General features: G+C 70.3%; 53 protein-coding genes, 1 tRNA gene and 4 pseudogenes (2 of these 58 cut by a window edge). 21 read left to right on the top strand and 37 right to left on the bottom strand.

What is annotated here, in order from left to right; genetic code table 11:
• Positions 1-54, bottom strand: partial view of a GatB/YqeY domain-containing protein gene (locus E5082_RS14040; RefSeq protein WP_030811466.1) — the start only. The gene continues 414 nt to the left of window position 1, outside the view; only the first 54 of its 468 coding nucleotides appear in the window; it begins with the start codon at positions 52-54; the stop codon falls past the left edge of the window.
• A gap of 93 nt (positions 55-147) precedes the next feature.
• Between E5082_RS14040 and E5082_RS14035 the strand changes: the two genes are divergently transcribed.
• From E5082_RS14035 to E5082_RS14020, 4 genes are all read left to right on the top strand, one after another.
• Positions 148-1,074 (top strand): metallophosphoesterase, encoded by a 927-nt coding sequence (locus E5082_RS14035; RefSeq protein ID WP_135791562.1) that lies wholly within the window; start codon positions 148-150, stop codon positions 1,072-1,074.
• A gap of 115 nt (positions 1,075-1,189) precedes the next feature.
• Positions 1,190-1,936 (top strand): Pr6Pr family membrane protein, encoded by a 747-nt coding sequence (locus tag E5082_RS14030; protein ID WP_135791561.1) that lies wholly within the window; start codon positions 1,190-1,192, stop codon positions 1,934-1,936.
• A 64-nt stretch (positions 1,937-2,000) separates the two neighbouring features.
• A tRNA-Pro gene (locus E5082_RS14025) sits at positions 2,001-2,074 on the top strand.
• Positions 2,075-2,481: 407 nt separating this feature from the next.
• On the top strand, positions 2,482-3,033 hold the full coding sequence (locus E5082_RS14020; RefSeq protein ID WP_135791560.1) for a hypothetical protein: 552 nt from the start codon (positions 2,482-2,484) through the stop codon (positions 3,031-3,033).
• A 496-nt stretch (positions 3,034-3,529) separates the two neighbouring features.
• Here the strand turns inward: E5082_RS14020 and E5082_RS14015 are convergent, their stop codons facing one another.
• From E5082_RS14015 to E5082_RS13990, 6 genes are all read right to left on the bottom strand, one after another.
• A complete protein-coding gene (locus E5082_RS14015; RefSeq protein WP_135791559.1) occupies positions 3,530-3,961 on the bottom strand; it encodes an SMI1/KNR4 family protein in 432 nt (143 codons plus the stop codon).
• A 9-nt stretch (positions 3,962-3,970) separates the two neighbouring features.
• A complete protein-coding gene (locus E5082_RS14010; protein ID WP_167514054.1) occupies positions 3,971-4,600 on the bottom strand; it encodes a colicin immunity domain-containing protein in 630 nt (209 codons plus the stop codon).
• 211 nt (positions 4,601-4,811) lie between these two features.
• Entirely contained in the window at positions 4,812-5,159 is a 348-nt protein-coding gene (locus E5082_RS14005; protein WP_135791557.1) for a hypothetical protein, read from the bottom strand.
• 40 nt (positions 5,160-5,199) lie between these two features.
• Positions 5,200-9,849 (bottom strand): putative T7SS-secreted protein, encoded by a 4,650-nt coding sequence (locus E5082_RS14000; RefSeq protein WP_135791556.1) that lies wholly within the window; start codon positions 9,847-9,849, stop codon positions 5,200-5,202.
• Positions 9,849-10,499: a hypothetical protein gene (locus E5082_RS13995; RefSeq protein ID WP_135791555.1), complete on the bottom strand. Its 651-nt coding sequence runs from the start codon at positions 10,497-10,499 to the stop codon at positions 9,849-9,851. The genes E5082_RS14000 and E5082_RS13995 overlap by 1 nt, the downstream gene beginning before the upstream one ends.
• Complete coding sequence (locus E5082_RS13990) at positions 10,496-10,948, bottom strand: hypothetical protein (protein ID WP_229918830.1); 453 nt, start codon at positions 10,946-10,948, stop codon at positions 10,496-10,498. Before E5082_RS13990 ends, E5082_RS13995 begins: the two co-directional genes overlap by 4 nt.
• Before the next feature lie 376 nt (positions 10,949-11,324).
• Between E5082_RS13990 and E5082_RS13985 the strand changes: the two genes are divergently transcribed.
• Entirely contained in the window at positions 11,325-12,608 is a 1,284-nt protein-coding gene (locus E5082_RS13985) for a cation:proton antiporter (RefSeq protein WP_135791554.1), read from the top strand.
• A 26-nt stretch (positions 12,609-12,634) separates the two neighbouring features.
• Here E5082_RS13985 and E5082_RS13980 read toward each other — a convergent pair whose 3' ends face one another.
• The 7 genes and pseudogenes from E5082_RS13980 to E5082_RS13950 all read right to left on the bottom strand — a co-directional run bounded on the left by E5082_RS13980 (position 12,635) and on the right by E5082_RS13950 (position 16,805).
• On the bottom strand, positions 12,635-13,030 hold the full coding sequence (locus tag E5082_RS13980; protein ID WP_167514053.1) for an Imm50 family immunity protein: 396 nt from the start codon (positions 13,028-13,030) through the stop codon (positions 12,635-12,637).
• 47 nt (positions 13,031-13,077) lie between these two features.
• Positions 13,078-13,452 carry a fluoride efflux transporter CrcB gene (gene crcB, locus E5082_RS13975; protein ID WP_135791552.1) on the bottom strand — a complete coding sequence of 125 codons (375 nt, stop codon included), beginning with the start codon at positions 13,450-13,452 and terminating at the stop codon, positions 13,078-13,080.
• Positions 13,449-13,838: a DUF190 domain-containing protein gene (locus E5082_RS13970; protein ID WP_135791551.1), complete on the bottom strand. Its 390-nt coding sequence runs from the start codon at positions 13,836-13,838 to the stop codon at positions 13,449-13,451. The genes crcB and E5082_RS13970 overlap by 4 nt, the downstream gene beginning before the upstream one ends.
• Complete coding sequence (locus E5082_RS13965) at positions 13,835-14,311, bottom strand: fluoride efflux transporter FluC (RefSeq protein WP_135791550.1); 477 nt, start codon at positions 14,309-14,311, stop codon at positions 13,835-13,837. Before E5082_RS13965 ends, E5082_RS13970 begins: the two co-directional genes overlap by 4 nt.
• Positions 14,312-14,484: 173 nt before the next feature.
• A complete protein-coding gene (locus E5082_RS13960; RefSeq protein WP_135791549.1) occupies positions 14,485-15,243 on the bottom strand; it encodes a TIGR03943 family putative permease subunit in 759 nt (252 codons plus the stop codon).
• A complete protein-coding gene (locus E5082_RS13955; RefSeq protein ID WP_229918829.1) occupies positions 15,240-16,277 on the bottom strand; it encodes a permease in 1,038 nt (345 codons plus the stop codon). The genes E5082_RS13960 and E5082_RS13955 overlap by 4 nt, the downstream gene beginning before the upstream one ends.
• A 113-nt stretch (positions 16,278-16,390) precedes the next feature.
• Positions 16,391-16,805: pseudogene (locus E5082_RS13950) on the bottom strand (carboxymuconolactone decarboxylase family protein).
• Between E5082_RS13950 and E5082_RS32940 the strand changes: the two are divergent.
• Positions 16,696-16,929, top strand: a complete 234-nt coding sequence (locus E5082_RS32940) for a hypothetical protein (RefSeq protein ID WP_229918845.1) — start codon at positions 16,696-16,698, stop codon at positions 16,927-16,929. The pseudogene E5082_RS13950 and the gene E5082_RS32940 sit on opposite strands and share 110 nt — an antisense overlap.
• Before the next feature lie 174 nt (positions 16,930-17,103).
• Here the strand turns inward: E5082_RS32940 and E5082_RS13945 are convergent, their stop codons facing one another.
• Complete coding sequence (locus tag E5082_RS13945) at positions 17,104-18,438, bottom strand: alpha/beta fold hydrolase (RefSeq protein WP_229918828.1); 1,335 nt, start codon at positions 18,436-18,438, stop codon at positions 17,104-17,106.
• A 68-nt stretch (positions 18,439-18,506) separates the two neighbouring features.
• Between E5082_RS13945 and E5082_RS13940 the strand changes: the two genes are divergently transcribed.
• Together E5082_RS13940 and E5082_RS32370 are read left to right on the top strand one after the other, a co-directional pair.
• Positions 18,507-19,124, top strand: coding sequence for a TetR/AcrR family transcriptional regulator (locus tag E5082_RS13940; protein ID WP_135791548.1), 618 nt, complete (start codon positions 18,507-18,509; stop codon positions 19,122-19,124).
• A 353-nt stretch (positions 19,125-19,477) separates the two neighbouring features.
• Complete coding sequence (locus tag E5082_RS32370) at positions 19,478-20,344, top strand: SCO2400 family protein (protein ID WP_167514052.1); 867 nt, start codon at positions 19,478-19,480, stop codon at positions 20,342-20,344.
• A gap of 195 nt (positions 20,345-20,539) precedes the next feature.
• Here E5082_RS32370 and E5082_RS13925 read toward each other — a convergent pair whose 3' ends face one another.
• Together E5082_RS13925 and E5082_RS13920 are read right to left on the bottom strand one after the other, a co-directional pair.
• Complete coding sequence (locus E5082_RS13925) at positions 20,540-21,238, bottom strand: TIGR03943 family putative permease subunit (RefSeq protein ID WP_135791545.1); 699 nt, start codon at positions 21,236-21,238, stop codon at positions 20,540-20,542.
• Positions 21,235-22,248 carry a permease gene (locus E5082_RS13920; protein WP_135791544.1) on the bottom strand — a complete coding sequence of 338 codons (1,014 nt, stop codon included), beginning with the start codon at positions 22,246-22,248 and terminating at the stop codon, positions 21,235-21,237. The genes E5082_RS13925 and E5082_RS13920 overlap by 4 nt, the downstream gene beginning before the upstream one ends.
• A 161-nt stretch (positions 22,249-22,409) precedes the next feature.
• Between E5082_RS13920 and E5082_RS13915 the strand changes: the two genes are divergently transcribed.
• On the top strand, positions 22,410-24,200 hold the full coding sequence (locus E5082_RS13915; RefSeq protein WP_135791692.1) for an NAD-binding protein: 1,791 nt from the start codon (positions 22,410-22,412) through the stop codon (positions 24,198-24,200).
• A gap of 195 nt (positions 24,201-24,395) precedes the next feature.
• Here E5082_RS13915 and E5082_RS13910 read toward each other — a convergent pair whose 3' ends face one another.
• On the bottom strand, positions 24,396-26,225 hold the full coding sequence (locus E5082_RS13910; RefSeq protein ID WP_135791543.1) for a S9 family peptidase: 1,830 nt from the start codon (positions 26,223-26,225) through the stop codon (positions 24,396-24,398).
• Positions 26,226-26,336: 111 nt separating this feature from the next.
• On the opposite strand from E5082_RS13910, the gene E5082_RS13905 reads away from it, so the two are divergent.
• The gene (locus E5082_RS13905; protein ID WP_135791542.1) at positions 26,337-28,076 is read left to right on the top strand and encodes a recombinase family protein; all 1,740 of its coding nucleotides are present in this window, start codon (positions 26,337-26,339) and stop codon (positions 28,074-28,076) included.
• Positions 28,077-29,681: 1,605 nt separating this feature from the next.
• Here E5082_RS13905 and E5082_RS13895 read toward each other — a convergent pair.
• The 3 genes and pseudogenes from E5082_RS13895 to E5082_RS13880 form a co-directional block, all read right to left on the bottom strand.
• Positions 29,682-30,623, bottom strand: a complete 942-nt coding sequence (locus E5082_RS13895; protein ID WP_167514050.1) for a restriction endonuclease — start codon at positions 30,621-30,623, stop codon at positions 29,682-29,684.
• Positions 30,624-31,277: 654 nt separating this feature from the next.
• A pseudogene (locus E5082_RS33920) lies at positions 31,278-31,625 on the bottom strand (phage terminase small subunit); the annotation flags it as partial.
• 1,470 nt (positions 31,626-33,095) lie between these two features.
• On the bottom strand, positions 33,096-33,194 hold the full coding sequence (locus E5082_RS13880) for a hypothetical protein (RefSeq protein ID WP_229918826.1): 99 nt from the start codon (positions 33,192-33,194) through the stop codon (positions 33,096-33,098).
• Positions 33,195-33,392: 198 nt separating this feature from the next.
• On the opposite strand from E5082_RS13880, the gene E5082_RS13875 reads away from it, so the two are divergent.
• A complete protein-coding gene (locus tag E5082_RS13875; RefSeq protein WP_135791538.1) occupies positions 33,393-33,779 on the top strand; it encodes a hypothetical protein in 387 nt (128 codons plus the stop codon).
• A gap of 262 nt (positions 33,780-34,041) precedes the next feature.
• Here the strand turns inward: E5082_RS13875 and E5082_RS13870 are convergent.
• A pseudogene (locus E5082_RS13870) lies at positions 34,042-34,302 on the bottom strand (TolB family protein); the annotation flags it as partial.
• Between the two features lie 122 nt (positions 34,303-34,424).
• Here E5082_RS13870 and E5082_RS13865 point away from each other — a divergent pair.
• On the top strand, positions 34,425-35,228 hold the full coding sequence (locus E5082_RS13865) for an SURF1 family protein (protein WP_135791537.1): 804 nt from the start codon (positions 34,425-34,427) through the stop codon (positions 35,226-35,228).
• Here the strand turns inward: E5082_RS13865 and E5082_RS13860 are convergent.
• The 10 genes from E5082_RS13860 to E5082_RS13815 all read right to left on the bottom strand — a co-directional run bounded on the left by E5082_RS13860 (position 35,225) and on the right by E5082_RS13815 (position 44,041).
• Positions 35,225-36,418: a hypothetical protein gene (locus E5082_RS13860; protein WP_244321592.1), complete on the bottom strand. Its 1,194-nt coding sequence runs from the start codon at positions 36,416-36,418 to the stop codon at positions 35,225-35,227. The two genes, E5082_RS13865 and E5082_RS13860, sit on opposite strands and share 4 nt — an antisense overlap.
• 80 nt (positions 36,419-36,498) lie before the next feature.
• Positions 36,499-37,203, bottom strand: a complete 705-nt coding sequence (locus tag E5082_RS13855) for a SigE family RNA polymerase sigma factor (protein WP_167514049.1) — start codon at positions 37,201-37,203, stop codon at positions 36,499-36,501.
• Positions 37,204-37,528: 325 nt separating this feature from the next.
• Complete coding sequence (locus tag E5082_RS13850; RefSeq protein ID WP_135791536.1) at positions 37,529-38,587, bottom strand: aspartate-semialdehyde dehydrogenase; 1,059 nt, start codon at positions 38,585-38,587, stop codon at positions 37,529-37,531.
• The gene (locus E5082_RS13845; protein WP_086695469.1) at positions 38,587-39,864 is read right to left on the bottom strand and encodes an aspartate kinase; all 1,278 of its coding nucleotides are present in this window, start codon (positions 39,862-39,864) and stop codon (positions 38,587-38,589) included. The genes E5082_RS13850 and E5082_RS13845 overlap by 1 nt, the downstream gene beginning before the upstream one ends.
• Positions 39,865-40,037: 173 nt before the next feature.
• Positions 40,038-40,616 carry a Uma2 family endonuclease gene (locus tag E5082_RS13840; protein ID WP_135791535.1) on the bottom strand — a complete coding sequence of 193 codons (579 nt, stop codon included), beginning with the start codon at positions 40,614-40,616 and terminating at the stop codon, positions 40,038-40,040.
• Positions 40,617-40,666: 50 nt separating this feature from the next.
• Positions 40,667-41,674 carry a hypothetical protein gene (locus tag E5082_RS13835; RefSeq protein WP_135791534.1) on the bottom strand — a complete coding sequence of 336 codons (1,008 nt, stop codon included), beginning with the start codon at positions 41,672-41,674 and terminating at the stop codon, positions 40,667-40,669.
• A gap of 354 nt (positions 41,675-42,028) precedes the next feature.
• Positions 42,029-42,316, bottom strand: a complete 288-nt coding sequence (locus E5082_RS13830; protein WP_229918824.1) for a hypothetical protein — start codon at positions 42,314-42,316, stop codon at positions 42,029-42,031.
• A 79-nt stretch (positions 42,317-42,395) separates the two neighbouring features.
• Positions 42,396-43,055, bottom strand: coding sequence for a DUF5063 domain-containing protein (locus E5082_RS13825; protein ID WP_135791533.1), 660 nt, complete (start codon positions 43,053-43,055; stop codon positions 42,396-42,398).
• On the bottom strand, positions 43,048-43,647 hold the full coding sequence (recR, locus tag E5082_RS13820) for a recombination mediator RecR (RefSeq protein WP_135791532.1): 600 nt from the start codon (positions 43,645-43,647) through the stop codon (positions 43,048-43,050). The genes E5082_RS13825 and recR overlap by 8 nt, the downstream gene beginning before the upstream one ends.
• A gap of 52 nt (positions 43,648-43,699) precedes the next feature.
• On the bottom strand, positions 43,700-44,041 hold the full coding sequence (locus E5082_RS13815) for a YbaB/EbfC family nucleoid-associated protein (RefSeq protein ID WP_130338152.1): 342 nt from the start codon (positions 44,039-44,041) through the stop codon (positions 43,700-43,702).
• A 250-nt stretch (positions 44,042-44,291) separates the two neighbouring features.
• Between E5082_RS13815 and E5082_RS13810 the strand changes: the two genes are divergently transcribed.
• Positions 44,292-45,074 (top strand): SLATT domain-containing protein, encoded by a 783-nt coding sequence (locus E5082_RS13810; protein WP_135791531.1) that lies wholly within the window; start codon positions 44,292-44,294, stop codon positions 45,072-45,074.
• 50 nt (positions 45,075-45,124) lie between these two features.
• Here E5082_RS13810 and E5082_RS13805 read toward each other — a convergent pair whose 3' ends face one another.
• Positions 45,125-45,664, bottom strand: a complete 540-nt coding sequence (locus tag E5082_RS13805) for a hypothetical protein (protein ID WP_135791530.1) — start codon at positions 45,662-45,664, stop codon at positions 45,125-45,127.
• Between the two features lie 438 nt (positions 45,665-46,102).
• On the opposite strand from E5082_RS13805, the gene E5082_RS13800 reads away from it, so the two are divergent.
• The gene (locus E5082_RS13800) at positions 46,103-47,488 is read left to right on the top strand and encodes an aspartate aminotransferase family protein (RefSeq protein ID WP_135791529.1); all 1,386 of its coding nucleotides are present in this window, start codon (positions 46,103-46,105) and stop codon (positions 47,486-47,488) included.
• Positions 47,489-47,553: 65 nt separating this feature from the next.
• Here E5082_RS13800 and E5082_RS13795 read toward each other — a convergent pair whose 3' ends face one another.
• Positions 47,554-49,017: an FAD-dependent monooxygenase gene (locus E5082_RS13795; protein WP_229918843.1), complete on the bottom strand. Its 1,464-nt coding sequence runs from the start codon at positions 49,015-49,017 to the stop codon at positions 47,554-47,556.
• A gap of 44 nt (positions 49,018-49,061) precedes the next feature.
• Between E5082_RS13795 and E5082_RS13790 the strand changes: the two genes are divergently transcribed.
• The 3 genes from E5082_RS13790 (at position 49,062) to E5082_RS13780 (ending at position 51,167) form a co-directional block, all read left to right on the top strand.
• Positions 49,062-49,769 (top strand): TetR/AcrR family transcriptional regulator, encoded by a 708-nt coding sequence (locus tag E5082_RS13790; RefSeq protein WP_229918823.1) that lies wholly within the window; start codon positions 49,062-49,064, stop codon positions 49,767-49,769.
• 152 nt (positions 49,770-49,921) lie between these two features.
• Positions 49,922-50,614, top strand: coding sequence for a GntR family transcriptional regulator (locus tag E5082_RS13785; RefSeq protein WP_135791528.1), 693 nt, complete (start codon positions 49,922-49,924; stop codon positions 50,612-50,614).
• Positions 50,615-50,633: 19 nt separating this feature from the next.
• Entirely contained in the window at positions 50,634-51,167 is a 534-nt protein-coding gene (locus E5082_RS13780) for an Imm1 family immunity protein (protein ID WP_135791527.1), read from the top strand.
• Positions 51,168-51,290: 123 nt separating this feature from the next.
• On the opposite strand, the gene E5082_RS13775 is transcribed toward E5082_RS13780, so the two are convergent.
• Entirely contained in the window at positions 51,291-51,665 is a 375-nt protein-coding gene (locus E5082_RS13775; protein WP_135791526.1) for a MerR family transcriptional regulator, read from the bottom strand.
• Positions 51,666-51,710: 45 nt separating this feature from the next.
• On the opposite strand from E5082_RS13775, the gene E5082_RS13770 reads away from it, so the two are divergent.
• Both E5082_RS13770 and E5082_RS13765 read left to right on the top strand, forming a co-directional pair.
• Positions 51,711-52,604 carry an NAD(P)H-binding protein gene (locus tag E5082_RS13770; protein ID WP_135791525.1) on the top strand — a complete coding sequence of 298 codons (894 nt, stop codon included), beginning with the start codon at positions 51,711-51,713 and terminating at the stop codon, positions 52,602-52,604.
• A 56-nt stretch (positions 52,605-52,660) separates the two neighbouring features.
• A pseudogene (locus E5082_RS13765) lies at positions 52,661-52,765 on the top strand (IS481 family transposase); the annotation flags it as partial.
• A gap of 3 nt (positions 52,766-52,768) precedes the next feature.
• Here E5082_RS13765 and E5082_RS13760 read toward each other — a convergent pair.
• Positions 52,769-53,491 carry a hypothetical protein gene (locus E5082_RS13760; RefSeq protein WP_135791524.1) on the bottom strand — a complete coding sequence of 241 codons (723 nt, stop codon included), beginning with the start codon at positions 53,489-53,491 and terminating at the stop codon, positions 52,769-52,771.
• A gap of 158 nt (positions 53,492-53,649) precedes the next feature.
• Between E5082_RS13760 and E5082_RS13755 the strand changes: the two genes are divergently transcribed.
• Complete coding sequence (locus E5082_RS13755) at positions 53,650-54,546, top strand: LysR family transcriptional regulator (protein ID WP_135791523.1); 897 nt, start codon at positions 53,650-53,652, stop codon at positions 54,544-54,546.
• A 12-nt stretch (positions 54,547-54,558) separates the two neighbouring features.
• Here E5082_RS13755 and E5082_RS13750 read toward each other — a convergent pair whose 3' ends face one another.
• On the bottom strand, positions 54,559-55,329 hold the full coding sequence (locus E5082_RS13750) for an SDR family oxidoreductase (protein ID WP_135791522.1): 771 nt from the start codon (positions 55,327-55,329) through the stop codon (positions 54,559-54,561).
• Positions 55,330-55,529: 200 nt separating this feature from the next.
• Between E5082_RS13750 and E5082_RS13745 the strand changes: the two genes are divergently transcribed.
• Positions 55,530-56,032, top strand: partial view of a hypothetical protein gene (locus tag E5082_RS13745; RefSeq protein ID WP_135791521.1) — the 5' portion only. Its footprint extends 148 nt past the window's final position; the window shows 503 of its 651 coding nt (coding positions 1-503); its start codon is at positions 55,530-55,532; its stop codon lies off the right edge, out of view.

Below are 56,032 nucleotides of genomic sequence, written 5' to 3'. Positions count from 1 at the left end.
GCGGATCGCGGCGTTGAGGTCGTCGTGGAGCTTCGACTTGAGCGTGGTGGTCATGGAACGATTGTCGCAGGTGCGGCTGGCCGAACGCCCCTTGATTAAGGGGACACCAGCTCTTGGCACCGTGGCGGGGTCTGACACGATGGGCGTATGCGCGCGCGATACGGAGTACCCCTGGGAATCATGGCGGCCGGGGCCGCCGGAGTGGCGTACGCGGCGGGCTTCGAGGTCCGCTCCTTCCGCCTCCGACGAGTGACCGTGCCGGTCCTCCCGCCGGGCATGCGCCCGCTGCGGATGCTCCAGGTCTCCGACATCCACATGGTGGGCGGGCAGCGCAAGAAGCAGCGGTGGCTCCAGTCGCTGGCCGGGCTGCGCCCCGACTTCGTGATCAACACCGGCGACAACCTCTCGGACCCCGAGGGTGTCCCCGAGACGCTGGACGCGCTGGGCCCGCTGATGGAGTTCCCGGGCGCGTACGTCTTCGGCTCCAACGACTACTACGGCCCCAAACTCCGCAACCCCGCGCGGTACTTGCTGGAGAAGGCGAGCGGGAAGCACGGCCTGAACGGCAACGCCCCCGCGGTCGGCGTGGTCCACAACCCCTGGGAGGACCTCAGGGACGGCTTCGACACCGCGGGCTGGCTGAACCTGACCAACCAGCGGGGCGTGCTGAAGGTCGAGGGCGTCTCCATCGAGCTGACCGGCCTGGACGACCCGCACATCAAGCGCGACCGCTACGCCCGCGTGGCCGGCGGCCCCTCCGGGGGCCACGACTTCTCGATGGGCGTCGTGCACGCGCCGTACCTGCGCACGCTGGACGCCTTCACGGCGGACGGCTACCCGCTGATCCTCGCCGGGCACACCCACGGCGGCCAGCTCTGCGTCCCCTTCTACGGCGCGCTGGTCACCAACTGCGACCTGGACACCGACCGGGTGAAGGGGCTGTCCACCCACACGGCGGAGGGCAACACCTCCTACCTGCACGTGTCGGCGGGCTGCGGTACGAACCGGTACACCCCGATCCGCTTCGCCTGCCCGCCGGAGGCGACGCTGCTGACGCTGGTGGAGCGGGTGTAACCCTGGTTGGGCGGGGGTCGTCCTCGTTGAACGGGGGTGGCCCTCGTTGAGCGGCTGTAACCCGACCGGAGTGCCCTGAATGGTCGCATTTCGCCCTCCTGCCTAGCGTGAGGGCATGACCGCACCGATACCGCCCCTGCCCAGGGAGATCCCGGATCTGCCCGCGATCCCCTGGGAGAGCACGCCCGTACTGAAGCCGTCGATCGTGCCGGTGACGGCGGTGGTGGCGCCGGTCCGGCGCCCCCTGGTGGCCGTGTACCGCCTCCTGACCGCGCTGCTGGCGGGGGCGGGGGTGGCCCTGGAGATCCACCTCGCCGGCCCGGCCCGCGCGCTGAGCTACTTCAGCGTGCAGAGCACGGTGCTGCTGGCGGTGGTCATGCTGGTGTCGGCCTCGCGCTCCTGGCGCCCCCGCCGCGCCCTGCCGGCCGCGCTGACGGGGGCGGTGCTGCTATACGTGGTGATCGGGGCGGTGGTGTACCACGTACTGCTGGCCCATACGACGCCGCCGTTCACCATGACGGGGGCTACGACGCCGCCGGCGCGGTGGCACGGGCAGTGGGCGGCGCTCCAGGTGCTGCACACACTGGTGCCGTTGGCGGCGGTGCTGGACTGGCTGCTGCTGACGCCGGCGTCACGGATGCATCTGCGGCAGGCGGCGGGCTGGCTGCTGTTCCCCCTGGCATACCTGATCTTCCTGCTGACCCGGGCCCGCTCCCTCTACCCCTTCCTCGACGTCACGGCCCACGGCTACCGCCACACCCTGGCCAACGCCCTCCTGCTGGGCCTGGCGATCTACGCCTCCGCGGTGGTCATGATCACCCTGGACCACGCCCGCCCCTCCCCGGTCCGCCGCCGCGTCTAACCGGATTTCGTCTGAGGCCCCCGGTGGGCTAAAGTAAACGACGTCGCCGCGACAGCAGCGACATCGGGGTGTAGCGCAGCTTGGCAGCGCGCTTCGTTCGGGACGAAGAGGTCGTGGGTTCAAATCCCGCCACCCCGACAGCCGTAACAGCAGCTCAGGCCGGTACTGGATTCAGTACCGGCCTGAGCTGTTTCTGCCTGCGTGTCCATCTGCGTGACTACCGCTTCCCGCGTGCCTACAGCCGCCGTCCCTGCGTGCCGAAGATGCCGTCCATGACCACGGCGCCGGTCCGGATCACGGGCCCGCAAACATCGTCGCCTCAGCCGCGCTGGGCAAGATCGTCCACGAGGTCCCCGTCCGCCGGTGAGCGCGTCCCATCCCGGTCCGGGACCTGCGGCGATGCAACGGTTCCTGAACCGCTGGTACCCGATTGGGCTCACGGAATCACACCAGAGATACGTCCGAAATGCCAGCCATGGGAGCTGTCGGTACGTTCATCGCAGGTCGGTTGCCAGGCCGACGTCCGTCCGACAGAAAGAAGTAACATGCCTCCGCATATTTACGCTGTGGTTGGCACCGGAATAGGCGCGACCGCCCTTGCAGCCGCCGGCATCATCTACGCCCCGACCGTCGGATCCACCCCGGCCTCCCAGGCTGTCCATCGAGTTGCCCGACCTGCGCACCAAGCGGCCCTGCCTGTGCACCGCGCCGCTCCAGTCGCGGCTCCCTCAGGCGACAGGAGCGCGAGCGGCGAGAGGAACAAGGGCCACGACGAGGGCGGACGCGACTACGGTCACAAGGAAGACGGAAGGATCTACTTCAACGAACGTACGTACTCCGCCTCCGCCGACGGCTGCATCACTGCGGCCAGCTCCAACAGCTTCTACATTTTCAATGACAGCCGGCAGACCGTCGCGGTCTTCCGAGGCTTCTCCTGTGCCGGTTCTCCGGTCGCCATCGTGGGCCCCCACGACGAGACCTCTGGCACTGTGCCCCGTACCGACCCCGTTGGCATGTTCGGTGGCGATGTCGCCATGTTCGGTGACGATGGTGTGGTGGCCAGCTTCAGGGTGATCAACGACCACGACGAGTGGTGACAACGGCGCCCGGCGCAGAGAAAGACCCTGGCCCACCTGACATCCACAGCTGACTGGTGTCGCGGGTTCGATTCCTGCCAGGGCACAGGCCGAAGGGCCAGCGGAGGAGGTTTGCCTCCCAGGCTGGCCCTTCGTCGCGTCCGGGGCCTGGCCATACGCGTGGCACTACGACTGCTCGAAGCCCTCCTCGGACGATGGCAGAGAGCCCCCACCAGGCCCAGTGCCGCACCCGGCCGAGTGCGGCTGTCATCCTCCTTGGATGGCAAGCAGTCAGCTATCGGCAGGTTGGACCCTGTAGGAGATCCGCAGGGTCTCCGGCGACCAGGAGGCCAGTCCCAAGGGTGCACCGCCCATGCCTACAGAGCTACGGATCACAAGCTCCACGTGCCACACCCGTGCCAGATCGTACGGGGAAGCGTGGGGAATGGCGGGGAATCACTTCGCCGGCCAGCCCGGCTCTGTCGCCGCTCCACCGCAGGTCATCCCAGCAAGGCGGCTACCGGTACCAGTCGCCACCACCCGCGAGCGAACGGTGCAGGTAGTCCTCCAACTCGCGCGCAGCCCAGAGCCGACTGTCGTCCTCGTGGTCCCAAACGAAGATGTCCGGACGCTCAGGCGCTAGCACGAAGGCAAACTGATCGCCCCCACCGTTGTCGCCGAAGAACAGCAGCGGATCGAAGGGCATGTACAGGCCCGGGAACGTATCGGGGGACCAGAACAACAGGTTCTGCTCCACAATCCGATCCAAGGACCACACGACGTCAGTCCCGTACGCGCCGACCACCCCGTTGGTCTCCATCAGCAGAGCAGTCAGCTGCGCCGGCAAGCCTCTGCCAAGGCGCCGCTCTGCCTCGGCCAGAGCAGTCGCGTCAACGGGTGCGCGGAACTCGACCTCGGGCAGGGCTTCGGCAGCGGCTTCTTTCCACATGGGCGCAGCCTAGGTTGAAGGACTGACTACCCCGACGGCAGGCGCTGTACAGCAGCGCACCGCAACCACAGCAACCGGAAGGCCTGCCAGGCCGTTCCGGTATGCCTCGGACACCGCTGCTTGGAGTTCCGTGGCCGTGAGGTCGGTGGGCTCGGCCAGTTCGGGGTCCACCTCGTAGTCCTCCAGGAGCAGGAAGACGCGGTCGAAGAGTTCTTCCAGTGGGCCCCGGATTCGTTCGCCATTCGACTCGGTGGTTCGGCGGGTCTGCCACCAGGCGTGGGCGAAGGCGGGGGCTGGGAGGGTGCCGTGGGTGAACTCCTCGAGTAGGTGCAGGTGGTGGGCTGTGGCGGTGTCCGGGGGAACTTCCGCGGGGTGGGACCAGGCGTGGTGGGTGGGGGCGTATGCAGCCGCCACCGCGAGGAGGTCGGGGTGGCGGGCCGCCTGCCTGCGGGCGTAGCGGGTGAAGCGGGCTCGGGCTGCGTCGATGCCCTCCGGGACGGCCGCCGTCATGAAGGGCTTGGTGCCGGCCAGCAGGACATGGCCGGGGACCGGGAAGAGCAGCGCGGCGTGGCGATCGGGGGTCCAGAGGAGGGTCGGCGGGCGGGTGGCCGCATCGGCGGGGATGGCGCGGGTGGTCACGACTGGGTCCACGCCTAACGGGGCGTACCGGAGGTGAGTCGCGCCGGTCGAGCGACACCCGGCCGTCACCCGGTTCGCCAGGGTCACGTCCAGGCGATCGCCGACGGCGAGCGGGGTCACCGGCTTTCCGCTCAGCCAGGCAGGCGACAGGTTTCCGTCCGGGGTGAGCAGTACAGCTAGATCCTGTATTTGCCGTTCCATCAGGGATTCCTCACTGGAAGAGGAGCCGGTCCCGCACTGAAACACGAGGGGAGATATCAATTTCCATGACACCGGCACACTCGCCCACAGAGAAGTCGATCTGCGCACCGACAGTCGAGGAAGTGGACGTGAAGGCGAGCCGCGTGGCGCCCTCGCGGTAGACATCCATCAGCGAATCACCGTCGTTGTTCGACCAGAGCACTCTGACCGATCGGGTAACGGCTTCATAGGAGAGCACAAGGACGCCATCATCAGAGTGCCAGGTCAGTACACGCGCTCCATTTTCTTGAATCTCCGGCCATTCACCGATGGTGTCGAAAATCTCGTCATCACCTGGAATCAGAAACTCGCTGTACACCGCTGAACCTACTCCCTGTTCGCTACATCATCTCGCACGATTAGTGGAAACGACTGCCCGTCCCACGGAAGATGACACTACTGAATCTAGCGGTTCCGTCCGGCATGAGTTGCCACGACGTTTCAGCTTCCAGCGCGCCGCCCGGCCCTTGAAGCACTGAGCGAGTGATCCCGAAGTCCCCCCATTGATCGGTCCAGGTTCGCTCAAAAGGTTGCTTGGCTGCTGCGGTGAGATGGTCGTTGACATACTCCCGCATTTCCGGCGTGTCGCGGATTCCGATGCGACGCAACTGGTCTGCGTTCTGTCGAGCCCGCGCAGTGTTGTGATCGTTGGGTTTGATGTCCTTGTCAAATATGTAATCGAGTTTTCGAGGCGGCACATCCGCTGCACGATCTTCCCCAGGCGTGCAACCCGCGAGACCCAACGGGTCTGCCCAGGTGTGGGGATTGTGTACATATGCATCCGGATTAGGTGCCGGCGCCAACCCCAGCGGGTCCGGACTCAGGTACCGCGCCGTCTCCGGGTCGTAGTGCCGGAAGTAGTTGTAATGCAGCCCCGTCTCGGGGTCGAAGTACTGGCCCGGAAAGCGCAGCGGCGTGTACGCCGTGCTGTTCGCCGACCAGGCCGTCGTGCCCCACAGGGTGCTTCGGGTGCGCCATGCCGTTTCGCCCGCCTCGTCGACCAGTTCCGTCGGGGTGCCGATCAGGTCGGTGACGATGGCGTAGAAGCGGGAGTCGATGTCCGCTTCGGACGTGGTGGAAGTGATGCGTTCAGACTGGGTGACCGGGTGGAGGCCCTGGTGGTTCCAGGTGAGGGTCACCGGGTGGGGCAACTCGGCGGAGGACGTGGTCTGTTCGCAGAGAGTCGTGCCGTCCCAGGTGAACACCACGCGCTCCACCACCGCCTCGCCCTCCATGCGGAGCTTCGCCGTGCGGCGGCCCAGGGGGTCGTAGGTGTAGTGCCAGCGGGTGCCGTCCGGGGTGGTGACCGCGGTGAGGCGGTCCTCGGTGTCCCACTCGTAGCGCCAGGTGTCGGGGCGCCGGGAGAGGCGGGTCTTCTGGCGGAGGACCGTGCGGCCGAGGGCGTCGTGTTCGTAGCGGATGCCGCCAGCCCGGGTGATGCGCGTGCCGGTGTAGGCGCGCGGGCCCGTCGCCTCGCCGCCCGGGTGGGTCGAGGGCCAGCTCGCCTCGGTCTGGTTGCCCGTCTCGTCGTACGCGTACCGCTCCGTCCAGCCGGCCGCGTGGACCGCCGTGACCCGGCCGGTGGCGTCCAGGTCGAAGGTGCGGGAGAACAGGTCGTCGACGATGCGGGTGACGTTGCCGTCCGCGCGGTACTCGTACGCGCGGTGGCGGAGGAGGCCGCCGCGCGCCGTCCGTACCGACTGGGCCTTGAGGCGGCCCAGCACGTCGAAGGTGTGCTCCAGGGAGAGTGACTCGCCTATGTGGCGGCCGACTTCGCGGCCCGCCGCGTCGTAGGTGAAGTCGATGCTGTGGCCGGAGGCGACCATGCCGGTGCGGCGGCCCGCCGGGTCGTAGGACCAGGTGGTCGTGGCCCCGGCGGGGGTGGTGCGGCCGGTGCGCCGGCCGAGGGCGTCGTGCGTGTACGTCGTCGTGCGGCCGTCGACCGTCTCCGAGACCGTGCGGCCGTAGCGGTCGCGCAGGATGCGGAGGGTGCTGCCGTCCGGGCCGACCGCCTCGGCCAGTTGGTCGGTGAGGTCGAAGGCGTACGTGGTCACCGCGCCCGCCGCGTCCTTGCGGACGGTGCGGCCCAGCTCGTCCCGCTCGAAGGCGATGGTCTCGCCGAGCGCGTTGGTGCGGGCGGTGAGGCGGCTCGCGGGGTCGTAGGCGTACGTGAGGGTGCGGTCGTCGAAGTCCGTCTCCGCCGCGAGGCGTCCCGCCGGGTCGTACGTGTAACTCCACCTCAGACCCTGCGGGTTGGTGACCTCCGTCAGCCTCAGCTCGGTGTCGTACGTGAAGGCGTGCCGTACGCCGTCCGGGCCGGTGCGGGCCGTCAGCAGGTCGAAGTGGGTGTACTCGAAGCGGGACACCGCGCCGAGGGCGTCGGTGTGGGTGGTGCGGTTGCCCTCGCCGTCGTACGTCCACGACTCAGCTGTGCCGTCCGGCGCCGTACGGCGGGCCAGGTGGCCCTCCACCGTCCACTCCAGGCGGGTCACCGCACCCGTCGGGTCGGTGATCGCGACCGGGCGGCCGAAGGCGTCGCGCTCGTAGGAGGTGGTCGCGCCCAGCGGGTCGGTGACCCGCAGCGGGAGGCCGGCGCGGTCGGTGGCGATGACGGTGGCGTGTCCGAGCGGGTCGGTGACGGAGATCAGGTGGCCGGCTCCGTCGTACGCCAGGTGCGTGGTCTGGCCCGCCGCGTCGGTGATGGAGGTGAGGTTGCCGCGGTCGTCGTAGGTCTGGCGGACGGTGGTGCCGTCGGGGCGGGTCACCTTCACCGGGAGGCCGCGCGCGCCGTACTCGGCGCGGGCCTCGCGGCCGTCGGGACGGATCACCTTCACCGGGTTGCCGTCGGCGTCGCGGTGGAACTCCGTGGTGTGGCCCAGGGGGTCGGTCACCGACAGGAGGCGGTTGCGGCGGTCGCGCTGGTAGCGGGTGGTGGCGCCGAGCGGGTCGGTCTCGGCGACGACCTGGCAGTGGCGGTTGACGCGGTAGTGGCTGGTGTGACCGAGGGAGTCGGTGATGGCGGTGACGGAGTCGCCGGTGGCCGGGTCCGGGTCGCCGTAGACGAAGGTGGAGCGCAGGTGGCCCTCGGCGCCGGACTGGTGGACGCAGCGGTCCTGGTCGTCGTAGCCGTAGGTGAAGTGGCTGTCGTTGGTGTCGGTCCAGGAGGTGATGCGGGCCGACTCGTCGTAGGTGAAGCGGGTGGGGCGGCCGGAGGAGTTGGTGACCTCGGTGAGGTGGCCGCCGGTGTGGCCGTAGCGGATCAGCTCCTGGTCGGCGCCCGTGAGGCGGAGGGCGGTGACGCGGCCCTCCGCGGTGGATATCCCCAGGTGGTAGCCGCCGCTGTGGACGAGCGCGCTTGGCGCGCCGTCGGCGTCGTACTCGAAGGTGATCCAGTTGCCGTTGCGGTCGTCGAGCTGCTCCAGGACCGCGAGGGTGTCGGAGCGGTCGGCGAAGTGCCGCGTGTGCCCCGACTCCGGGTCGGTGAGGGTGTAGCCGCCCTCCACCCGGTCCAGCGGCCACCGCGGGCCGTGCGAGGGCAGGGTGGGCACGCCGGGCGCGGGGTGGGGGTAGGCCAGGACGAGGCCGTCCTCGCCGACGAACACCACGCCCTCGGTGTCCGTCTCCAGCCGCTGGTCCAGCGTGGAGGACCAGGACGGTCCGAACCAGCCGCCGAGCCGGTACGACGACTCGAACTGCCGCTTGACCAGCAGCGGAAGGACGCCCGGCAGGGCCACGTCGGTCTGCGGCAGCACCATGCGGCCGGTGGCGACGTCGACGGGGTCCTTCTCGCAGATCTTCTCGCCCGGGCGCCGGGCCACGTCGTTCGCGTCCTTCTCGATCACGTTCCGGGCGGTACGGCGGATGCCCTGGCTCGCGGCCTCCTCCGCGCCCTCCTTCACGGCGAGCCGGAGCCCGCCCCGTGCCAGCCCCGCGCCCTTGGTACCGATCAGCTCCGGGATCAGGCGGCCGACGAACTCGGACGGATCCTTCTTCAGACCGTCGATCGTGGCCTGGACGACCCGTTCGGGATGCGTGGCCGTCGACACCAGGCCGGACAGCGTCATGCTGACGTTCTGGAGGTACGCCGCCGGGTGCGTCAGGTTGTACGGGTCCGTCGGGTTGAGGCCGCGGGCGAAGTTGACCAGGCCGGCCGTGCCCTTGAGGGCGCCGCCGACCACATGGGTCAGTTCGGTGTTGGCGGCCTGGTAGCCGTCGGTGAAGTCGTGGCCGAGGCGTTCCAGGGGCGGGGGTTCGGCGGGGGCGTGGGCGAGAGCGGCCTTGATCTTCCCCTGGGCCTCGGCGGCGGCGGTGTTGCGCTGCTTGCGGGCCTCGTTCAGCTTGGCCGCGGCGGCGTCGCGGTCGGACTTGCCCGCCTGCATGTCCTGCTTCGGCTCAGCGCCGGGGTCCTCGCCCGCGCGGGCTTTCGCGTTGTAGGCGTCGGCCTTCTTCTGGTATTCGTCCGCCGCGTCGTCGAACGCCTTCGTGCCTTTCTTGTACAGCTCGACGGCCTCCGCCGCCTGTTTCTGCGCCCAGGTGACCGTGTCGGCGTACCGTTCCAGCGCGGCCGCCGCCGCACCGCAGGCCTCGGCCGCGTGGGCCCACTTGGTGGGGTGGACGCCGAACTTCTCGCGGAAGGCGTCGCCGCCCTCGCCCTTCCAGCCCGCCGAGTCGATCTTCTTCAGGCCCGAGCCGACCTTGTCGAACGCCCCGTGGAAGTCCTTCAGGTGCTTGGCGCTCTCGCGGATCTTCTCCGGCTTGCCGTGCACGAGTTCGTCGGCCTGCTCGGTCTGGCCGAGCTGCTGCTCGCCCGGCATCGCGCCCAGGTCGGAGGCGACTTCGTCGCCCCAGTCCTCCACGCCGTCGGCCCAGTCGTGCAGGCCGACGCGGTCCATCGCGCCGCCAAGCTTGTCCGTGCCGGAGTCGACCAGCTCGCCGGCCTTCTTCTTGCCCTTGTCGTACAGGTCCTCGGCGCCGCCCAGCAACGAGTTGGTGATGTCCCCCAGCCCCATCAGCCCTCACCGCCCTGCTGCTCGGCCGCCTTCGCGCGGGCTTCCGGGGACGGGCCGAAGGTGTCGTCGAGGAACTGGTCGTACTCCTTGTCCGACATGCCCACCGCGCCGTGCAGGTTCTCCGGCGTGACGGGGACCGTGCCGATCAGGGGCGCGGTCATCGCGTCCCGGCCGGCGTCCTTCCAGCCCTGCTTGCTGTTCTCCCACGCCTGCTCGAACGACTCCTGGGAGTAGTCCACCGTCCGGCCGGACTTGGCGATGTCCCCCCAGCCCATCTTCTCCACGTCCTCCTCGGAGGCGTACGGGTTGCCCACCGCCGAGTTCGCGACGACCTTCACGCTGCCCTTGAGGTACTGCTCGGTCTCGTAGTACGTGCCCGCCGAGAGGTTGGTCTTCTGCGCGAAGGCGTTGCCCTCCGCGATCAGGGCGCGTACGCCCCATTCCCAGCGTTCGCAGAACGTCTTCAGCTCGCCGGTGAGGCCCTCGTGGCCCAACTCCAGCCCCGACAGGGCGATTCCGGAGAAGCCGCGGCCCGCGCCGGCCTGGCCGGCCATGCCCAGCTCGCCCAGTTCGCCCAGCGCCTCCGTCAGGCCCTTGGCGATCTCCTCCAGGCCCTGCGCCTGGAGATCCATCCCGCCCTCGCCGCTCATACCGCACCCCCGTGCCGCGCCTCGTCGTCCAGGTCCACCGCCGCGCCGTCCGGCACGATGCCCGCCACCGGCGGGAACACCACTCCGTCCGAACCGTCCGCGCAGTCCAGCGCCACCCCGCACGGCACGCCCGCGGCGGGCACGGCCACGTCCAACAGGCGAGCGCCCAGCACGCGTTGATACGTCCACTCCCGAGCCGACTCCCCCCGCGCGGTGGCGTACCGGGCGAGCGCCTGCTCGTCGGAGAAGGCCAGGATGAAGCGGATGCCGTTGAAGTCGGCGGTCAGCAGCGCCTGTTCGCCGCCCGGATCACCGCCCCGCGGCACGAGAACGGGAGTACGGCGGAACTCCCCCAACAGCCCGGCGAACTCCCGTTTCCGGGCCGCCGCTTCAGCCGCCTGCGCGGGCCCGATGCCCGAACTCGTTATCCGGTCCCCGTTCTCAGACATGCCGCCATCATCACGACTGCGACGAGAGCGAACAAGTTCATACCCGTCACACCCTTGTCACACGCGGGATGCGGCGATCGCCGGGAACCGTGCCCGGCGGGACGTCAGGGCCCGCGCCACGGTCGACGCGCGGCGCGGGTGCCTTCCCCGACGCACCCGCGAGGAAGGCGGTCCGCGGCGCGCCCTTGCCAGTACCGGCGTGGAACCACTCCGCTCGACCCGGCTCGGTCACCTCTCGTTGGGCCGACCGAGCCGGGCCGGGCGGGTTCGGCCCAAGGCTTCCGTAGCGCCCGACCGCGGGTGACGTAGGGTCAGGAACTGTGTCCCTGCGTGACGCAGCCGCCCCGGCGATGATTGCCCGGCGTGAGGAGTGCGGATGAACGGCTGGGCCGTCGTGGCCGCCGGGTGTGTGGTCGTCGGTTACGCGATGCTCTCGCGGCGGCTGTCGACCACGGTGCTCTCGGGACCGTTGGTGTTCATGCTCGTGGGTGTGGCGATCGGCCCGCTGGGCCTGGATGTGCTGGACCGTGCGAAGGACCCCGAGGTCACCCGGACGCTGCTGGAGAGTGCGCTGGTGCTCCTGCTGTTCGCGGACGCGGCCGCGATCAGGGTCCGGGACCTGCGCCGGGAGGAGTTCCTGCCGCTGCGGCTGCTCGTGGTGGGACTGCCGGCCACGATGGCTCTGGGGTGGCTGGCGGCCTGGCCCCTGCTGCCCGGCCTGGGTGTGTGGGAGCTGGCCCTCGCCGCCGTCATCCTCGCGCCGACGGACGCCGCGCTCGGGCAGCAGGCTTTCTCCAACGAGCGGGTGCCGCCGCTGATCCGCGGCGGCCTGTCCGTGGAGTCCGGTCTGAACGACGGTCTGGCGCTTCCGTTCTTCGTGCTGGCACTCGCGGCGGCCGGTGAGGGCCACGGTCATCCGGGCGTGGCCGAGACGTTCCTGCGGGCGCTGCTACTGAGCAGCGCGATCGGCATCGCGGCCGGCTGGGCCGGGGCGGGTCTGCTGCGCTGGTCGCTGAGCAGGGGGTGGAGCACCTCCGACTGGCGGCAGTTGATGGTCCTCGCCGTTCCGGCCGTCGCCTACGCGCTGTGCCTCATGGGCGAGGGAAGCGGCTTCATCGGTTCCTGGGCCGCCGGCCTGGCCTTCGGCGTCCACCTGCGGCGTGCACCCGCCGGTCCGGACCTGTGTCCCGAGGACTCCGATCCCGTGCACAGCACGACGTTCACCGAACGACTCGGCCTCCTGCTCGCCTCGCTGAGCTTCCTCGTCTTCGGCGCCGTCATCCTCGGACCGACGCTCCAGCACCTGACGTGGCGGATGGTCGCCTACGCGGTGCTCAGCCTCACCGTCGTCCGGATGCTGCCGGTCGCTCTCGCGCTGATCGGCACCGGGCTGCGCGCCACCTCCGTGGCATACATCGGCTGGTTCGGTCCGCGCGGGCTCGCCTCCCTCGTGTTCGGCCTGCTCGCGTCCGAGGAACACCTGCCCGGGGGAACCCTGGTGAGCGGGGTCGTCGCCGTGACCGTCGGCCTGAGCGTCATCCTCCACGGAGCCTCTGCCCCCTTCCTGGGGAACCGCTACGGCGCATGGTTCACCCGAACACTGCGCAGGGAGACGAACCTGCGGGAGAACGCACTCGCACCCGACGACACGCCGCGCTGACGGGCTGGGTCGTCCGGGCGCGAACATCACTCCTGGGCGTAGGCCCTCAGCGCCGCCAGGTGGACGGTCCGGGCGACCGCTTCGACGGTGGTCTCGGGGGCGGTGACGTGTACGGCGACTCCGTCCCCGGCCGCCGTGAGGGTGACGTCCGCCGTGATCTCGGTGCCGAAGCCGTACAGGGTGAGGGCGCTCAGGCCGGTGAACGCCAGCTCGGTCTGCACGGTGTCGAAGCCCTGCGCCGCCCATTTCCGGGGCGGGTCGGCGGGGTACGGCAGGTCGAGGCGGAGCGTGAGGGCGGGCCCGTCCTCGTGGAGGGTGACCTGCCGGAGGCGTACGGCGGTGAGGGGTGGGGGCTCGGCGCCGTAAACCGCCCTCAGGCCCTGGGGGTTGACGAGGTGGGTGGGCCAGGCCTCAGGGGGCACGGGGGCATCTCCTGCGAGGGGGTCGGCGGGCATCGTACGAGACGACATCAAGCCCAGATCGCCTCTGCGCACGCCGTGCCCGCGAAAGCCGCTCCCAGGCCCGCCACCACGCTTGCCACCACGTTGGCCACCGCCAAGAAGCGGGCGCCGTCCTCGGTGAGGCGGAGAGTCTCGTAGGAGAAGGTGGAGTACGTGGTGAGGGCGCCGCACAGGCCGGTGCCTATGAGGAGTTGGGTGTGGGAGGAGGCGGCGCCCGCCGCGACCGCGCCGGTCAGGAGGCCGAGGATGAAGCAGCCGAGGACGTTGACCGTGAAGGTGCCCCAGGGGAAGACGGCGTCGTGGCGTTTCTGGACGGCGCGGTCGGTGAGGTAGCGCAGCGGGGCTCCGGCCATGCCGCCGATGATCACGAGGAGCCAGTTCACGCTTTCTTCTCCTTGCCCGAGTGACGCCGGGAGTGGCGGCCCGAGCGGCTGCCGGCGTAGCGGATGACCTCGCAGTCGTCCAGGATCACCAGCCCCGACTCCACCAGCTCGTCCAGCTGCGGCAGGAACGCCCGTACCCGCTCCGGGGTGTCGACGATGACGATCGCCACCGGCAGTTCCTCGTTCAGGGAGAGCAGCCGGGCGGTGTGGATCAGGGAGGACGCGCCGAAACCCTCGATGCCCCGGAACACGCTGGCACCCGCGAGACCGGCCGCGTGCGCGCGGTGCACGATCTCGCTGTAGAGCGGCTTGTGGCGGTAGGTGTCGTGCTCGCCGATGAAGACCGTCACGCGGAGGGCGTCGCCGGTCAGGCGTGTCGTGGTCATCGCTGCCTCCGGGCCAGGACGCGGCGCGTGAGCGCGACCGCGAGTCCGACCGAACCGAGGGCCGCGAACAGGGTCGCGGCCAGATAGGCGAGGGCGGTGCGCGCCTCACCGGCGTTCACCAGCCGCTCGATCTCGACGGCGTACGTGGAGAACGTGGTGAAGCCCCCCAGCACCCCCGTCCCGAAGAACGGCCGGACCAGCCGGTGCGCCGTCCACACCTCGCTGATCAGCACCATGAAGACGCCGATGACCGCGCAGCCGGTCACGTTGACCAGCAGGGTGGTCCAGGGGAAGCCGGGGTTCGCCACGGGCCACAGCAGCGACGCCGCGTACCGGGCCGTCGCCCCGATCGCGCCGCCGGCCGCGACCACCGCCACGACCGGGCCCTGACCGCGCCACGCCTCCTGCCACTGGGCGGGAGAGCGCAGGTCGAGGTCCGGGTCGACGGGTTCGTTCGTCGTGGGTCGTGTCATGGGCGTACGTCTCCTACTCGCCGGGGCCCGCGCAGGCGGGCGCGCTCCATCGCAAGTAGGGACTGTTGGCGGCACCGATGCCGCGGTTCGGGTACGGCGAGCCCCACCGCCGCGCCGCACGGGTGAGGCGCGGCCGGTCACCAGGGTATCGCGGGGCAGCGCGGTGGTCGCGCCTACGACGGGGTCAGCGGGAGGTCGTCCGTGTACGCGTTGACCGGCTGGGCGATGGGGTGGACCTCCCGGACGTCGAGCGCGGCCTCGGCGGTCTTGGTGCCGAGCCGGCCCGCGGGGTGCCAGGTGCCGGTGACCGCGAGCCAGGTGTTGGCGGGCGGGGCGTCGGAGCCGTGGACGCGGACCTTGACGGTCTGGGAGTCGGCGGCGCAGCAGGTGAAGATGATCCGGGTCAGGTACCAGCCGCCGCCTGCCCCGGCCGGGGTGACGAAACCGGTGAGCTGGACCTGCCTGCCCCTGATCGCCAGCGTGGGGTCCTGCTGGACTCGCTGGGTGAAGCCGGTGAGGGTCAGGGGGAGCGGGGAGGTCGCGGGGAGGGCGGGGAAACGCTCCTTCGGGCTGGTGGCGACCGGTTTCCCGTTGGAGTGGGCCGCCGTGTACGCGCCGAGGGCGGGCGGGGCGTAGAGGAGGAGGCTGAGGGCGGGGAGGGCGAGGAGCCAGGCGACCTTGGGGGCGGTGGAGTGGTCGTGGCCGTGCGAGTGGGCTTCGTGGTGGTCGTGCCCCTCTTGGGGCTCCCGGTTTCCGCGCAGGTCGAGGCAGGCGTTCACCGCGCCGAGGAGCAGCAGGGCGACGCCGGACGCGATCAGGGCGGGGCGCAGGCCCTCCTTGACGTAGCGCAGGTAGAGGTCGGTGAAGAGGGCCGTGTGCAGCAGGCCGGCGCCGATGAGGGCGAGCAGGGCGGTCTGGGCGAGGCGTCTCACAGCAGCGCGCCTCCGATCAGGGCGCTGGCGGCGACGGCGACGACCGTGGTCGCGGCGGAGAACCGTACGGCGAAGGCGCGGCCGAAGGTGCCCGCCTGAAGGGCGATCAGTTTCAGGTCCACCATGGGGCCGACCACCATGAAGGCGAGCCGGGCTGTGGGGGAGAAGCCTGTGAGTGACGCCGCCACAAAGGCGTCCGCCTCCGAGCAGACCGCGAGCAGGACGGCGAGCCCGGCGAGGAACAGTACGGAGAGCCAGGGCGAGCCGGAGAAGGCGTCCAGCACGCTGCGCGGTACGGCGACGTTGAAGGTGGCCGCCGCCATCGCGCCGAGCACCAGGAAGCCACCGGCGTGCAGGAAGTCGTGCTGGAAGCCCTGGCGGAACTCGGCCCAGCGGCTGTGTCCGTGCTGGTGGCCGGTGTGCCGTACGGCCGGGCGCAGCCACTTCTCCTTGCCGAAGCAGAGCCACAGCCAGCCCATCACGGCGGCGGTGGCCAGCGAGGCGACCAGCCGGGCGGCGACCATCGCGGGGTTGCCGGGGAAGGCGACCGCCGTGGCGGTGAGCACGATCGGGTTGATCGCGGGCGCGGACAGCAGGAAGGCGAAGGCGGCGGCCGGGGTGACACCCCGCCGGATCAGGCTGTTGGCTACCGGTACGGACGCGCACTCGCACCCCGGCAGCACCGCGCCCGCGACCCCCGCGACCGGTACGGCGAGCGCGGACCGCTTGGGCAGCACGCGGGTGAACAGGTCGGCCGGGACGAACGCGTTGATCGCGCCGGACAGCACGGTGCCGAGGATCAGGAACGGCAGCGCCTGCACGGTGATCGCCAGGCAGACCGTGCGCCACGCCTGTACGGCGGGCCGGTCGAGCACGCCGGCGCGGGCGAGCAGCAGCACCGTGATCCCGACGGCCGCGGCGGCGGTGAGGGCGAGCAGGGGGCGTACGGGGCTGGGGCGGGCCGGTGGAGCGGTGGGGGTGACGACCGTCGCCGCCCTGTCGACCACTCCCACCAGCTCATCCGTTTTTCCCATTTTCACTCCGGATGTCGGTGTTTGGCCGACGATAAGCGAGGGGCGTGCACGCGGTGGGGCGCACACGCCGTCTCGCCTCCGGATGCCCCAGGAGGTCCCGGCCCGGGTCCGGCTCAGGCCGGCTGGCCGGCCTGGTAGTCGCCGGCGGGCATGCGGATCATGACGTTCATGCGGTTGTAGGCGTTGATGAGGCCGATCAGGAAGACCAGGGCCGCGAGCTGGTCCTCGTCGTAGTGCTTGGCCGCGTTCGCCCACGCCTCGTCGGTGACGGCGCCCGGGGTGTCGGCGAGGCGGGTGCCCTGCTCGGCCAGTTCGAGGGCGGCGCGCTCGGCGTCGGTGAAGACAAGCCTCGCGCCAGGCGGCGACCATGTTCAGCCGGAGCTGGGTCTCGCCCGCCTGCGCGGCCTCCTTGGTGTGCATGTCGAGGCAGAAGCCGCAGCCGTTGATCTGGCTGGCGCGGATCTTCACCAGCTCCTGGGTGGCGGCGGGGAGGGTGGAGTCCGAGACCACCTGTCCGGCCGCGTTGATGTGCTTGATGATCTTCGCGGTGGCGGGGATGGCGAAGGGGTTGAGGCGGGCGGTCATGGGTGCGCTCCTGTGGGTCGGTGCCGGTGGATTCACGGTTACGACGGGCGCGGTGGCGGGGGTGTGACATGCGGGGGTGTGAGCCGGGTCACTAGGGGACTGGGGCGGGGCCACATGGGGTGCGGCGACATGGAATCGGGCCCTTTTCCGGACCAAGAGCTCGTCCTTGGCTGTAGTTCGCGCAGGGCCCAGGCGGCTTCGAGGTTTCGCCCCCCATTGCCGGTGCCGGGCGGCAACGTCTTCATTTGTGGTCGCGCAGGAAGGTAGGGATCTCGTCGCGGGCCGGGTAGTTCGGCAGGGGGGCCGGCTTGCCCTGAAGGAACGCGGTGATGACGGCGACAGCCCGGTCGTTGTTGTCGTCGAGGCCGTTCCACATGTGGTGTCCGACTCCAGGCATGTACTGCGTGCGCTGGATGGCGGGGTCATTGGCAAGCGCGACGGTCGCCCATTGACGGACCTGGGAGGAGCACGCGGCGATCATCAGCATCGCGGGGGTCCGGGAGCGCCTCAGTTGCGGGGCGATGGAGGGTGAGTCCTTGACCGTCTGCTGGATGCGGAGGCTGGCGGCGGGACTGAAGGAGAAGTTCTGTGCGGTGTCCTCGGTGGGGATGCGGTGCGCGTCGTGCGCGCAGTAGGCGGATGCGGTGTCGCTGCCGAGGTCGGCGGCGGTGAAGGCGTTGTCGCCTTCGGCCTGTCCGATCAGTCCGGTGTCCGGGGTGAGGAGTCCAAGTCGCATGAGGCCGAATGCCACGGCATACCGGGGGACGTGCGTCGATCGTGGTCCGGTCGGGGCCGGCGCGAGGCCTCGTGCGGATGCCCGGCCCTTGTGCCCGGTGATGTGTGCGGTGGGGCCGTCCATGGGCCCGGGCTCGGCGATGATCGCCCGGTGCAGGCGTGCGGCGACGCGCGGGTCGGCCAGGGCTCGGGTGAGCACGGCCCCGCCTGAGGAGAATCCGAGGACGTCAGCCTTGCCTTTGTTCAGGCGGTCGATGAAGGCGGCGAGGTCGCTGACTGACCTGGAGATCGTGTATTGACCCATGGGGAGCAGGTCGCTTCGTCCGCCGCCGGCCTGTTCGTAGGCATAGACGTCGTAGCCCTGGCGGGCCAGGAGTTGCAGGAACCGGTGGTCGAGCACCGAGATGCCGCGGACCGGTCCTCCGTTGAGGTACACGAGCGGGATGGGATGCCGGGGGCTGGGGTGTGCGGACGGGTAGTGGTACACCGCGACCCGGCTGCCCGTGGTCAGGCTCCAGTGCTGCGTGGTCACGAAGGGTAGGGCGGGCGGGTACCGCCGGGCCGTCGGCACGGTCGGGATGCAGACCGACGCCGTCAACGCCGCCGCGACAACCACCGGCAGGAACGGTACGAGCCGCGCCGGCCAAATGCGGCGTCGGCCCCGCCACGTCGCGAGGACGGCCCCGACTCCAAGGGTCGGCAACCATGCGGCAAGCCCCGAGCCTGCCCCATCCGTGAGGGTGATCAGCGCGAGAAAGACGACGACCAGCATGGCGGCGGCGGCCAGGGCCTGTAGTAAGCGTCCGGTGAAGCGGACAAGACGTGTGGCGGACTTGGGCACAGCGGACCTCCGACAGTTTCAGAACGCCGTTTCAAAACGACGTTATCAAACGGAGGTAGGCTGCTGCCGTGGGTAGGCCGAGAACAAACGACGAGGCCGTCAAAGAACGGCTTGTGGAGTGCGCGACCGAGATGCTCGCCACCCGTCCACGGGAGTCGCTCACGGTCCGCGCCGTGGCCGCAGCTGCCGAGGCGTCGACGACGGCCGTGTACTCCCTGTTCGGTGGAAAGGACGGGCTGATCCGTGCGGTGCGCGACGGAGCCGTCGCCGGCCTTTTCCAGGACCTGTCGACGGTGCAGACCTCCGCGGACCCCCTCGCAGACCTCTACGCGCTGGCCGTCGCCTACCGTCGTTGGGGGTGCGGGCACAGCCACCTGTACACGGTGCTCTTCGGTGGTGTGCAGTCCTTCGACCCGTCGGGAGAGGTCGGTGCCAGTGACCCGATCCGTCCGCTCCTCGCGGCAATCGATCGCGCCTTGACGGCGTCCGTCCTCGCAGGCGACGCAACGGCGATCGCCCTGTCGATCTGGGCAACCCTGCACGGGCTTGTGACCCTCGAACTGGCCGGGGCCCTCGACGCCACCACGGCCGAGGCCGCATTCCGCTCGTCGATTCACGCCACGCTGCGCGGATGGACGACCGTGGAGGTGTTCCGCAGCCTTCGCCTGGCCGAACTCGCTCGGTGACAGGATCAGGGCCGGTATCCGGACTCTCCCGGTCCTGGCTGAAGCCGTGGTGCGTGGTCGGTGAAGACCGGCATGCCAAGGTCAACCAGCTGCGGCCGGCCGTCGGTCGGAGCCCGTTCAAGGCTCGGTAGTCCGGTCAACACCTCCACGGCACGCGCCCACACAGGGCCGGACCACATGGGGCGCGCCCACACAGCGCCGCACCCACATCGCTTCCGGCCACACACCTTCCAGCCACCCGGAATCCGCTGGGAATGTGTGCAGGAGAGCCACATGGGGCGCACACACTCTGCTGATGGTCCCGTTACGGTGGCGGGCGCTCACCCGCGCCCGTCGACCCAGGAAGACCGCGAATGGACTACTGCTCCGCCTGCCGTCGGCATCTGAACGGCGCCCTCGTCTGCCCCGGCTGCGGCGTCTGCGCCTCCCCGGGCCTGGCCCCGATGCCGGTCCGCACAAGCCCGTACGCCGTACGGCAGCCCGGCGACGACCAGGACGTACCGGCGCCCCGGCACGGCAGGTCGGTGCCCCCGCCGGCCGCCCCGCACCGTCCGGCGGAGGTGCCGTCGGGCAGTGGCCGCGCGGCCCGGCGCCGTGAGCAGTCCCGCTGGAGGAAGACGCGCCGCAGGGCCGCCCTGGCGACCGCCGTCGCCCTGGTCGGCGGTGGCCTCACCCTCGCCGCCGCCCTGAACCACCAGCCCGCCGACCGCACCCGCCCCACCGCGGCCCAGGGCGAGCAGCCGATGGGCGGTACGGGTCCCGAGGCCACGGCCGGCCTCCCGGTACCGACGACGTCCCCGACCGGTCGTCCCACCGCCGCCCCGAGCACCCCGCCCCACACGAGCGCCAAGGCCAAGTCCCCGGCGGCCCCCCGCTCCGACGCCACCCCCACCCCGCACAAGGCCACCCCGAAGGCCACCACGCCCTCCACCTCCGCGTCCCCCTCGACGCACCCCCACCCCGGCCCCCTGCTCCCCCTCCCCCACGCCCCGGCCCCGGCCTCCACCACCCCCCTGACCCCGCCGCACCAGTCCCCCACCCCCACCAAGCCCACCCCCACGACGGACGCCACGACACCCACCCCCGCCGAGCGCACCGACCCCCCGTCGACCACGCCCTCCGCGCCCCAGTCCCCGGCCCCCACGGACGCGCACTCCCCCACGGCGGCCCCCTCCACCTCCCCCTCCCGCGTCTGCCTCCTGGTCCTCTGCCTGAGCTGACCACGCGGCGAGGTCGGACACCGCCGGGCTGAAGCCGGAGCCGTCGGCCAAGAGGGGGACGGCCCCGGCCGGGCATCAGCCGCTTCCGGTGGATCAACCTCCACCGGGCACCGACCCGACCCACCCAGGACGTACCGAGGGGAAACCCGCACGCCAGAGCCGGTCACACCCCGGCCGAACCAGGCCCGGGACCCCTCACTTGTTCCACGTCTCGTCATAAGGGTCGGCCGGAGCAGCCACCGGCCGGGCGGACGTCACCCGGAGATACGGGATCACCCCGTTGTTCACCGGGTCCCGCGTCACGCGCGAGGCGTAGACCCCCGTCACCTCCATCCACGCGTCCGGCCGCAGGACCGGGGGGAGTTGGCCGGTGAGGCCGATCTTGACCGGCTGGGCGTCGGCGGCGCAGCAGTTGAGGGCCATGCGGACCAGATACGGGGAGCCGTGGGCGTCCAGGGCGAGGAAGCCGGTGACGCGGACGGTGCGGCCGCGCAGGGAGTGGGTGTAGGCGGCGCGGGAGGCGTAGTCGACGACGCTCAGCCGGACGGGGTCCGAGGAGGGCAAGGGGTCGAGGCCGTACGGGGGTTGGAGTGCCGTACCGGTGCGAACCGCGCTGTAGGAGCCGAGGGCGGGCGGGGCGATGAGGATGAGGGCGAGGACGGGGAGCACGAGGAGCCAGGCCACGCGGGGTTCGGGGTGACCCCCATGACTTCCAGCCCGCTTCCGCTCGTACCAGACCGTCGCCAGCGCGGCCGCGATCAGGACCACTCCCGCCGCCAGCACCAGGGGCCGCAGGCCCGACTTGACGTAGCGGAGATACAGATCCGTCGTCCCCGCGTGCAGCAGCGCCCCGCCGAGGAGGAACATGACGGCGGCCTGCGCCTGGCGGTTCACAGCAGCACCGCCCCGGTGACCAGCGCGCCCGTGATGGCCAGCGCGAAGGTGGCCGGGGCGAAGCGCAGCGCGAAGCCGCGGCCGAAGGTGCCGGCCTGCATGGCGAACAGCTTGAGGTCGATCATCGGGCCCACCACCAGGAACACCAGCTTGGCCGTCGGGGAGAAGTCGGTCAGCGAGGCGGCGACGAACGCGTCCGCCTCCGAGCAGATGGACAGCACCACGGCGAGCACGGCGAGGGCGAGCACCGCGAGGAACGGGTTGCCCGCGGCCGTGCGCAGCCACTCCGCCGGGGCGACCGCCTTCAGGGTGGCCGCGGCCATCGCGCCGACCACCAGGAAGCCGCCCGCGTGCATGGTGTCGTGGCGTACGGAGTTCCAGAAGGTCTCCGCCTTCGTCTCGCCCGCGTGCGCGCCGTGCGCGGGCGGGCGCAGCCAGTCGGCGCGGCCGAGCCGCTGCCACAGCCAGCCCATCGCGCAGGCGACCAGCAGACTCGCGGCGAACCGGGCGAGGACCATCTCGGGGTTGTCCGGGAAGGCGACGGCCGTGGCGGTGAGCACGATCGGGTTGATCGCGGGCGCGGACAGCAGGAACGCCAGCGCGGCCGCGGGGGTCACGCCCCGCCGTACCAACGCGCCCGCCACCGGCACCGACGCGCACTCGCACCCCGGCAGCACCGCGCCCGCCAGCCCCGCCACCGGTACCGCGAGCGCGGGCCGGCCGGGCAGGGCGCGGGCGAAGAAGGCGGGCGGTACGAAGACGGCGATGGCGGCCGAGAGCAGCACCCCGAGGACCAGGAAGGGCAGCGCCTGCACGGTGACGGCGACGAACACCGTGGTCCAGCTCTGCATCACGGGGGTGCCGAGCGCGCCCCGGATCGGCGCCTGGGCGAGGACGGCGAGCAGCAGCACCAGGGTCAGGACGAGGGGGGAGCTGAGCCGGGTACCGGTACCACGGGACCGTTCGCCGGGTGGCTCGGTACCCGGCGGGGCGTCTTCGGTGATGGCCACGGGCGGGGTACCTCCGGCTGGGTGCGGCTGCTGTGCGGTACGCGGCCGCGGGCGGGGCCGTTCAGGTGATCGCTGGAACCGGCCGCCTTCTTGGGGCAGTCTTTTCCCTCGTGGCGAACAGCGTTCCGTACCAGGGCGGTTCAGGTGGCGCGTCGGCGCCGATGGTGGTGTGCGGGGACGACGGTCTCGCGCACCGGCTGTCCGCCGAGTTGCGCGGAGTCTACGACGAGCAGGTCGTGCTCGTCGTGCCGCCGAACGCCCGTACCGCGCGGCGGCCGGTGGTGGGGCGGCCCCGGTCGGCTCCGGCGGCGCTCTTCGACCGGGTGGTGTCGGTGGCGGTCGGCCGGGGCGGGCCCGTGCCGGGCGGGGGTGAGTCCGGTGCGTCCGGCCAACGCGCGGGCGGGGAACGGGTGCTGGAGGCCGAGTTCCTCACCGAGCAGGTGCTCGCCGAGGCGGGGGTGGAGCGGGCGGCCGCGCTGGCGCTGGTCTACGAGGACGACGAGACCAACATCCGGGCGGCGCTGACCGCGCGACGGCTGAACCCGCGGCTGCGGCTCGTACTGCGGCTCTACAACCGGCGGTTGGGTCAGCACATCGAGGAACTCCTCGATCAGGCCGCCGTGTTGGTGGGCGAATCGGAGGAGGCGCTACGGGACGCGGCCACCTCCGTCCTCTCCGACGCCGACACCGCCGCGCCCGCGCTCGCCGCGACCGCCGTTGCCGGTACCGGCAAGGTGATCCAGGCGGAGGGGCTGCTGCTCCGTGCGGTGGAACGGGTGGCGCCGCCGGCCGGGGGCCCGGCGCCGCCCGGCCTGTGCACGCTCGCCCTGCTGTCCGCCGACGGGGACGACGAGGGGCCGGTGCTGCTGCCCGACGACGAGGAGGTACGCCGGGCGGGTGCGCGGTCGCGGGTGATGCTGGAGCGGTTCTCGGCGGCGGAGGGCGCGGCGCCGGGGAACGGGCTCGGCGTGGGCGGTGTCCCGCCGCTCTCCTCCCTGTTCTCCAAGCAGTTGAGGTGGTCGCTGGCGGTGCTGGCGGGCTGCGTGATCGCGCTCGCGGTGGCCCTGTCGATCGTGACCGGCATCCATCCGGTGGGGGCCTTCTACCTGACTCTGCTGGACCTGTTCGCCATCGACGACCCCGCGCTGGGCCAGCCGTTGGGACGCCAGATTCTCCAACTCCTGTCCGGCCTGGTCGGGTTGCTGCTGCTCCCTGTGCTGCTGGCCGCCGTACTGGAGGGGCTGGGCACCTTCCGTACCCAGTCCGCGCTGCGCAAGCCTCCGCGCGGACTCGGCGGACACGTGGTCCTGCTGGGGCTGGGGAAGATCGGCACGCGGGTGCTGATCCGGCTGCGCGAGCTGCACGTGCCGGTGGTGTGCGTGGAGGGCAACCCGGAGGCGCGCGGGCTGGCGGTGGCGCGGCGGCTGCGGGTGCCGGTGGTGATCGGGGACGTCACGCAGGAGGGCGTACTGGAGGCGGCCAAGATCCACCGGGCGCACGCCCTCCTCGCGGTGACCAGCGCGGACACCACCAATCTGGAGGCCGTGCTGTACGCGCGCGGCGTACGCCCCGACCTCCGAGCGGTACTGCGCCTGTACGACGACGACTTCGCCACCGCCGTGTACCGCACCCTGCGCGTCGCCCACCCGCTGGCCACCACCCGCAGCCGCAGCGTCTCCCACCTCTCGGCCCCCGCCTTCGCCGGAGCCATGCTGGGCCGCCGCGTCCTGGGCGCGGTCCCGGTGGAACGCCGGGTACTCGTCTTCGCGTCGGTCGACGTCGCGAACCACCCCCAACTCGAGGGCCGCACCCTGGCCTCCGCCTTCAAGCCCGGTGTTTGGCGCGCCCTCGCCGTCGAGAACGCCCCCGACACCCCACCCGGCCACCTCCTCACGAAGGACGACCGGGTGGTGATCGCGGCGACGCGCCGGGGGCTGGCGGAGTTCGGCTGAACCGTCCCGGTGGAGGCAGCGGTTGCCCGACGGGCCTGTCCCGCCCCGCGGCACAGGGCCCGTCCGCCGGCCCGCACGCCTCGCGGGGCCCTGGCGGGCGGCGGAACCCCGACCGCGCGCTGCCGTGGCCGTTCCCGGCCGGGTGATCGCCCCCCCCCCCCCCGCCGGGACCTGGCGAGACCCGGCCGAGGAGCTCTACTCCTCCGAGCCCCCCAGGTGCCGCCGGGCGAAGTCCATCTCCAGCCGGACCTGCTTGATGCGTTCGTCCACCACCAGGGAGCCGTGGCCAGCGTCGTAGCGGTAGACCTCGTGCGGGGCGCCGCGGTCGCGGAGGCGGGTGACGTAGTTGTCGATCTGGCGGATGGGGCAGCGGGGGTCGTTGACGCCGGCGGAGATGTAGACGGGAGCCTTGACCTGGTCGACGTAGGTCAGCGGGGAGGACGCGGCGAAGCGGTCCGGGACCTCCTCCGGGGTGCCGCCCAGGAGGGTGCGGTCCATGGCCTTCAGCGCCTCCATCTCGTCGTGGTACGCCGTGACGTAGTCCGCGACCGGCACCACGGCGATGCCCACCGTCCACGCCTCCGGCTGGGTGCCGATGCCGAGGAGGGTGAGGTAGCCGCCCCAGGAGCCGCCGGTGAGAACGAGGCGCTCGGGGTCGGCGAGGCCGGAGGAGACGGCCCACTCGCGCACCGCGGCCACGTCCTCCAGCTCGATCAGCCCGACCCGGTGCTTGAGGGCGTCGGTCCAGGCGCGCCCGTACCCGGTGGAGCCGCGGTAGTTGACGCGGACCACGGCGTACCCCTGGTCCACCCAGGCCGCCGGGCCCGCGGCGAAGGAGTCGCTGTCGTGCCAGGTGGGACCGCCGTGCAGGTCGAACACGGTGGGGAGGGGACCGGTGGCCCCGGCGGGCTTCTGCACGAGGGCGTGGATACGGCCGCCGGGGCCGTCCACCCACACGTCCTCCACCGCGACCGAGGGCGGGCTCTTCATGCCGGGCGGGTCGAGCACGACGTCACCGCTGGTTGAGCGGACCACCGGCGGCTCGGCGGCCGAGGACCACAGGTACTCCACGCTGCCGTCGGGGCGGGCGGTCGCCCCGGAGACGGTGCCGGGCGGGGTGGGGATACGGTCCAGCTCGCGGGTGGCGAGGTCGTAGCGGAACAGCTCGCTGCGGGCCTCGAAGCCGTGCGCGATCAGCAGGGCGGAGCCGTCCGGGTACCACTCGGCGGCCACGTCGCCGGGCAGGTCCAGCGGGAGGTCCGTCTCCGCGCCGCTCGCCACGTCCCAGACCAGCGGCTCCCAGCGGCCCCGGCGCTGGTGGCCGATGAGGAGGCGGGTGTCGCCGTCGACGGGGGCGAAGCCCAGCACCTCCAGGCCCAGCTCCTCGGTGCCGCCACGGGTGTCGTCCAGGTCGGCGACGGCCGTGCCGTCCGGGCGCAGCACGCGCAGGGCGCTGTGCATGGCGTCGCCGTGCTCGGTGTGCTCGATCGCGATCAGCGTGCCGTCGTGTGAGAGGTCGCCGACGCCGGCGGACTCGCGGTGCCGGTAGATCTCCACCGGCGCCTCACCCGCGCGCGCGAGGTGGATCGTCGTACCGTCCTCGTCGGTCGACCGGCCGATCACAGCCGTCCGCCCGTCCCGGCCGAGGGCGAGCCCGGCCGGGTAGGAGGGCGCGAGGTCCGGTACGGCCGTCTCGTCTGGGCCGCCCCCGAAGGGCTGGCGGCGCCAGACCCCGAACTCGTCCCCGTATGACGGCAAGTCTGGAACGGAGGAACCCATGCCGTCGTCGAACCACCAGATCCACTCACCATCGGGCGAGACAGTCCCATCGGTGGTGCCGTCCGGCCGGTCCGTGACCTGTCGCTGGCGACCGGTCTTCCGGTCCCAGGCGTACAGCTCGTAGGTCCCGGTCGCGTTCGACACGAACAGCGAACGGTCGGGGGCGTCTTCCGCCCAGTCGGGCAGGGAGACACGCGGTGCACGGAACCGCTTCTCCCAGTCGGGCATGGCTTCTGCGTCGCTCATGCCCCTATGTAACCCGATCGGCGCCAGATCGTTTTACGGATCACCGGATGGTTCTACGACGCCATTCCCCTTCGCTCCGGCTTTAGCACAGAACGAGGTAAGATCAAGGTAATGCAAACAAACGTTCGAGTGGTGGGCTGCGGCCGACAGTCGGTGACCCGCACGGAAGACGAGAACTCTCTCTCCATCGGCGCCCAGAGGCGCGACCTCCAGTACTGGGCCGACACACCGGGGCAGGGGCGCCTCATAGTCGGATGGGCACTCGACACCAACACGTCCGGCACGACAAATCCCTTTCAGCGGGAACAGCTCCGACCATGGCTGACCGACCGCTTGGAGGAGTGGGACGTACTGGCGTTCCCCCGCATCGACCGCATCTCTCGCAAGGTGCGGTACTTCTCCGAACTGCTCGACTGGGTGGAGGAGAACAACAAGCACATCGTCACCGTCGACGGCAGCCTGAACACCCAGGCAGCCGGTGGAAGCGCGGTCGCGAAGGTGCTGTCCGTCCTCGCCGAGGAGGAGCACCGGAAGATCCGCAAGAACGTCGCGAGCGGCATGCGCACCCTGCGGGAACTGGGCCGCTTCACGGGCGGCCCGCAGCCTTTCGGGTACCTCTCCATCGATTCGGAGGACGAGCACCGAATTCTGACGCCTGATCCCGTGTACGCGGAACTGCTCCGGGAGATCGCCAAGCGCGTCCGTGACGGCGACTCCACGTACACGATCGCCGAGGACTTCAACCGGCGCGGCATCATGACGTGGTCCGACCATCTCCGCTCGCTCGCGGGCAAGCCGGTGAAGGGCATCCCGTGGAAGGCCGCCACCATCGCGCGCGTCATCCAGAACCCCGTCTGCGTCGGCTACCAGACGTACAACGGGGAGATCTGGGAGACCGAGGAGGGGGAGCCGAGCGTCATCGCAGACGAGCCGATCCTGAAGCTCGGCCAGTGGGAGGCCGCCAACAAGGCGCTCGCCGCACGCACCCGCCTGAAGAAGGTCCGGCGTCGTGACACCGCCTGTCTGCTCACGGGCATTGCCATCTGCGGGAGTTGCGGTAGCCGCATGGTCTGCCACCACACGACGAAGACCCTGAAGAACGGCGAGACCAAGACGTACCGCGACTACCGGTGCACCTCTCGAAACCGCTCTGTCGCCTGTTCCGCCGTGGCCACGGTCGGCGAGTCCGAACTCGAAGCCGTCTTCACCGAAGCGCTCATCGGCGCCATCGGCCACGCCCCGGAAATGGTCAAGTTGGTGGACCCAGGTGAAGACCACACGGCAGAGCTGGAACAGAAGCGCCAGCGGCTGAACAAACTGGAGAGCGACTACGCGGAAGGGAAGTACGACACCGAGGCCAAGGAGCAGTCGTACTGGCGCACGCTGGAAAACCTCACGAAGAAGATCGCCGAACTCGAAGCGCACCCCATCCGCCCTCGCACCGTCGTCTTCCAGCCCACGGGCCGGACATGGGCCGACAAGTGGAAGGCGATGGGAACCCAGGACCGGCGCGAGTTCCTGAGCGAGCGGAACGTCAGGGTCATCGTGTGGAGGGACCCGATGCCGGCGGTGAAGCGCGGGGCCGTCGTCCACTTCGGCAACCTGAAGGAGTTCGCCATTGCCGGTGGAGTCGACGGGGCCGAACTCTCCGACTGGGGAGAGACGGGCTGGAACGTCCCGGCCCACTGGATGGACCCGATTGCCCTGATGGACGCGGAGCAGCGAGCGACCATCGCCGAGACATACGGCACGGCCGAACTCCCCGAGACACTGCGGAAGGTGAGAGCCAAGACCGTGGAGACCTTCCCCGAGGCGGCATCGGTCTTCGTCTCCACGTTGCGCGCAGCGTGACCGCAGACGCTCACTGAACGCCCTTGCAGCCCCCGGCCTGGGACTTCCCTGGGTCGGGGGCTGTTCACGCCCCAGGGGGCCCACCGTGGTCTATGGTCTGCCCTTCCCCCGAAGCGGATGGACCGGGCTTGTACGATGCGTGATAGGTCGCCGCCGTCCCTCCGATTGCATGAGACCGAGTTCAAGGCCGGAAGCCCTGGGCGCCCACCTGTGAAGAGACCGCCAGCCCTGGCCGGTCCACCCCCGCGAAGAGAAGGAGACACATGTCCCGCCGCCCGGCGGGGGTCACTGGCGCACGCTGCGCCGCACAGGGAAGGAGCCACCAAGCGTGGCCATCAGTTTCGGCGCAGGCAGCACATGGGGAGCTGTTTCTCAGCGCGAGTTCCGGCGCATGACACGGGACCCCCGACACGTCCTTCACTACCGTGTTCACTTCGCTGCCATCGGTTGGGCCGACCGCCAAGGACACGCGAGCTTCCAAGCAGGCCAACTGGCCGCCACGCTCGCTTCAGAAGACGCCAAGCCCCTGAGCAAACAGAGTGTCAACGGTGCCGTTCAGCGCGCCAAGAAGCTCGACCTAGTCGCGTCCCCGTCGAAGGCAGCTTGCCTCGTCCTTCCCCGTCACATGTTCCAGAAGGAGAAGGGCGCGTCCGTCGCCTGCCGTGCGCACCCGAACCGTCGGTAAAGAAGTACACGCCCAGCGCGTACCCAGTACACGTGTGGCGCTTACCTAAACCACACCTGACCTGCACAGACGTTCGCTTCCTCTCTATCTAGTTAGCCCCCCTGTCGGGGGCCTCAGCGGCGAGAAAGAGTTCGAGCAAGCAGGTACCTGATGCCCCTCTTCTGCGGCTTCCTGGAAAGCCGCAAGGGCAAGACGTCCAGGCCAGGTGCGGCCCCGAGGGGGGCCGCCAATCTGAAAGCCCCTCACCGCTGCTTAGCCGCTGATCGTCATGGGCTCGCCGCTGACGCGGCTCGCTTCTCTTCAAACCCCTACAAGCAGGGAGTCAACAGCGAATTGAGCAAGACCAACCCCATCCGACCCGACCGCCGCCGCCTCCAGAAGGGCGACAAGTTCGGCCGGCTCGAAGTCCTTGAGATCCTGCGTGCCGACCGCGTGCGCGTCCAATGCGATGCGGCACGGTCAAGGAGGTAGACCGATACAACCTGACCAGCGGTAGGGCACAGACGTGCGGCAGCCGGAAGCGGCACCCTCGACCTCCGCAGGGAGACCCCACTACCTACGGAGGAACGCATCAGCGGATCGCGCGTCTGATGGGTAAGGCCTCAGCCGGACCGTGCTGGATCTGCGGTAGCACTGCAGCGGAGTGGGCGTACTCCAACGCCGATCCCGGCCAGCGGTACGAGAACGGAATGGCTTACACCCCTGACATCTGTCACTACCTCCGCATGTGCAGGCCGTGTCATCGACGGTTCGACAGAGCGGCACGGCTGAACGCACCGGGAAGGACGACCAGCCTGCCGCACACTGCGCTGTGGCTGCGTTTCTTCGAATCTTCGGACGAGACAAACAGCTGACACGGCCGGATGCGTCCTTTCTAGTCTCAGCGCAGGGAGGACGCATCCTCCAACTTGAGACAGGAACTAGAGGTGCATCTGCGTCGCCGGGAAGTAGCAGTCCCCCGTGCGATTGGCGTGCTCCAGCTTGCGGGCGATCAATTCGTCCAGGCGAATGCGGCCTTCGAGGACGGAGAACAGATCGCCGCCGTCCATCGTGATGAACGAGGTGGACTGCCGGAACAGGTCCTTCCCTCCCTCTGAGAACCCGTTGACGCTCACGAACAGACCCAGGGCGTTCTTGCCCTTGAACCGGACCTTCCCATCAAAGTCGCGGAGGTGCTTAGCCTCGACGGTGCCAGCCAGCCACTTCGCCTCGACGATGTAGTGGTTGGTGTCGTGGTAGATCGATCCGTCGATCTGCTCGCCGCTGAGGTTGTAGGCCAGCGTCGGCTCAAGGTCGAACAGCGTGAAGAGCCGGTGAAGGAAGCCCTCGAACTCGATCCCTGCGCGCTGCCGGTCAGCCATCGTGGTGAGACGCAGGAAGTCCTGTCGCAGCTCATCCCTCACCTCTGCGAAGCCGCGGGTCTTCGCCACCTGGTCACGGTGAGCAGCCAGCTCGGCAGAGAACTTCTCGCGCTCCTCGGCAATCTCGGCATGGCGGCCGACCCACTTCGCCAGGTGAGCCACGGCCTCGCGCGCCTGCGGCAGCAGATCTTCGGCATCCACCTGCTTGGCAAGGTTCGGAAACGTGTCGATGCGCGATATGTCAGTCATCATCTCGATAGCCAGCTCGCAGTACCTCTGCTCCTCAGCAACCAGCATCTCGACGAGTTGGGCCGACGTCTCGCGCTTCGTCAACGTGAAGTCGAGGCGAGCTAGAAGCTCAGGATGCTCCCGGAGCCGACGCCGAAGATCCTGTTCGAAGGGGACCTTGTTCCAGTAGATCGTAGTCAGCGCCTCGATCAGCGCCCCGTAGGCATCAGCGTGGATCCGCTTCGCTGTCACGCCCGACTGCACATCTGTCACGGCTCGCCTACCTTCAGACGCCCCAACGGCCGCACTGCCGTCTTCCTGATAGCCCATCAGAGTGTATCGGGCGAGGGGGCATGCCGGTCTCTTCTACGCACAGTGCACCTTTGGCCCACGATCCAGGCGAGACGCCACGACGCGGAGGGGCACCTTCGCCGACCCTTCGCCGTTCAGGTACTCGGCGCACCATCCGGCGATCTGCCACCCGAGCGTGTGCGCCGGCAGCTTCCACGAGCCGTCAGGCTCGCTCAGCCCCGTGGGGCCGAGGAAGCTCGGATCGAGCGCGTCGATCTCTTCCTCACTGAGGACCGGGAGAGCCTTCATCAAGGCGGCTCAGCCCCCAAGGGCAATAACGGAACCGAAGGGGCGCACCCGGCGTTTTGATGTCTGAAGGAGTCTCCAACAACGCTCCCCGCCTACTGGCTCCGGGCGGGGCCGCTTCCAGCGGTTGAGTGTCTGTACTCCCCCTCAAGGGGGCGTCAGATCAACTCGGGGTGAAGTGATGGGTGATGACGTCGAGACGTGGATTCAAGTGATCTACTACCTCGCTCGCGTTGCGAACGAGGTTCTGCGTTTCACGCACCTGCGGCGCGAGAGCCGTAGGCAACACCAGAAGTAAGGGAGTCGGGGTCGGCGCGAGCCGACCCCGGCTTACTCGGCGAGTCCGAGATCCTTCTTGTAGTCCGCGATGGCGAGGACAGCCGCCGACTGCTCCTCGGGCTCAGGCTCGTGCAGCTCGATACGCACACGACGCCGGTCGCCCTCGGCGACGAGCAGCCGCTCGAAGGCGCTGTAGATGGTCTGGAGCATCTGGCCCGACCGCTTCCCCGACTTCTTGTAGTACGAGAGGTCTTCGCACAGCGAGTAGGCGAGAGCCCAGTCGGACTGCTGGTAGAAGTCGGCCTGCCCACTCTGCTTGAGCGAGTCCCACAGACGCTTGGCGATCGGATGCCAGTCGCGATCCGCGTTCGGCGCCTCCGCGGGGCGGGCGACGCCTCGCGTGACTGGCTGAACGTCGTTGCCCTTGCGCTCGCTCGCGCGGGCGGGCGGGCGGGCGGGCGGGCGGGATCAGCCTCGCGGTTCGGTACAGGGCCAGGCACGTCGGAAGACCTCCCTTTCGCCACCGCGCGGACCTATCCTGAGCAAGTCGGCGCCACGGGGCGCCACTTGGCGCCCACAAGCGAAGACGATCACTAGGAGGATTTTCCTAACGGAAGGATTACTCGCATGAGTACCGACGGCCGAACCAACCCCAACTCACTAGTGCCGGAGCCAGTCGAGGCCAAGGTCATTTTGCCCTCGCCGGAAGAGTTGGGACGGAGTAGTACCACTAGGGGTGGCGAACCTATTGTCTGGACAGATGACCGCCGGCCGAACTGGCGCCCGGAGGTCATCAATGGAGGAGGTGATGATCACTATGTACGCACTCGCGAGGGTGAAAAATTCCAGCGCCTTGACGGATCAGCCGATGAGATGGACCGCATGCGCGCCCGGCATGACAACCGTATGGAATATTGGAGATTTTTCACCGCTGCTGGAGTTTCCCTACTTGTCTTCGTAGGTTGCGTGTTCGGGGGAGCTCTCCACATCCCGCAAGAGGCTCAGTCGTTCCTATACGCTGCCGCAGGTACCGCAGGTAGTTGGGTATACAGGACGAGTAAACCGAGTCTCCCGAGCCAGCGATCCGGTTTGAGGCAGCAGAAGTAGTAATACGCCTCGCAGGACACGTGTTTGGTTGCGCTTCGGGGGTATAGGCGATCCCGGAGTTGCGGGCTGCTGGGTGCTTAATCTGCCCAGCAGCCCTACCCGCGAACTAGATATAGCCGGGATGAGTCTCGGTCGGCTTGAACCACTGGTTGATGCGACGCCGCTTCGCGGTCAGAGCGAGGGCTCCCTCGCGAGAAGACTTGGCCTGCTGATGAAACCCGCAGAGTGATCGAAGGTTGAACTCTCGATGGTCATCACCAGGCACGATGTGGTCAACGTCGGTAGCGAGTTCCTCGCACCGCTCGCCATACTGGTTGCGGTGAGTGCAGCGGTTCCCGTCTCGACGCAGGACACGAAGTCGGATGCGCGGCCAATCCGCCGGCAACCTGTCGCGCCGGTCTGAGCCAGCCCAGTTCGGCACTAGACCTCCAGGTCGAGGAGGGCCTCGAACGCGGTCCGGGCCTGCTGGGGCACCACGCCGTTCCCGAGGATCTGAAGCTGTTGCCCGCGCGTCAGGCCGGGCACTGCGGTGACCCAGCCGAGGGGGGAGGCCCATGAGCCACTCGACCCACTCGGCAGTCACGCGGGGTCCGCCCTTGCGGCGCGCCTCGGTAGGCGGGGGAGCGGGGGCCGGTCAGCGCGGATTCGGGCTCGCGGCCTTCGAGGATCGCTTCCGAGTACGGGAGGAGGTAACACGCCTCATCAATCGAGGGTCGGGCCTGCCCACCAGCTCGACGCTCAGCAGGCGGGCGAGCGCCGCCGTTAGATCCCAAGTTCGAGGTCGGCGTCTTCAGGGGTCGCGATACAGAACCACCGGTCACGGAGTTGAGGGGCTTGAGCTGCGGTAGCTCGTAGGCACACCCACTTCGCGCGGTACCCGATAGTGCGCCCCGGAGGGGCGACATAGGGAAGACGGCAAGCGGTTGTGGCGGCCGCAGGCCGCCCCCTTCAGGAAGGCGCGAAGACGTACTTCAGGCAGCGGCGAGGGTTGGAGAACTGGATAGGCGATGTCGGGCAATCGCCTGACAGGCGAGGGATCCGTCCGGTAAATGTGTGCGCGTGACTGACTCCACGCCCGAGGGCGGCGAGCCCACACCCTTCCGGGAGAAGGCGAAGGGCTGGTACGAGACACGCAAGCCGAAGATCCTTGCCGTGGGCGGCGCAGTCGTCGCAGTCGGCGCCGTGGCCCTGACCGTGGCCGTCGCGGTTGCTAGGAACGCCGTGGAGCAGAACGCGCCCGAGGGCACCGGAGCCGCCGAGGACACCGAGTCGGCTGCCGAGCCTGCGAAGGAGAGCGAGCCACGAAACTCCCCCGGCAGGCACACCGTCTCCCCGCACAAGAGACGGCTCGCTGACGGCCGCGAGATCGACGTGTCGGGTTACGAGCGAGGCGGCTCCTCGGAAGATGAGGGCGAGGATGAGGACCCCGGCGACGCTGCGGCCTGAGCGCCTCTCATTCCTGTGCAGCGCCGGCGGGCGCTCTGCAGAACGCTCACACTGCCGCTGACCTGCGGATTCCTCCTCCGCTAGCGAGTTCCGCCGGGGGTCTCGTCGACCCTGAAACCGTGGCAGAATCCGAGCTGCTAAGACTCCGCGGCCCCTGCTATCAGACTCAAGGGGTCATAGGCCACCCCCACAGTCCTCCCGACTGTCAGAAGGTGACCATACGATCCGGCGCATGATCAGAATCTCTTCACCTCTAATAGCCCCCATCCTTGTCATCGAACCACCAGATCCACTCGCCGTCCGGCGAGAGCACGCCGTCCGTCGTGCCGTTCGGCCGGTCCGTCGCCTGCCGCTGCGCACCGCTCGCGCGATCCCACGCGTACAGCTCGTACGTGCCGGTCGCGTTCGACACGAACAGCGAGCGGTCGGGCGCGTCCTCGGCCCAGTCCGGCAGCGAGACCCTCGGCGCACGGAACCGCTTCTCCCAGTCGGGCATCTCCACAGCTTCGTCAGCTTTGTCCATGCCCCCTAGGATCACCCGCCCGACGCCCTACGGGACACCCCTGAGCTGGGCAAGGAGGTTCGGGGCCGGCCGGGTCCGGGCCCGGAGTGAAGGTGACAAAGGGGGCGCCGTACCTTTGGAGCGTGTACCGGTTTCTGCTGACACCCCGCTGGTGGGGCATCAACGTCTTCGTGCTGCTCGCCATCCCGTTCTGTGTGTTCATGGGGTCGTGGCAGCTCAGCCGGTTCGAGGGGCGGGTGCAGGATCATCGCACCGCCACCGAACAGGCGGCGGACTCCCGCCACGAGCAGGCGGTACCGCTCGCGCGGATGCTGCCTGTGGACAAGGCCACCTCGGGACGGCGGGTCGTGGTCAGCGGGGAGTACGGCAGGCAGCTGCTCTCGCCCGGCCGTGAGCTGGACGGCAGGACCGGCTTCTACGTCGTGACCCTGCTGCGCACCCCGTCCGGCGAGTCCCTCCCCGTGGTCCGGGGCTGGCTGCCCGGTGCGGCCGACCCGGCGAAGGCGCCGAAGCCCCCGGCCGGCAAGGTCACCGTCACCGGCGCGCTCCAGGCCCCCGAGTCACCGGGCAGCAACGGCGTCCCCGCGACCGGCGGACTGCCCGCCGGGCAGACCAACGCCATCGCCCCGGCCTCCCTGGTCAACCTGGTGCCGGACAGGCTGTACGCGGCCTGGGTGACCCTCGACCGGGGGGATGCCGGGATGAAGGCGGTGCCCGCCACCGCGCCCGTCGGGACCGGGCTGGACCTGAAGGCGTTCCAGAACCTCGGCTACACCGGCGAGTGGTTCGTCTTCGCCGGCTTCGTGGTCTTCATGTGGTTCCGCCTGGTGCGCCGCGAGGCCGAGGCCCTCCGCGACGCCGAGCTGGGCCTGGTGACGGCGGGTGCCGACGCCCCCGAGGACGCCGGCACCCCCACCACTGTCTAACTCTCGGACTGCATGCCGGTGTAGTACACCGTCCCCGCGCACGCGTTCGGCACCGCGGCCGTCGCCGCCGCGCCGGAGGCCGCGCTGTACGTGACCTGCACGCTGCCGTCGGCCGGGCCGTCCACCGTGAGGAGCTGCGGGGCCGCGCCGACCGTGCCGCCGGTGTCCGTGGTGCCGGCCGTCGTGCCCGTGTCGCCGCTGGGCGAGGGGTCGGGCGAGGGCCCGCCGGTGGCCGGGCCGCCGCCGGTGGTGCTGTCGCCGCCGCCCGGCACCGGGCAGGTCTCGGAGGGCACGAAGGCGAACTTCTCCGCGTACGCCCCGCCCGGCCGCAGCACCAGCGAGGACACCGCCAGCGACGGATCGGGCAGCCCGCTCGCCGCGTCGCCGGACACATGCGCGACCACGCTCAGCTTGGCCTGGTCGGCCGCGCCCACCGCCACCGCGCCGACCTGGCCCGCACCGGTGACCGTGCAGGCGGTACCGGAGACGTTGGCGACGCGGAAGGTGCCGTAGACCACGCCGGCGGAGTCGGGCCCGCTCGCGCTGCCCGTGACGCCCAGCTGGGCCGGGGTGCAGCTCGCGGTGCCGGAGGCGAGGCTCGCCGAGGGGTCCGCGGCGCCGGGCGCGCCGGACTCGCCGCCGCCCTTCCTGCCGGGCTCGTCCTTCTGGCCGCCGTCCTTGCCGGTGCTGGGCGTGTCGCCCGTGGTGCCGCGGGTGTCGCCGGTGGCGCCGTCGGAGGTGCGGCCCTTGCCCTCGGTGCCCTGCGTCGACTCGGACTGGCCGGCCATCGCGGTGTTGGGGTCGGTGCCGCCGGTGTTGGAGACGTGCACCAGGGCCGGGATGGCGGTGCCGAGCAGGAGGGCCGCAGCCGCCATGCCGACCGCCGCGTGCCGCTTGCGGGCCCGGCGCGCGGGAACGGCCCGCCGCAGATGCTCCAGCGAGCCGGTACGGGGCTGCACGTCCTCCACGGCGGAGTGCAGCAGCCGCCGCAGCGCCTGCTCGTCCGCGCCGAGCCCGTCGTCCAGGCCGTCGGCCTCGATGCCCCGGCCGCCCCTTCCGGAGCCGGACGACGACGTGCCGCTCAGCTCCAGAAGCCGTTCGAGGCCGTCGAGTCCGTCGAGCTTGCGTGTCTCCGCGTCGGCGGAGGCGTCCGGACGGGCGGACTCCTCCCCGCGGCTGCCGTCGTTCACAGTTTCGTTCCCAGCGTGCGTCGGCTTGTCGTGTCGGTCGGCCCCCGTGGTCGACTCGTCGGCCGGCTCGTCCCGCTCGCTCATGTCTTGGCCCCCATGGACACCCGCAGCGCGGCGATGCCCCGTGAGCCGTACGCCTTCACCGAGCCCAGCGAGATGCCGAGCGTCTCGGCGACCTGGGCCTCCGTCATGTCCGCGAAGTAGCGCAGCACCAGCACCTCGCGCTGGCGGCGCTGAAGACCCTTCATGGCCTTGATGAGCGAGTCCCGTTCGAGCTGGTCGTACGCCCCCTCCTCCGCGCTCGCCATGTCCGGCATCGGCTTGGAGAGCAGCTTCAGGCCGAGGATGCGGCGGCGCAGCGCGGACCGGGAGAGGTTGACGACCGTCTGGCGCAGGTACGCCAGGGTCTTCTCCTTGTCCCGGACGCGTTTGCGGGCCGAGTGGACGCGGATGAACGCCTCCTGCACGACGTCCTCGCACGAGGCGGTGTCGTCCAGGAGCAGGGCCGCGAGACCGAGCAGGGAGCGGTAGTGCGCCCGGTAGGTCTCGGTGAGGTGGTCGACGGTCGTGCCGGCGGCCGCGTCGGCCGCGGTGTCGTCGGCGCCGTCGCGCTGGCCGGGTATGCGGGTGGGGCGCGCGGCGGGCATCGGCGCGATCACCGGCATGCCGCCGGGCACACGCGGACGGAGTGCCGCACGGGGCGGCCGGAGCGCCGCCGCGCCGCGGGCTGCTGGGGATGCGCCCGGCTCGAAGAGAGCCGGTGCGAGTTCGAGTACCTCTGCCACGCCAGTTGGACACGCGTACCCCCGACAGGGTTGTACGTGCCGGGCGTCACATTCACGACGACCGACAGTTCCTCAAGTGCCGCCATGCGTCCCGCTCTTCCCCTACGCCTAGTTGAAAGGGCGTCACCACGCCCCACCGCGACGCCCCGCGCCCGGAATCAACGTCCCGCCGCACCAGGGTGAGGGCAAAGACGCTCCCGGTGCTCGCGCGGTTGCGGAGAACTGGGAGGGAAATCCTCTGTCGTGACGAAGGCCGGGTACAAGTGGTTTGGACCATGGTTCCGGCCACATTCCCCAGGAGAATCCCATGAAGGACACAGGATTCTCACATCATTTCAGCGGCCACCAGCTCGGCGATCTGGGCGGTGTTGAGGGCGGCGCCCTTACGCAGGTTGTCACCGCAGACAAAGAGTTCGAGCGCGGTGGGGTCGTCCAGCGCCCGGCGCACCCGGCCCACCCAGGTGGGATCGGTGCCCACCACGTCGGCCGGGGTGGGGTACTCCCCGGCGGCCGGGTCGTCGCACAGGACCACGCCGGGGGCGGTGGCGAGGATCTCGCGGGCCCCGTCCACGGTGACCTCGTCCTGGAAGCGGGCGTGGACGGTGAGGGAGTGGGTGGTGAGCACCGGGACCCGTACGCAGGTGACGGCGACCGGCAGGGCGGCCAGGCCGAGGATCTTGCGGGTCTCGTCGCGGACCTTCATCTCCTCCGAGGACCAGCCGTCCTCGCGCAGCGACCCGGCCCAGGGCACCACGTTGAGCGCGACGGGCTCGGGGAACGGCCCGGTCAGTTCGCCCACCGCACGCCGTACGTCACCGGGCGCGGTGCCCAGGTCGGTGCCCGCGACCAGGGACAGCTGGGCGCGCAGCGTCTCGATCCCGGCCCGCCCGGCCCCGCTGACCGCCTGGTACGAGGAGACCACCAGCTCGCGCAGCCCGAACTCGGCGTGCAGCGCGCCGAGGGCGACGATCATCGACAGGGTCGTGCAGTTGGGGTTGGAGACGATCCCGCGCGGCCGCATCCGGGCCATGTGCGGGTTGACCTCCGGGACCACCAGCGGCACCTCGGGGTCCATCCGGAAGGCACCGGAGTTGTCGATCACGACCGCGCCGCGCGCGGCGGCGATCGGCGCCCACTGGGCGGCCACCTCGTCGGGCACGTCGAACATGGCGACGTCGACGCCGTCGAGGGCCTCTTCGGTGAGGGCGGCGACCTCGACCTCCTCACCGCGCACGGCCAGCTTGCGGCCGGCCGAGCGCGGGGAGGCGAGCAGCCTGATCTCGCCCCAGATGTCCGCCCGTTGGGACAGGATCTGGAGCATCACCGCTCCTACGGCTCCGGTCGCCCCCACGACCGCCAGTGTCGGGCGACCGGTGCGTGCCATCAGCGGCCCGTGCCCCCGTAGACGACGGCCTCGTCGGTGTCGGAGTCGAGCCCGAAGGCGGTGTGCACGGCGCGGACGGCCTCGGGCACCTCGTCGGCACGGGTGACGACCGAGATGCGGATCTCGGAGGTCGAGATCAGCTCGATGTTGACGCCCGCGTCGCTGAGCGCCTCGAAGAAGGAGGCGGTGACGCCCGGGTTGGTCTTCATCCCGGCGCCGACCAGGGAGATCTTGCCGATCTGGTCGTCGTAGCGCAGGGAGTCGAAGCCGATGCCGGAGCGGTTGCGCTCGAGCGCGTCGATGGCCTTGCGGCCCTCGGTCTTCGGCAGGGTGAAGGAGATGTCGGTCAGGCCCGTGGAGGCGGCCGACACGTTCTGCACGACCATGTCGATGTTGATCTGGGCGTCGGCGATGGTCCGGAAGATGGCCGCGGCCTCGCCCGGCTTGTCCGGCACGCCGACGACGGTGATCTTGGCCTCGGAGGTGTCGTGCGCGACACCGGAGATGATGGCCTGCTCCACCTGCTGTTCCCCTTGCTCGATCGGCTCGCTGCTGACCCACGTGCCGCGCAGCCCGCTGAAGGAGGAGCGCACGTGGATCGGGATGTTGTACCGGCGGGCGTACTCCACGCAGCGGTGGAGCAGCACCTTGGAGCCGGACGCGGCCAGCTCCAGCATGTCCTCGAAGGAGATCCAGTCGATCTTCCGGGCCTTCTTCACCACACGCGGGTCGGCGGTGAACACGCCGTCCACGTCGGTGTAGATCTCGCAGACCTCGGCGTCGAGCGCGGCGGCGAGCGCGACGGCGGTGGTGTCGGAGCCGCCGCGGCCCAGCGTGGTGATGTCCTTCTTGTCCTGGCTCACACCCTGGAAACCGGCGACGATGGCGATGTTGCCCTCGTCCAGCGCGGTGCGGATGCGGCCCGGCGTGACGTCGATGATGCGGGCTTTGTTGTGGACCGAGTCGGTGATGACACCTGCCTGGCTGCCCGTGAACGACTGGGCCTCGTGGCCCAGCTTTTTGATCGCCATCGCCAGCAGGGCCATGGAGATACGCTCTCCGGCGGTCAGCAGCATGTCGAATTCACGTCCGGCAGGCATCGGAGAAACCTGCTCGGCGAGATCGATCAGCTCGTCCGTCGTGTCGCCCATCGCGGAGACCACGACAACCACCTGGTTGCCGTTCTTCTTGGCTTCCACGATCCGCTTGGCGACGCGCTTGATGCCCTCGGCATCGGCTACGGAGGAGCCTCCGTACTTCTGCACGACAAGGCCCACGTGCGCTCCTCGCTCGGTTCGTTTGTGTCGGCTCAGTCTATCGAGCGGGGGGATCCGGCTTCCTGGGTACCGCATGGTGAGACGCCCGTCCGCTGCCGTACTCCCTGCCCAGGGCCACGCGAGTGATGGCTGTACGTGAACGAGTGTGCAGTGACTCACAGGGGGTGAGGCGGTCAGTCGGCGAACTCTTTGAGGGGGGCGGTGTCGAGGACGATGTCGACGGGATCGGGGAGCTTGACGGAGGCGCCGAAGGGCAGCTTCTCGGCGTGGAGGTAGCGGCCGTTCTCCGGCTGGTTGTACACCACGACCGAGCCGTCGTCCCGGTCGATGAGCAGGTACACCGGGATACCTGCCCCGGCGTAACCGTCGGGCTTCTCGACTCGGTCGCGCTGATGGGTGTCGGAGTCGTGCGAGGTGACTTCCACTGCCATCAGCACACCCCCTGTGTCGGACCAGTCTCCGTGCCCCGCCGGGAATCCGAACGGCGCGAGGATGCCATCCGGACGTGCCCGCCCCTTCCGATGGCGCTCGACCTTCACCCCTCGGTCTCCGTACAACCAGAGCTCAGGGCGGTGCTGCATGCACAGCCGCTGCAGCCAGGCGATGATGTGGTCGTGGTTGCCATCGGTCACCGGCTTGACCTGGACCCTCCCATTGATGAACTCCAGCCGCACGGTCTCCGGGGCATGGCGTTCGAGCTCCTCGAACTCCTCGACGGACATCTGCGGCCGGTCCTCGGTCCTGGGGGTCATGGCGTCGCCTCCTCGACTCCATGGTGCCCCGACCGGCACCTCCTGCACGCTCATACGTCCCTCCCCACCCTGGGCCGCAGCCCGGCCGCCCTGCGCAGCTCGGCCGCCCAGTGGGTCACGTCGACCACCCCGGTGTCGTCGGCCGGGTCGCGCAGGAACGTCTCCGGGACATACCCGACCGACGGACCGCATGCCTCCTCCGCCTCCGCTGCCTCCTCCGCCTCGATCTCGGCATGACACTCGCGACAGATCCCGTCGATGATTTCCGTCGTCCGCTCGTCCGCGTCGCAGGTGGCGCAGGCCATGACCACGCGGCTGACGCGGGCGCGGCGGCCACCGGACTTCTGCCGGATCTTCGCCTTCGTGGGGGGCATCTTGTCCTCCAGTCGTTTGCGGGCGAGTCCGCCCGGGTTGGTGACCGCGGGCGGAAGCCCGTCGGTCAGGGCCTTGGTGATCTCCCGCGGCGTCGCCCCGAGGGCCAGCCACTGCGCGGCGAGGGATTCGAGGGAACGGCAGTCCGACGCGGACAGGGACATGCGCGGGTCCGCGTCGCGGAGGTCGGCGAGGGTGCGGTAGGCGGCGCCGGGCTCGTCCGAGGGCTCCTCAGGGTGCCGCTCGGAGGGCTGTCGACCGGGTTCCGCCGGGAGGGCTTCCGCGGCCGGCTCCCCGGCCCGCGCCAGTCCCGATTCGTACTGGTCGGTGACGTCCAGGCCCTTGCGCTCGCGTACGAACTCCGCCCACCACTCCGGCGACCTGGGTGTACGTGACCAGTACGTCCGCGTGACCCAACGCATCGAGTTGTCCTCGATGGTGAGGTGCTCGCGGATGTGCCGTAGGTGGCCGGCCGCGGTGACGCGCTTCAGCGACGTGCGCACGGCCTGCTGGCCGTAACGGGGGTGTACGGCGGCGATCGCCTTGTAGCCCATCGCGTGACCGTCGTCGAGATGGTCGATGAAGACGGCGATCTCGCGGTCGCGGGGGCTCAGGTGTGCGAAGTCCGGGTCGCCGTGCGGGTTTTCGTCACCGGCAGAGCGCTTGCCGTAGCCCGATTTGGCCATGGGGTGCTGCGGGGACGGCAGGGCAGGGCTAGGGTGAGTGCAAGCCACCATCGAGTCCGTTTCGATGAGTAGGTCTAGGCCCCGGAGCCGGTGTTGGCGCACCGACCGGGGCCGATCTATTGCCGCGAACCTAGGGCGGCTTTACTCTCCAGCGCAAGCCGATCACAGAAAGTCACACTTTCGAGGTAAGTGGCTTCAACTCACCTGCGCACTTGGTTGGTTGGGTTGGTTTTCACCCAGCCCGGAAACCCATGGAAGAGCTCGAAGCCCGAGGCTCAAGCCTCGGGCCGACCTGCGGCGATGAGCACGCGGCCGCTGTGTCCGCGTCAGCTGCCCGTCGACGCCGAGCCGATGTCACAGAGGCCGGATGGGCGTGGCCGACGCCACCCGCAGCAGCCCGAGTTCACCGTCTCGCCCGACGACGAGCTCCGCGCGGAAGGGAAGATTGGTGAGACGGAGCGGACAGCTCACCGACTCCGCCGGTGGGCACGCGTCCGGCAGCAGCATGCTTACGTTCTCGATGTGCAGGGCGGTCGCACCCGGTCCCGTCATCGCCTGCGCGATGCTCCCGCCGGCGGCGATGGCACCGGCACCGGAGGCGTCCGTGGCAGGCCCGGGCCGACGGTCGAACAAGGCACTCATGCATCAATCATGACCGCCCGCAGGACCCGTCGTCAGGCGTACCGCGGGAGTTGGGCATCCGTGCCCGGCACCGGCACGCCTAGCGCACCTGTCGGATGCCGAGCGGGGTGCCGATCTCCTCGGCCATGACCCGTCCGGCCTCCATCTCCAGCGCCTCGTCGCCCAGGTCCTGGTCGGTGTCGAGACCGTCCAGCTCCTCCAGCGGCTGGTTGAGGCGGACGTGGATGAGGACGGACTGCAGGGCGCGCAGCACGGCTGAGGCGGTGGGGCCCCAGTTGGAGAAGTAGGAGAACTGCCACCACCACAGCGCCTCGGCGGTGCGGCCGGCCCGGTAGTGGACCATCCCGTGGCGCAGGTCGGTGATGACGTCCGCGAGGTCGTCGGAGATCCGGGCGGCGACCGGCGCGGTGCGGGGCGCGTACGGGTCGAAGACCTCGGAGTAGACGTCGACCGGGTCCAGCAGGCGGGCCAGGTTCTCGCGCAGGCCGTCCGCGTCCGGCTCGGGGCCGGGGTCGGGCTCGTAGCGCTCGTCGGGGAGGAAGTCCTCGTGCGCGCCGAGACGGCCGCCGGCCAGCAGGAGCTGCGAGACCTCCAGCAGCAGGAACGGCACGGTGGAACCGGGCTCGTCGCCCTTGGCGACCTCGGTGACGGCGACCAGGAAGCTCTCGATCTGGTCGGCGATCTGGACGGCGAAGTCGTCCGGGCTCTGCGACGTGGCGTGCAGCGTGGCGTCAGACATCTAGCAGTCGTCTCCCCTCGAAGGCGCGACCGAGGGTGACCTCGTCCGCGTATTCCAGGTCCCCACCGACCGGGAGGCCGCTGGCCAGGCGGGTGACCTTCAGACCCATGGGCTTGATCATGCGGGCGAGGTACGTCGCCGTGGCCTCGCCTTCGAGATTGGGATCGGTGGCGAGGATCAGCTCCGTGACGGTGCCGTCGGCCAGGCGGGCCAGGAGTTCCCTGATCCGCAGATCGTCCGGGCCGACGCCCTCGATGGGGCTGATCGCGCCGCCCAGGACGTGGTACTTGCCCCGGAACTCACGGGTGCGCTCGATGGCCACCACGTCCTTGGGCTCCTCGACCACGCAGATGACCGAAGGGTCGCGACGCGGGTCGCGGCAGATGTTGCACAGCTCTTCCTGCGCCACGTTTCCGCAGGTCGCGCAGAAGCGGACCTTGGCCTTGACCTCCATGAGGGCGTGCGCGAGCCGTTTGACGTCCGTCGGCTCGGCCTGGAGGACGTGGAAGGCGATCCGCTGCGCGCTCTTGGGACCGACGCCGGGGAGCCGCCCCAGCTCGTCGATGAGGTCCTGGACCACGCCTTCGTACAACGGACTGCCTTTCCTTCAAGACCTTGCGGTACGTACGGTAGTTGCCTCGGCCTCAGAAAGGCAGACCGGGGATGCCGCCGCCGCCGAGTCCCTCGGCCAGCGGGCCGAGCTTCTGCTGCTGGAGGGCCTGCGCGTTCTCGTTCGCCGCCTGTACGGCCGCGACGACGAGGTCCGCGAGGGTCTCGGTGTCCTCCGGGTCGACGGCCTTGGGGTCGATCTTCAGCGCGCGCAGGTCGCCGGAGCCGGTCACGGTCGCCTTGACCAGACCGCCGCCCGCCTGGCCCTCGACCTCCGTGTTGGCCAGCTCCTCCTGGGCCCGCTGGAGGTCCGCCTGCATCTTCTGGGCCTGCTGGAGCAACTGCTGCATGTTCGGCTGGCCGCCACCGGGAATCACGGGGGTGTCTCCTGTCTGTCTTCGCCGCTTCGCTGCTGGGCACGAGCCTACGTGGTCCGGGCGGCCCTCGCGCTGTCACTCTTTCGGGTGACAGCACCTCGGCCCCCTACCTGATCAAACCCCTCTTCCGGGCGTACCACCCCGCGAACGCCGCTCCCCGCCACCCGTTGGGCGGTAGGAAGGACACTTCGCGCCGCCACTGGGTGTGACGGCCGCGCGATCGGTGTTCGTGTTCAGTAGGGAGTACCGGGTGGGTCAGCCGGAGCAGCAACCCGAGCGTCCGCCGCAGGAGCGCCGCGACGGGCCCGCGGGTACTCCGCTTCCGGCGGACCGGGGATCTGCGGATCCGGAGGTGAGCGGACCTCTGGCCGGGGATCTCGTGGGGCGGGCGCTGCCGCTCGGGGACTGGGGGGAGCCCGCGGAGCGGCTGGGTGAGCTGTTCCGGTGGGTGGAGGCGGGGGCGCTGCGGACGGCGGAGTGGTATCTCGCGGACCGGATGTGGCGGCGGCGGGCCGCGCGGGGGTTGCGGGGCGGTACGGCCGCGGGGGTGGTGGTCGGGGCGGGGTTGCCGTTGCTGGACGCGACCGGGACGGTCGCGGGGTGTGCGCCCTGGGGGTACCTGGCGCTGCTGCTGGGGGCCGCGTGTGCCGGGGTGGACCGGTGCTTCGGGCTGACCTCGGGGTGGATGCGGGACCTGGCCACCGCCCAGGCGGTCCAGCGGCGGTTGCAGGCGCTCCAGTTCGACTGGGCGTCGGAGAGTGCGCGTGAGGTGCTGGGTCCCGCGGAGGGCACGGCGGGGGAGGCGGCGGAACGTTGCCTCGGGATTCTGCGGCGCTTCTCGGAGGACGTGACGGAGCTGGTCCGTACGGAGACGTCCGACTGGATGCGGGAGTTCCGGGGCGGCCGTCCCCCGGTCTGCCTTCCGCCCCCTCCGTCCCGGCCCGCGGACCCCACCCCTGTCTCCCGCTACCTCTCCCCACCGCCGGGCACCCGCCCCAACATGCCCCGCCAGAGACCCCCGGACCCCCGCTGACGGCTCCGCCGGGGTGGGCGGAATCGCCGTCTTCGGGCGCGGGTGAGGGGTCAGTCGTGGCCGCTCCGGCTATAGGTCACGGCTCGCGTGCCGGGCTGTCCCGTCCGCTTCAGGTGGTCGTCCGGGGTGAGGGTGAGGGTGGTGGGGGTGGCGGGGGCGCAGGAGGAGAGGGGGGCGCCGGAGGTGACCGTGGCGGCGGAGAGACGGAGCGTGCCGTCGGCGTCCGGCTTCCGTAGCAGGGATACGGTGAAGACGCAGTGATGGTCGGCCCCGTCGTCGACCAGGGTGAGTACGCGCTCGCCGACCCGCCCCTGGATCACGGTGAGCCGATGCGTACCGGCCCCGTCGACGCGCGCTTCCCACCTGCCGAGGTAGCCCTCCGGAACGACCCCTTCAGCGGGGGCCGGCACCACGGTCGCCGTGTCCGACACCCCGCCACCCCGTAACAACGTGAAGAGCGTCCCCCCGGCCCCGAGGGCGACGGTCAGCGCGACCACGACGAGCAACCACGTCGACCGCCGGTCCCGTACCTCCCCGTCCACCTCCGGATGCCCGTACGCACCGACCGCCCACCCCCGCCCATCGCCCACAGCGACATGCTCCGGCCCCTCACCGAAGCCCCCCGTACCCGACGACGAAAGTGGCATGGGTGGTGACCCCGCCCAAGAACCCGCACCCGCCGACGGCGAATCCGCCCCACCGGGGCCACCCGCACCCGACGACGAAGGCTGTACGGGTGGTGCGGGTGGGAATCCGGACCCGGCCGGAGGCCGGGTGCCCTCCCCCGAACCCGAACCCGTACCCGCCCCGAACACCCAGTCCCAGTCCTCCCCCGGTCCCAACTCCCGCATCCCGCAACCGCCTTCCCCCGAAGCGCGCCGACGGCCCGAGGATAGTGCGGGCATACGGGACCGCACCGCACCCCGCGAAAAGCACCTCCACTCACGACAACCTGTCGCACATCCAGCCCCCGCCCACAACAGTCCGCCGATGTCGCGACGCCGCCCCCACCCCCTACCCTCACCCGCATGACGCCTCAGCCGAACCCGGAGCAGACCCCCACCCCCGACCCCGAGACCGGTGCCGCCGTGAAGGCCGCCGACCGGGCGCACGTGTTCCACTCCTGGTCCGCGCAGGACCTGATCGACCCGCTGGCCGTCGCGGGCGCGGAGGGCTCGTACTTCTGGGACTACGACGGCAAGCGGTACCTGGACTTCACCAGCGGCCTGGTGTTCACGAACATCGGCTACCAGCACCCGGAGGTCGTCGCCGCGATCCAGGAGCAGGCGGCGAGGATGACGACGTTCGCGCCGGCCTTCGCCGTGGAGGCCCGGTCGGAGGCGGCGCGGCTGATCGCGGAGCGTACGCCGGGCGACCTGGACAAGATCTTCTTCACCAACGCCGGCGCGGACGCCGTCGAGCACGCGACCCGCATGGCCCGCCTGCACACCGGCCGCCCCAAGGTGCTGTCGGCGTACCGGTCGTACCACGGCGGCACCCAGCAGGCGGTGAACCTCACGGGCGACCCGCGCCGCTGGCCGTCGGACAACGGCAGCGCGGGCGTGGTGCACTTCTGGGCGCCCTTCCTGTACCGGTCCCGTTTCTACGCGGAGACGGAGGAGCAGGAGTGCGCCCGCGCGCTGGAGCACCTGGAGACGACGATCGCCTTCGAGGGGCCCGGCACGATCGCGGCGGTCGTCCTGGAGACGATTCCGGGTACGGCCGGAATCATGGTGCCCCCGCCGGGCTACCTCGCCGGAGTCCGGGAGATCTGCGACCGCCACGGCATCGTCTTCATCCTGGACGAGGTGATGGCCGGGTTCGGGCGGACCGGTGAGTGGTTCGCGGCGGACCTCTCGGGGGTCGTCCCCGACCTGATGACCTTCGCCAAGGGCGTGAACTCGGGGTACGTGCCCCTGGGCGGCGTCGCCATCTCCGGCGCCATCGCGGAGACCTTCGCCAAGCGTCCCTACCCCGGCGGTCTGACGTACTCCGGCCACCCCCTGGCGTGCGGGGCGGCCGTCGCCACGATCAACGTCATGGCCCGCGAGGGCATCGTGGAGAACGCCAGGCACCTCGGCGAGACGGTCCTCGCCCCCGCCCTCGCCACCCTCGCCGAACGGCACCCCAGCGTGGGCGAGGTCCGCGGTACGGGCATGTTCTGGGCCCTGGAACTGGTCAAGGACCGCGAGACCCGCGAGCCCCTGGTCCCCTACAACGCGGCGGGCGAGGCCAACGCCCCCATGGCCGCCTTCGCCGCCACCGCCAAGAAGAACGGTCTCTGGCCCTTCGTCAACATGAACCGCACCCACGTGGTCCCGCCCTGCAACATCACCGAGCCGGAGCTGAAGGAGGGCCTGGCGGCCCTGGACGCCGCGCTGGCCGTGGCGGACGAATACACCACGTCCGGCTGACCTGGCGAGTCCGGCGGAGCGCACCCGCGCCTCCGCCGGACCGCGCCTCTCAGCGGGCGGCCGCCTCAGCTCGCCCAGCGGCTCAGCGCTTCGTCCAGGCCATGCGCGTCCGGCGTGTCCGTGGCCCACACCACCACCCCGTCCGGGCGGATCAGGGCGCCCGCGACCCCGGTGCCGTCGTCCCGGATCACCCGCGCCCGGCCGTGCGCGCGCCCGCCGAACACCGCCCCCGGCGTGCGGTCCAGGAGCAGGAAGCCGCCCCCGTGGGCGTGGTCGGCCAGCCGAGTGCCGTTGCTCAGGGGCACGTCGGGGACGTAGCGGCCCGTCCATGGGTGAGAGCCCGGCAAGGGGAGCCGCTGCGTCACGCCCGCGATCTGCTTCACCGCGTACGTCGTGCCGTCGCGCGTCGCCAGCAGGTCCGCCAGCACCCCCCGCAGCACACCCGACTTGGGGTCGCCCCGCAGGATGCCGATCTGGGCCCGCGTCCAGTCCAGGACCCAGGCGCCGACGGGGCGGCGTTCCGCGTCGTACGTGTCCAGCAGGGCTTCCGGGGAGCGGCCGCTCACCACGGCCGCCAGCTTCCAGCCCAGGTTCACCGCGTCCCCCACCCCCAGGTTCAGCCCCTGCCCCCCGAACGGCGGGTGGACATGGGCCGCGTCGCCGGCCAGGAACACGCGGCCGGCACGGTACGTGGACGCCTGGCGGGTGTTGTCCGTCCAGCGGGTCGGAGCCGCGCGGAAGGCCGTCAGCGTGACGTCCGTACCCGAGACCCGGCGAAGGCTGGACTGGACGTCCGCCAGGGTGACCGGGGCCGAACGGTCGGCCGGACCCCCGTCGAACTCGACGGTGGCGACGCGGCCGGGCTGGGGGCCGTAGCGGTAGACGCCTCGGGGGGACCAGGACCAACCGGCGGTGAGCTTCCCGGGGTCGGCGATGTCCACGACCGCCTGGTAACCGGTGATCTCGGGGTTCGTGCCGGGGAACGGGATACCCGCGAGGCGCCGGACGGTGCTGTGGCCGCCGTCGCAGCCGACGAGCCAGCCGGCACGCAGCGAGCCGGAGGCGGTGCCGACGACCACCCCCTGGCCGGTGTCCTCCAGCGAGGTCACCTCCACCCCGCGCCGGACCACCACCCCGAGCCGCTCGGCGTGCCCGGCGAGCACCTCCTCCAGCCGGGGCTGGGGAATCATCCGCGCCCCCTCCACAGCGGTGTGCGCGGCCAGCTCGGGGTCGGCCCAGTCCACCAGGCCGGGACCGAGGGACATCCCCGCGAAGTGCCCGGTGAAGCGGAAGCCGGGGGCGCCCAGCGTCTCCCGCTGAATCCGCTCCAGGGCAGGCAGCAGTCCGCGCCGGTCCAGTGCCTCGGCCGTCGGCACGTTGATCGACTGCGCTCTCATGGCGGGGTCGGCCGAGTCGCGCCGTTCGAGCACCCGCACCGATACCCCGGCGAGCGCCAGCTCGGCAGCGAGGGCGAGCCCGACAGGCCCGGCACCGACCACGATCACATCCACATTCGTCTTCACGAACACCGTTCTAGAAACGAACAGCGTTCGTGTCAAGTTATAGTTGTCCCGTGAACGCGAAAGAGCGCCGCACCGCCCGCCACCGGCCCGCGCCCGCCGAGGAGACCCGGCCCCGCCGCCGGAGGGACCCGATCACCGTGGACCAGGTGGTCGAGACCGCGCTGGGGATCATCGCCACGGAGGGGTACGACGCCCTGACCATGCGCAGGCTGTCGGCCGCCCTGGACACGGGTCCGGCCTCGCTCTACGCCCACGTGGTCAACAAGGCCGACCTGGATGAGCTGCTCATCGGCCGCCTCTGTGCCCGCCTCACCCTCCCGGACCCCGACCCCGCCACGTGGCGGGACCAACTGCGAGGGGTCTGCGAGGCCCTGCGGGACCAGTACCTGCAGTACCCCGGCATCTCCCGGGCCGCCCTGGCCATGGCCCCCACCGACCTGGAAGCCCTCCGCGTCAGCGAGGGCATGCTCGCGATCCTCCTCGCCGCCGGCATCGCCCCCCAGCGCGCGGCCTGGACCATCGACGCCCTGCTCCTCTACGTGGCCGCCCACTGCCTGGAACTCTCGGTGGCCCACCGCAGGGCGGAGGACGGCGACGAGGTCTGGCCCGCGGACAGGACCGACCTCCTCCACCGCCTCACCACCCTCCCGGCGGCGGCCTTCCCCCACACCACCCGCCACGCGGCCGAACTGACCGCGGGCACCCCCCACGACCGCTTCGACTTCACGGTGCGCCTGATGATCAATGGCCTCGCCTGAAGCGACCCGCACATCATCCCCCCGCACATAAAGGGCACCGGGGCTGATGCCCGGCAGGGGTGAACGCGTAAGGTGACGTGCTCGTAAGGGGTTGTGGCAATAGGCACGGACGTACGAGTGCGGCCCCATTCGTGTGAGGAGACTCCGGGACGATGCCCGGCTACGGCGCTGTGACGCGCAGTACCTTGCGGCAGCAGATCGCCGACGCGCTGCGCGACGAGGTGCTGGCCGGGCGGCTGCTGCCGGGGCGGGCGTTCACCGTGAAGGAGATAGCGGACCTGTACGGGGTCTCCGCGACGCCGGTACGGGAGGCCCTGGTCGACCTGTCGGCGCAGGCCCTGCTGGAGGCCGACCACCACCGGGGCTTCCGCGTCCCCGAGTACTCCCTCGCCGACTACCGGGGCATGATCGAGGCCCGCTCCCTGGTCACCGAGAGCATGTTCCGCGTACTCGCCCAGGGCCACCCCGCCTTCGCGGACCCGAAGAACCCCGACACCGCGGCCGCGCTCGCGACGGTACGGCGACGCGGCGAGGAGGCCCAGCGGGCGAACGCGGCCGGCGATCTCACCGTCCTCATCGGCTACGACCTCCGCTTCTGGCGCGAGCTGAGCGTGCTGTTCGGCAACCCCTACCTCGCGGAGTTCCTGCACCGCCTGCGCGTCCGCTCCTGGGTCTGCGCGGTCCAGCACCTCCGCCGCCTCCCCGAGGTCCGCGGCCGCATGTGGGCCGGCCACATAGACCTGGTCGACGCCCTGTCGGCCCACGACCCCGAGGCCGCCCGAGCGATCGTGGCGGCGGCCAACGCCCACGCCCTGAAGATGGTCGAGGAACTCGCCGGGGGCTAGGCGGAAGAAGGTAGCAACAGTGGCGCTCAAAATCCTCGGAGACAAGCCGGAATACCTGGAGACCGAGATCGAGATGCAGCAGTATCTCGACTCGATTTTCCTCAGGGGTTCTCACCCTGAATCCTTTGTGAATGTCGACTTCCAGGTCGTGCAGGACACATCGGTCGACCGGGTCGCTCACCATGCGCTGTCGGTTCCGGACAACGTACTCTCGATCGGGATCGATCACTCCACAGAATATGGGGGTATTCTCTGGTATTGCGACGGAGGGCTGGTGGACCGAGTGACGAAGTCCGCCGGTGCTGATGTTGCGACAAACGCCTGGGTTTCGCTAAACGAGAATCCTCCGGAAACAGATCCACGGATTCTCGCCGATCCTTCGTGTCCCAGTTTTTTCGACAGGGTCAGCGCACTGCCGCTCATCACCGTCCGCTCCACAATCGAAGAATACTTCTGCGAAGGAAACGGATTTCGGCCAAAGTTGATTCAGTGGGCGAAGGGGCATTTTACGGGAGAGCTTTACACAGAAGCGGAAGGAGCGGAACAGCACTGATGATCAAGCCGTCGAGGAACTCTCCGGGGGCTGGGTGTTGCGGGCCAAGACGTTGATGTCGGCGGTCACTTGCTACTGATCAAGGGCTAGGGTCATCGACCGCGAATTCCTCACATCGGATGATCAAGGGTCCCAGACGAATGTCGCGCAGTCCGCGCACTCCTCAAGGTACCGATGGCGACACTCGACGGTGTGCCGGAGGAAGGTGATCGCTTGCTGTCTGCGGCGGACCTCACTTTCGAGCGCAGCGATCTTCGCGCGCACGACCTCCTGCGCTGCGGACTTCTTCGGGGACATCGCTGCGGTGACCTCTGGCAATGAGAGCCCGACTTGTCGCAGTTTCAGCACGGTTCGTGCCTGCTCCAGGACGTCGTGGTCGTAGAGGCGGTAACCGTTCGCGTCGCGGTGCACCGTGAGTGCTCCGACGTGCTCCCAGTGCCGTAGGACATGGGCCTCGATTCCAAGCTGCGCAGCCGCCTCGCCGATCGTTATCGCCATTCCGCCCTTGCCTTGATGTCGACCTGAACCTTTAGCTTCCCCAGCATGCCTGACATTTCTCCCACCCCGCCTACTCCTGCTTGTTCCCGATCGGTCCTGGTCACCGGCGCGACGGGCAACCTCGGCCGTGAGCTCCTCGCCTGGCTGCATGCCCGCGCAGCAGCTGTGCGGTGCCTCGATCGTCGCCGTGTTGGCCCGCGACCCGGCATCGAGTCGGTGCGCGGTGACCTGACCGACGCCGACTCCGTCCGTGCGGCGCTCGACGACATCGACACCGTCTTCCTCATATGGCCGCTGCTCGACACCGCCCCCGCCGAGCCTCTGATCGCAGAACTCGCCGCAGCAGCACCGCGCGTCGTCTACCTCTCCTCGACTGCCATCGATGACGCCTCATTTCGCCAAAGCGACCCGATTGTGCAGGTACACGCGGACATGGAACGTCGGCTCCGGGATGCTGGCCTGCATCTCACCGTGCTGCGCAGCGACACGCTGGCGTCCAACACCCAGGGCTGGGCGGCACAGCTGCGTGCAGGCGACGTGGTCAGAGGTCCGGACATAGCGCGCACAGCAGTCGTGGACGAGGGTGATGTGGCGGCCGCAGCCGCGGAGGTGCTCCTTCGACGCCAGGACGATTCGGATCCCACCCCCTACCTGCTGACCGGGCCCGAGCCGCTCAGCAGGGCCGACCAGGTCGGAATCCTCGGCGCCGCCCTCGGACGAAAGTTGCGTTTCGAGCCGGTCCCCATGGATATCGCGCGCGCACGAATGCTCGCGGACGGCCGTCCCGAACAGCTGGTTGATGCCCTCATCACGGCGTCAATGCGGCGGCCCGAATCACGTCTTGTCACCGATGATGTCGAGCGCCTAACTGGTAGGCCGGCCCGCCCCTTTGCGCAGTGGGCCATCGACCACAGCACCAAGTTCGGCCCGCGGCCATGACCACACACATCAGTCAGTCTCTAACCGGTGTGATGACCGCCGAAGATCGCTTCCCCGACATCCACTACAACTACCACCGGCCTCACGGCACCGCTGGCGGCCGGCCACCAGCGTCGCGGCTCCAAAGCGGTGGCACCAACGTGGTGGCCTCCTACAGCTAGACGCTAGCCGGAGTTCCGCACCGTGCCCAGGTCCAGGGTGTCCGCCGGCGCCGGGGGTCTGACGGCCAGGGGCTTGTCGAAGCCGGTGAACACGGTGGTGGTGCGGATGTGGGGACCCTTGTAGTCGAACTTCAGCAGGTACGGCGTGCCCTCGGCCGCGACGTAGAAGGTGTACGTGCCCGGCTCACGTGCGAACGGCGACTCCCCGCCCTTGTCCCGCACCTCCACCGGAATCACCGGCCGCCCGTCCAGCTCGGCCCGCGCCCCTTTGGCGGGCCTGCCGAACGACGTGAACGGCCAGGTGCAGTCCTTCAGACCGTCCGCGTCCCGCGCCGCACCGACCGGACTCTTCAGCCACGGCTTCTCCCGCATGGCGGGGACCGTCCCGCGCCCCCACATCTCGAAGTACATGGCATTGCCGTGGATGTAGTCCGTGCCGCCCGTCCGGATCTGCTCCAGCTCGGCCCCCGAGCGAAAGCGTGCCTTGTACACGCACCTGCCCTTGAGGTCCGTGGTCTCGTGACCGGAGTAGACCGTGCCGCCCCCGGTCGCGGCCGTCTCCGTGGTGATCGTGACCGAGCCCAGCGCCTTCATGGCCCGGTCGGCCGAGTCGAGCAACTGCCCGGCCGAACGCGGGTCCGCGGCCGCATGGCTCTCCCCGCAGCCGGTGGCCGCACAGCCCAGCAACAGCGCCAACGCGACAGCGCCCAGTCTTCTCCGCATCATCCCCCCGCGTTCGAGCGGGTCAGGCTAGCGCCTCACCGTGCGTCACAGCCGCGCACTCACCCGATTCACACCGTCGCGCGGTCACCGGTCCGGGAATCCGTGCCGCCGGGCAGGAGTTCCCCCGACGGGGGCTGAACGTACGGAGGGACGGGACGCGCATGAGTCTGCGGCAGTTCGAGTACGCCCTGGCTGTTGCCGAGGAGGGGTCGGTCACGGCGGCGGCCGAGCGGTTGCGGGTGGCTCAGCCGTCGATGTCGCAGCAGATCCGGGGGCTGGAGCGGGATCTCGGGGTGGAGTTGTTCACTCGGACGCCCACCGGACTGACGCCCACCGTGGTCGGGCGGGCGTTTCTGCGGGAGGCGCAGGCCGCGGTGAACGCGGCGCGGCGGGCGACGGCGACCGCGCGGGCCGGGGCCGCCGAGCTGGTCGGCGAGCTGACCGTCGCCGTGCAGATGGGCTTCGGTACGCGCCGGCTCCCCGAGGCGCTCGGCGCGCTGCGCCGCCGCTACCCCCGGCTGGAGATCACCCTCTCCGAGGAGCCCAGCTCCGCCGAGCTGGACCGGCTGTGCCGCCGGGGCGTGCTGGACCTCGCCCTGATGGCGAAGTGCGACCGGACCCCCGCGGAAGCGCACCGCCTCGGCGAGGAGGAGTTCTTCGTGGTGCTGCCCACCGGTCACCCGCAACTCGCTCACGAGCGCGTCGAGTTGCGCGACCTCAAGGGCGAGCCCTGGGTCCGGTTCGACCGGGACAGCGCGCTCGACGGCGTCCTCGTGGAGGCGCTGCGGGAGACCGACCCGGACCCCGACACCGTCGCCCGCGTCTCCCAGACCGCGACCGCCGTCCGCTGGGCCGCCCAGGGACTCGGCGCCACCCTCGTCCCCGCCTCGGCGGTCCCCGCGGGCCACGAACACCTCGCCCGCCCGGTCTCCCCCGCCGTGGCCCAGCCCGTCATCGCCGTCGTCCGGAACCCGGCCGGCCCGGCGGAGACGGCCCTGCTGGAATTCCTCCGCCAGGAGAAGTGGGACCCGAAGAATTCCCCGGCACCGGCCCCCTGACAGAAATCCGGTTCAGCCCCTCGGGAATTCCCCGCCGTCGATGACGAAATTGCTCCCGGTCACCCAGCTCGCCTGATCGGAGACCAGGAACAGGACCGCCCGCGCGATGTCGTCGGGCAGCCCGTCCCGCCCGAGCGGTACGAGGGACTCGGACCCGGCCTGCGTCGGGTCCAGGCGAGCCCACTCCTCCCGCACCTTCTCGCCGCCGGGCGTGGCGACCCGCCCCGGAGTGACCGTGTTGACCCGCACCCCGGCCGGGGCCAGCTCGGCGGCCAGCCCCCTGCTGTAGTTCTCCAGCCCCGCCTTGGCCACCGTGTAGTGCAGGAACGGCGGGAAGGCGACCGGCACGGCGGCGGAGGAGATGTGCACGATCGCCCCCGACCCGCGCTCCCGCATGCCCGGCGCCAGCAGGGCGTCCAGCCGCACCGAGGCCAGCAGATTCAGGTCCAGCACGTCCAGCCACTCCTCGTCCGGAATGCCGAGCGCGGAGGCGTGCGGCTGGGCCCCGCCCGCGTTGTGGACCAGGATGTCCACTCCGCCGAGCACGTCCACGGCAGCCGCCGCGAGCTCCGCCGCCCCCTCCCGGCTCCGCACGTCGGCGGCGACGAAGCGAGCCCCCTCCGGCACGGTCCCCGACGACGACCGCGCGGTGGTGAGCACCTCCGCCCCCGCCTCCAGGAGCCGCCGCACGATCCCCGCCCCGATACCCCGCGTACCCCCGGTGACCAGCGCCCGCTTTCCCTTGAGTTCCGGTGTTCCCGTTCCGTTTTCCGTGGCGCCCATTTCAGCGTTCCCCTCTTGAACAATTGACGGCGGACTTTTCTTCGAGTCGCCTCACCGTAGGTCCGGAAAAGAAGGAGAATCAAAGACCGAATAGCAGCAGAGGCCATAGGGCTTTCCTATGGCCCGCCGTACGGACTACGCTTCCTGGTCCACCCGCGTGCGAGGAGACCCCCCGCACCGGACGATGCGAGGAGTCCTTCTTGGCCTGTGACCTGTGGCTGGTGCCGCTCGTGGATGTGCTGTGCCACACGCCGGACAACCCGTTCGCCGAGGAACTCGCGGTGTACAACAACGCGTTGGGCGCCGCCGGGCTCCCCCCGGTCCCGGTCTACCAGTACATGCCGGGGCTGAACGGCGAGGTCGCCCCCGTCGCGGGATTCGACTACGACGCGCTGCACTTCCTGCGCCGCGCGCACCTGCTCCAGCTCTGCGGCCTCCCCGTCACCCCTGTGGGGGAACTGGGCGGCGACTACGAGCAGTTGCTCGAAATGTTCGAGTCGACCGCCCAGCAGTCCCACCTGGTCTGGCACTACGACCACGCCGGCGCGTACGTCCCGCTGGACTTCCCGCGGCCCCTCTCCAACGACGAACTCCTCGCCGGTGGCGGCCCCCTGGGCTCGGTGCACGCCCTGTTGCGGGAGCTGGAGCAGGTCGCCCCGGCCATCGGCATCGACCCGGCGAACCCGCCCGCCGCCCCGGCACC

The sequence above is a fragment of the Streptomyces griseoluteus genome, assembly GCF_004784465.1.
GTDB lineage: Bacteria > Actinomycetota > Actinomycetes > Streptomycetales > Streptomycetaceae > Streptomyces > Streptomyces griseoluteus.
This window is presented reverse-complemented; position numbering and strand designations above follow the sequence as displayed.

Bases quoted from the DNA above. Each gene is read 5' to 3' on its own strand.
- E5082_RS13770 (WP_135791525.1), top strand. From the start codon at position 51,711: ATGCCTGACATTTCTCCCACCCCGCCTACTCCTGCTTGTTCCCGATCG.
- E5082_RS13965 (WP_135791550.1), bottom strand. From the start codon at position 14,311: ATGACACGACCCACGACGAACGAACCCGTCGACCCGGACCTCGACCTG.
- E5082_RS13915 (WP_135791692.1), top strand. From the start codon at position 22,410: ATGGTGGTGTGCGGGGACGACGGTCTCGCGCACCGGCTGTCCGCCGAG.
- E5082_RS13970 (WP_135791551.1), bottom strand. From the start codon at position 13,838: ATGACCACGACACGCCTGACCGGCGACGCCCTCCGCGTGACGGTCTTC.
- E5082_RS13995 (WP_135791555.1), bottom strand. From the start codon at position 10,499: ATGAGCGGCGAGGGCGGGATGGATCTCCAGGCGCAGGGCCTGGAGGAG.
- E5082_RS14015 (WP_135791559.1), bottom strand. From the start codon at position 3,961: ATGTGGAAAGAAGCCGCTGCCGAAGCCCTGCCCGAGGTCGAGTTCCGC.
- E5082_RS13760 (WP_135791524.1), bottom strand. From the start codon at position 53,491: ATGATGCGGAGAAGACTGGGCGCTGTCGCGTTGGCGCTGTTGCTGGGC.
- E5082_RS32940 (WP_229918845.1), top strand. From the start codon at position 16,696: ATGTCGAGGCAGAAGCCGCAGCCGTTGATCTGGCTGGCGCGGATCTTC.
- E5082_RS13775 (WP_135791526.1), bottom strand. From the start codon at position 51,665: ATGGCGATAACGATCGGCGAGGCGGCTGCGCAGCTTGGAATCGAGGCC.
- E5082_RS13910 (WP_135791543.1), bottom strand. From the start codon at position 26,225: ATGAGCGACGCAGAAGCCATGCCCGACTGGGAGAAGCGGTTCCGTGCA.
- E5082_RS32370 (WP_167514052.1), top strand. From the start codon at position 19,478: ATGGACTACTGCTCCGCCTGCCGTCGGCATCTGAACGGCGCCCTCGTC.
- E5082_RS14035 (WP_135791562.1), top strand. From the start codon at position 148: ATGCGCGCGCGATACGGAGTACCCCTGGGAATCATGGCGGCCGGGGCC.
- E5082_RS14020 (WP_135791560.1), top strand. From the start codon at position 2,482: ATGCCTCCGCATATTTACGCTGTGGTTGGCACCGGAATAGGCGCGACC.
- E5082_RS13985 (WP_135791554.1), top strand. From the start codon at position 11,325: ATGAACGGCTGGGCCGTCGTGGCCGCCGGGTGTGTGGTCGTCGGTTAC.
- E5082_RS13825 (WP_135791533.1), bottom strand. From the start codon at position 43,055: ATGTCTGACGCCACGCTGCACGCCACGTCGCAGAGCCCGGACGACTTC.
- E5082_RS13835 (WP_135791534.1), bottom strand. From the start codon at position 41,674: ATGGCCAAATCGGGCTACGGCAAGCGCTCTGCCGGTGACGAAAACCCG.
- E5082_RS13990 (WP_229918830.1), bottom strand. From the start codon at position 10,948: ATGTCTGAGAACGGGGACCGGATAACGAGTTCGGGCATCGGGCCCGCG.
- E5082_RS13905 (WP_135791542.1), top strand. From the start codon at position 26,337: ATGCAAACAAACGTTCGAGTGGTGGGCTGCGGCCGACAGTCGGTGACC.
- E5082_RS13850 (WP_135791536.1), bottom strand. From the start codon at position 38,587: ATGGCACGCACCGGTCGCCCGACACTGGCGGTCGTGGGGGCGACCGGA.
- E5082_RS13840 (WP_135791535.1), bottom strand. From the start codon at position 40,616: ATGACCCCCAGGACCGAGGACCGGCCGCAGATGTCCGTCGAGGAGTTC.
- E5082_RS13955 (WP_229918829.1), bottom strand. From the start codon at position 16,277: ATGGGAAAAACGGATGAGCTGGTGGGAGTGGTCGACAGGGCGGCGACG.
- E5082_RS14000 (WP_135791556.1), bottom strand. From the start codon at position 9,849: ATGGGGCTGGGGGACATCACCAACTCGTTGCTGGGCGGCGCCGAGGAC.
- E5082_RS13800 (WP_135791529.1), top strand. From the start codon at position 46,103: ATGACGCCTCAGCCGAACCCGGAGCAGACCCCCACCCCCGACCCCGAG.
- E5082_RS14030 (WP_135791561.1), top strand. From the start codon at position 1,190: ATGACCGCACCGATACCGCCCCTGCCCAGGGAGATCCCGGATCTGCCC.
- E5082_RS13755 (WP_135791523.1), top strand. From the start codon at position 53,650: ATGAGTCTGCGGCAGTTCGAGTACGCCCTGGCTGTTGCCGAGGAGGGG.
- E5082_RS13750 (WP_135791522.1), bottom strand. From the start codon at position 55,329: ATGGGCGCCACGGAAAACGGAACGGGAACACCGGAACTCAAGGGAAAG.
- E5082_RS13785 (WP_135791528.1), top strand. From the start codon at position 49,922: ATGCCCGGCTACGGCGCTGTGACGCGCAGTACCTTGCGGCAGCAGATC.
- E5082_RS13830 (WP_229918824.1), bottom strand. From the start codon at position 42,316: ATGAGTGCCTTGTTCGACCGTCGGCCCGGGCCTGCCACGGACGCCTCC.